At 72.9% G+C, this 57671-nt stretch carries 43 protein-coding genes and 1 pseudogene (1 of these 44 running past the window's edge); 8 read left to right on the top strand and 36 right to left on the bottom strand.

Annotated features, from left to right (window positions below):
* Positions 1 to 300, bottom strand: the 5' end (the start) of a protein-coding gene (locus POF43_RS26475; protein WP_271323468.1) for an N-acetylmuramoyl-L-alanine amidase. 1653 nt of this gene lie to the left of the window's left edge; the window shows 300 of its 1953 coding nt (coding positions 1-300); it begins with the start codon at positions 298 to 300; its stop codon lies beyond the left edge, outside the window.
* A 697-nt stretch (positions 301 to 997) separates the two neighbouring features.
* On the opposite strand from POF43_RS26475, the gene POF43_RS26470 reads away from it, so the two are divergent.
* A complete protein-coding gene (locus tag POF43_RS26470) occupies positions 998 to 2254 on the top strand; it encodes a chloride channel protein (protein ID WP_271325785.1) in 1257 nt (418 codons plus the stop codon).
* Between the two features lie 157 nt (positions 2255 to 2411).
* Complete coding sequence (locus POF43_RS26465) at positions 2412 to 2987, top strand: hypothetical protein (protein ID WP_282698547.1); 576 nt, start codon at positions 2412 to 2414, stop codon at positions 2985 to 2987.
* 280 nt (positions 2988 to 3267) lie between these two features.
* Here the strand turns inward: POF43_RS26465 and POF43_RS26460 are convergent, their stop codons facing one another.
* From POF43_RS26460 to POF43_RS26425, 8 genes are all read right to left on the bottom strand, one after another.
* The gene (locus tag POF43_RS26460; RefSeq protein ID WP_271323894.1) at positions 3268 to 6129 is read right to left on the bottom strand and encodes an NHLP bacteriocin export ABC transporter permease/ATPase subunit; all 2862 of its coding nucleotides are present in this window, start codon (positions 6127 to 6129) and stop codon (positions 3268 to 3270) included.
* 1 nt (position 6130) lies between these two features.
* A complete protein-coding gene (locus tag POF43_RS26455) occupies positions 6131 to 8368 on the bottom strand; it encodes an NHLP family bacteriocin export ABC transporter peptidase/permease/ATPase subunit (protein WP_372516129.1) in 2238 nt (745 codons plus the stop codon).
* On the bottom strand, positions 8365 to 9171 hold the full coding sequence (locus POF43_RS26450) for an HlyD family efflux transporter periplasmic adaptor subunit (RefSeq protein ID WP_271315352.1): 807 nt from the start codon (positions 9169 to 9171) through the stop codon (positions 8365 to 8367). The genes POF43_RS26455 and POF43_RS26450 overlap by 4 nt, the downstream gene beginning before the upstream one ends.
* A 186-nt stretch (positions 9172 to 9357) precedes the next feature.
* Positions 9358 to 9564, bottom strand: coding sequence for a type A2 lantipeptide (locus POF43_RS26445; protein ID WP_271315351.1), 207 nt, complete (start codon positions 9562 to 9564; stop codon positions 9358 to 9360).
* A 582-nt stretch (positions 9565 to 10146) separates the two neighbouring features.
* Positions 10147 to 10623: a (2Fe-2S)-binding protein gene (locus tag POF43_RS26440; protein ID WP_271315350.1), complete on the bottom strand. Its 477-nt coding sequence runs from the start codon at positions 10621 to 10623 to the stop codon at positions 10147 to 10149.
* A gap of 8 nt (positions 10624 to 10631) precedes the next feature.
* On the bottom strand, positions 10632 to 12971 hold the full coding sequence (locus POF43_RS26435) for a molybdopterin cofactor-binding domain-containing protein (RefSeq protein WP_271323892.1): 2340 nt from the start codon (positions 12969 to 12971) through the stop codon (positions 10632 to 10634).
* Positions 12972 to 13413: 442 nt separating this feature from the next.
* Positions 13414 to 15087, bottom strand: a complete 1674-nt coding sequence (locus POF43_RS26430) for a hypothetical protein (protein WP_282704787.1) — start codon at positions 15085 to 15087, stop codon at positions 13414 to 13416.
* Positions 15084 to 15806 (bottom strand): ABC transporter ATP-binding protein, encoded by a 723-nt coding sequence (locus POF43_RS26425; RefSeq protein WP_271318658.1) that lies wholly within the window; start codon positions 15804 to 15806, stop codon positions 15084 to 15086. The genes POF43_RS26430 and POF43_RS26425 overlap by 4 nt, the downstream gene beginning before the upstream one ends.
* A 491-nt stretch (positions 15807 to 16297) precedes the next feature.
* On the opposite strand from POF43_RS26425, the gene POF43_RS26420 reads away from it, so the two are divergent.
* Positions 16298 to 17077: a GNAT family N-acetyltransferase gene (locus tag POF43_RS26420; RefSeq protein ID WP_271323593.1), complete on the top strand. Its 780-nt coding sequence runs from the start codon at positions 16298 to 16300 to the stop codon at positions 17075 to 17077.
* 315 nt (positions 17078 to 17392) lie between these two features.
* On the opposite strand, the gene POF43_RS26415 is transcribed toward POF43_RS26420, so the two are convergent.
* The 6 genes and pseudogenes from POF43_RS26415 to efeU all read right to left on the bottom strand — a co-directional run bounded on the left by POF43_RS26415 (position 17393) and on the right by efeU (position 24555).
* Positions 17393 to 17950 carry a sugar O-acetyltransferase gene (locus POF43_RS26415; protein ID WP_271323594.1) on the bottom strand — a complete coding sequence of 186 codons (558 nt, stop codon included), beginning with the start codon at positions 17948 to 17950 and terminating at the stop codon, positions 17393 to 17395.
* Between the two features lie 256 nt (positions 17951 to 18206).
* On the bottom strand, positions 18207 to 19106 hold the full coding sequence (locus POF43_RS26410; RefSeq protein WP_282704789.1) for a beta-propeller fold lactonase family protein: 900 nt from the start codon (positions 19104 to 19106) through the stop codon (positions 18207 to 18209).
* 189 nt (positions 19107 to 19295) lie between these two features.
* Positions 19296 to 20696 (bottom strand): annotated as a pseudogene (locus POF43_RS26405) (alkaline phosphatase family protein); the annotation flags it as partial.
* 279 nt (positions 20697 to 20975) lie between these two features.
* A complete protein-coding gene (efeB, locus tag POF43_RS26400; RefSeq protein ID WP_271316616.1) occupies positions 20976 to 22325 on the bottom strand; it encodes an iron uptake transporter deferrochelatase/peroxidase subunit in 1350 nt (449 codons plus the stop codon).
* A gap of 4 nt (positions 22326 to 22329) precedes the next feature.
* The gene (gene efeO, locus POF43_RS26395) at positions 22330 to 23514 is read right to left on the bottom strand and encodes an iron uptake system protein EfeO (protein ID WP_271316617.1); all 1185 of its coding nucleotides are present in this window, start codon (positions 23512 to 23514) and stop codon (positions 22330 to 22332) included.
* Between the two features lie 156 nt (positions 23515 to 23670).
* Positions 23671 to 24555, bottom strand: coding sequence for an iron uptake transporter permease EfeU (gene efeU / locus POF43_RS26390; RefSeq protein ID WP_271323595.1), 885 nt, complete (start codon positions 24553 to 24555; stop codon positions 23671 to 23673).
* A gap of 141 nt (positions 24556 to 24696) precedes the next feature.
* On the opposite strand from efeU, the gene lpdA reads away from it, so the two are divergent.
* The gene (lpdA, locus tag POF43_RS26385; RefSeq protein ID WP_271317496.1) at positions 24697 to 26097 is read left to right on the top strand and encodes a dihydrolipoyl dehydrogenase; all 1401 of its coding nucleotides are present in this window, start codon (positions 24697 to 24699) and stop codon (positions 26095 to 26097) included.
* 113 nt (positions 26098 to 26210) lie between these two features.
* On the opposite strand, the gene POF43_RS26380 is transcribed toward lpdA, so the two are convergent.
* The 3 genes from POF43_RS26380 to POF43_RS26370 all read right to left on the bottom strand — a co-directional run bounded on the left by POF43_RS26380 (position 26211) and on the right by POF43_RS26370 (position 29473).
* Complete coding sequence (locus POF43_RS26380; protein WP_271323596.1) at positions 26211 to 26666, bottom strand: nucleoside deaminase; 456 nt, start codon at positions 26664 to 26666, stop codon at positions 26211 to 26213.
* Positions 26667 to 26754: 88 nt separating this feature from the next.
* Entirely contained in the window at positions 26755 to 28218 is a 1464-nt protein-coding gene (locus POF43_RS26375) for a purine-cytosine permease family protein (RefSeq protein WP_282698545.1), read from the bottom strand.
* 217 nt (positions 28219 to 28435) lie between these two features.
* Positions 28436 to 29473, bottom strand: a complete 1038-nt coding sequence (locus tag POF43_RS26370; protein ID WP_271322916.1) for a glycoside hydrolase family 3 N-terminal domain-containing protein — start codon at positions 29471 to 29473, stop codon at positions 28436 to 28438.
* On the opposite strand from POF43_RS26370, the gene POF43_RS26365 reads away from it, so the two are divergent.
* Positions 29472 to 29747 carry a hypothetical protein gene (locus POF43_RS26365; RefSeq protein WP_271322917.1) on the top strand — a complete coding sequence of 92 codons (276 nt, stop codon included), beginning with the start codon at positions 29472 to 29474 and terminating at the stop codon, positions 29745 to 29747. The two genes, POF43_RS26370 and POF43_RS26365, sit on opposite strands and share 2 nt — an antisense overlap.
* Before the next feature lie 173 nt (positions 29748 to 29920).
* Here POF43_RS26365 and POF43_RS26360 read toward each other — a convergent pair whose 3' ends face one another.
* A complete protein-coding gene (locus POF43_RS26360; protein WP_271313514.1) occupies positions 29921 to 30832 on the bottom strand; it encodes a Sco1979 family transcriptional regulator in 912 nt (303 codons plus the stop codon).
* 113 nt (positions 30833 to 30945) lie between these two features.
* Complete coding sequence (locus POF43_RS26355) at positions 30946 to 31182, bottom strand: DUF397 domain-containing protein (RefSeq protein WP_271313515.1); 237 nt, start codon at positions 31180 to 31182, stop codon at positions 30946 to 30948.
* A gap of 183 nt (positions 31183 to 31365) precedes the next feature.
* Here POF43_RS26355 and POF43_RS26350 point away from each other — a divergent pair, with 183 nt between their 5' ends.
* On the top strand, positions 31366 to 31911 hold the full coding sequence (locus POF43_RS26350; protein ID WP_271313516.1) for an ATP-binding protein: 546 nt from the start codon (positions 31366 to 31368) through the stop codon (positions 31909 to 31911).
* 80 nt (positions 31912 to 31991) lie between these two features.
* Here POF43_RS26350 and POF43_RS26345 read toward each other — a convergent pair whose 3' ends face one another.
* The gene (locus tag POF43_RS26345) at positions 31992 to 33047 is read right to left on the bottom strand and encodes a LacI family DNA-binding transcriptional regulator (RefSeq protein ID WP_271313517.1); all 1056 of its coding nucleotides are present in this window, start codon (positions 33045 to 33047) and stop codon (positions 31992 to 31994) included.
* A 127-nt stretch (positions 33048 to 33174) separates the two neighbouring features.
* Positions 33175 to 35373: a discoidin domain-containing protein gene (locus POF43_RS26340; protein WP_271322918.1), complete on the bottom strand. Its 2199-nt coding sequence runs from the start codon at positions 35371 to 35373 to the stop codon at positions 33175 to 33177.
* Positions 35374 to 35734: 361 nt separating this feature from the next.
* Between POF43_RS26340 and POF43_RS26335 the strand changes: the two genes are divergently transcribed.
* Positions 35735 to 36898, top strand: coding sequence for a beta-1,3-glucanase family protein (locus POF43_RS26335; RefSeq protein ID WP_271322919.1), 1164 nt, complete (start codon positions 35735 to 35737; stop codon positions 36896 to 36898).
* Positions 36899 to 36917: 19 nt separating this feature from the next.
* Here the strand turns inward: POF43_RS26335 and POF43_RS26330 are convergent, their stop codons facing one another.
* The 7 genes from POF43_RS26330 to POF43_RS26300 all read right to left on the bottom strand — a co-directional run bounded on the left by POF43_RS26330 (position 36918) and on the right by POF43_RS26300 (position 47271).
* Positions 36918 to 38360, bottom strand: coding sequence for a ricin-type beta-trefoil lectin domain protein (locus POF43_RS26330; RefSeq protein ID WP_271322920.1), 1443 nt, complete (start codon positions 38358 to 38360; stop codon positions 36918 to 36920).
* Between the two features lie 299 nt (positions 38361 to 38659).
* Positions 38660 to 40747 carry an ABC transporter ATP-binding protein gene (locus tag POF43_RS26325; RefSeq protein WP_271322921.1) on the bottom strand — a complete coding sequence of 696 codons (2088 nt, stop codon included), beginning with the start codon at positions 40745 to 40747 and terminating at the stop codon, positions 38660 to 38662.
* A 30-nt stretch (positions 40748 to 40777) separates the two neighbouring features.
* Positions 40778 to 41707, bottom strand: a complete 930-nt coding sequence (locus tag POF43_RS26320) for an ABC transporter permease (RefSeq protein WP_372516128.1) — start codon at positions 41705 to 41707, stop codon at positions 40778 to 40780.
* A 51-nt stretch (positions 41708 to 41758) separates the two neighbouring features.
* A complete protein-coding gene (locus tag POF43_RS26315; RefSeq protein ID WP_271313522.1) occupies positions 41759 to 42706 on the bottom strand; it encodes an ABC transporter permease in 948 nt (315 codons plus the stop codon).
* Between the two features lie 169 nt (positions 42707 to 42875).
* A complete protein-coding gene (locus POF43_RS26310; protein WP_271322922.1) occupies positions 42876 to 44762 on the bottom strand; it encodes an ABC transporter substrate-binding protein in 1887 nt (628 codons plus the stop codon).
* 642 nt (positions 44763 to 45404) lie between these two features.
* The gene (locus POF43_RS26305; RefSeq protein WP_282704786.1) at positions 45405 to 46481 is read right to left on the bottom strand and encodes an NAD(P)-binding domain-containing protein; all 1077 of its coding nucleotides are present in this window, start codon (positions 46479 to 46481) and stop codon (positions 45405 to 45407) included.
* 106 nt (positions 46482 to 46587) lie between these two features.
* Positions 46588 to 47271: an HAD family hydrolase gene (locus POF43_RS26300; RefSeq protein ID WP_271325683.1), complete on the bottom strand. Its 684-nt coding sequence runs from the start codon at positions 47269 to 47271 to the stop codon at positions 46588 to 46590.
* An 86-nt stretch (positions 47272 to 47357) separates the two neighbouring features.
* Here POF43_RS26300 and POF43_RS26295 point away from each other — a divergent pair, with 86 nt between their 5' ends.
* Positions 47358 to 48782, top strand: coding sequence for a lactonase family protein (locus tag POF43_RS26295; protein ID WP_308217768.1), 1425 nt, complete (start codon positions 47358 to 47360; stop codon positions 48780 to 48782).
* A gap of 39 nt (positions 48783 to 48821) precedes the next feature.
* Here POF43_RS26295 and POF43_RS26290 read toward each other — a convergent pair whose 3' ends face one another.
* From POF43_RS26290 to POF43_RS26260, 7 genes are all read right to left on the bottom strand, one after another.
* On the bottom strand, positions 48822 to 49748 hold the full coding sequence (locus tag POF43_RS26290; RefSeq protein WP_271314479.1) for a sirohydrochlorin chelatase: 927 nt from the start codon (positions 49746 to 49748) through the stop codon (positions 48822 to 48824).
* Positions 49749 to 50024: 276 nt separating this feature from the next.
* Positions 50025 to 50978 carry an N-acetylglucosamine kinase gene (locus POF43_RS26285; protein ID WP_271324120.1) on the bottom strand — a complete coding sequence of 318 codons (954 nt, stop codon included), beginning with the start codon at positions 50976 to 50978 and terminating at the stop codon, positions 50025 to 50027.
* A gap of 74 nt (positions 50979 to 51052) precedes the next feature.
* On the bottom strand, positions 51053 to 52195 hold the full coding sequence (locus tag POF43_RS26280; RefSeq protein ID WP_271314477.1) for a phospholipid scramblase-related protein: 1143 nt from the start codon (positions 52193 to 52195) through the stop codon (positions 51053 to 51055).
* Between the two features lie 27 nt (positions 52196 to 52222).
* Positions 52223 to 52900, bottom strand: a complete 678-nt coding sequence (locus tag POF43_RS26275) for a uracil-DNA glycosylase (RefSeq protein WP_271324121.1) — start codon at positions 52898 to 52900, stop codon at positions 52223 to 52225.
* A gap of 498 nt (positions 52901 to 53398) precedes the next feature.
* Positions 53399 to 54505, bottom strand: coding sequence for an NADH:flavin oxidoreductase/NADH oxidase (locus POF43_RS26270; protein WP_271324122.1), 1107 nt, complete (start codon positions 54503 to 54505; stop codon positions 53399 to 53401).
* Positions 54506 to 54954: 449 nt separating this feature from the next.
* Positions 54955 to 55569, bottom strand: a complete 615-nt coding sequence (locus POF43_RS26265) for a TetR/AcrR family transcriptional regulator (protein ID WP_271324123.1) — start codon at positions 55567 to 55569, stop codon at positions 54955 to 54957.
* 283 nt (positions 55570 to 55852) lie between these two features.
* Entirely contained in the window at positions 55853 to 57121 is a 1269-nt protein-coding gene (locus tag POF43_RS26260) for a tyrosine-type recombinase/integrase (RefSeq protein ID WP_271324124.1), read from the bottom strand.
* Between the last annotated feature and the right edge of the window lie 550 nt (positions 57122 to 57671).

Below are 57671 nucleotides of genomic sequence, written 5' to 3'. Positions count from 1 at the left end.
CAGCATCGCCGGCGTCACCCGCGTCAGATCCATCAGCCCGTAGCCGCCGTCCGCGCTCAGCTGCCCGGCGTGCCCGTCCCACCGCGACTCGGCGTACGCCACCGCCATCAGCACCGGCACCGGCACCTGGAACTCCCGGGCGGCGCGGGCGAACCGGCCGGCCGCCACCGCGCCGGCGGCCGTCGAGCCGCCGGCCGCCGGCGGGGCGGCGTCGGTCTGCGCGGGCGCGCCGGTGCGCGGCAGGACGGCCGCCGCCACCCCGCCGGCCAGCAGCAGGCCCGCGGCCGCGGTGATCCCCATCTGACGGAATGTGGAGCGCACCACGGATCTCCCTCGTCCGGCGCCGGTGGAAGCCCGGGACCGGGGACCGGTCGGCGGGACGTCCGGAAATTACCATGATCAAATGCTTTGTCTGCTTCGGTGCCGGGCGCGCCGCCGCCCCCGGAACCGGCATGGCGCACGCCACCGTGCCGCGACGGGCCGGGCCGGCCCCGGCCGGGACGCCAGCGGGACGGCACCGGGACGGGTCCGGCCCGACGTACCGATCGCCCGCGCGGCCCCCGGGGTTCGTCCGGCTGGCCGAGTGAGCCGGGGGCGGTCCGTGACGTGGCGTCGGCCGGGCCCGGCAGCGGCGTGCCACGCTGCCCGTGCGAGCCGGCGGCGGCCGGTTCCCGGAGCCGAGGAGGCGTCGGCCGTGTCCGCTCCCCACCCCGCTCCCCGGCCCGGAGAACCCCCGCGAGCCGGCGCCTCCGGTCCACCGGGCCCGCCGACCGCGTCACCTCCGCCGACTCCGCCCACCCCGCCAGGGTCGGGGCCGCCCACTCCGCCCACTCCGCCACCTCCGCCAGGGTCAGGCCCGCCGGATCCGCCACCTCCGCCAGGGTCGGGCCCGCCGGATCCGCCGACTCCGCCAGGGGCAGCGGGGCCGCCGGCGTCGCCGGGTCCGCCCGGCCCGCCCGATCCCGCCGCGCTCGTCCGTACCCGCGGCTACCTCGTCGTGCTCGGCGTCGCCGCCCTGCTCGGCGTGCCGGTCTCGGCGGCCGCCTTCGGGTTCCTGGCGCTGGTCCACGCCCTCCAGGACCAGGTCTTCACCGGTCTGCCGCGCGCGCTCGGCCTCCACGGCACGCCCGACTGGTGGCCGGTGCCGGTCCTGGCGGTGGCCGGCCTGCTGGTCGCCCCGGTGATCCGCCACCTGCCGGGCACCGCGGGCCACGAACCGTCCGCCGGGATGTCCGCCTCCGGGTTCCCGGCCCCCGCCGAACTGCCCGGTGTCCTGCTGGCCGCCCTCGCCTCGCTGGCGCTCGGCGTGGTGCTCGGCCCGGAGGCGCCGCTGATCGCGCTCGGCGGCGGCCTCGCGCTGGCCGTGGTGCGGGCGGCCGGCCGGCACCGCGAGCTGCCGGCCCGCGCCGGTGAAGTGGTCGCCTCCGCCGGGGCGTTCGCGGCGGTCGCCACCCTGCTGGGCTCACCGCTGACCGGCGCGTTCCTGCTGATGGAGGCGTCCGGACTCGGCGGGGCGCTGCTCGGCGCGGTGCTGGTGCCGGGGCTGCTGGCGGCCGGCACCGGCGCGCTGATCTTCACCGGCCTCGGCTCCTGGACCGGCCTGGGCACCTACTCGCTGACGCTGCACCACGTGCCGGCCACCCGCGCCCCGGACGCCGCGCAGTTCGGCTGGGCGCTGGTCGTCGGGCTGGCCGCGGCGCTGGCCGGGACCGCGGTCAAACGGCTGGCGCGGTGGCTGCTGCCGCGGATCGCCGGGCGCCGCCTGCCGCTGACGGTGGCCGCCGGCCTCGTGGTGGGCGCCACCGCCGCGCTGTACGGCACGGTCACCGGCCACTCGCTGTCCGACGTGCTGTACTCCGGGCAGAACGCGCTGGACCCGCTGCTCGCCGCGCCCGGCGCGTACTCGGTGGGCGCGCTGCTGCTGCTGATGGTGTGCAAGGCGTTCGCCTACGGCGTGTCGTTGAGCGCGTTCCGCGGCGGGCCGATCTTCCCCTCGATGTTCATCGGCGCGGTCGGCGGGGTGGCCCTGTCACGGGCCGGCGGGCTGCCGCTGGCGGCCGGGTTCGCGATGGGCATCGGCGCGATGTGCGTCGCGATGCTCGACCTGCCCATGACGTCCGTGCTGCTGGCCACCCTGCTGCTGGGCCGGCCCGGACTGACCGTGCTGCCGCTGGTGATCGTCGCCGTCGTGGTGTCCTACGTTGCCTCGGCGCGGCTGGCGCCGCCGCCGCGGCGGGTGGAGCGCGGCGGCTGACGGGTCGTCGGCCGCCCGACGAGTCCGGATATCCCGGTGTTCGCGCTCGGGCGTCCTCCGGATCTGCACACAACGATCGCTCATTACCCACCGCCCCTTGGGTTTCGCCAAGCTTTACTGATCGGAAACTGAGTGATCCCCCGGGGAGAGGTACCAGATGGGCAGGCATCGGCGAGCCAAGTTGGCGCTCGGCGCGCGTTCCACGGTGGTCAAGGCCGCCGCCGCCATGGGCGTCGCGACGGCGCTCGCCGCGGGCATCAACTCGGCGGCCAACGGTCCGGTCGGCACGCAGGCGGCCGCGGACACCACCGGCGACCCGGTGAACCTCGCCGGCAACTCCAGCTCGGAGGGCGGCCACCACACCGCCACCACCAGCGGCCACGAGTCGGTCCCGACCGGGTTCGCCACCGAGTCGGCGGGCCAGCCCAAGCTGATCCAGCCGGCCTCCGACGTCCACGCCGTCAAGTCCACGGCCGCGCACACCGCGCAGACCGCGACGCAGACGGCCCCGGGCACGACCGCGACCCAGGCCCCGGCACCGGTCACCTCCACGGCGCCGACCCCGCCGCCGACCGCCCCCAGCGACCCCGGCTCCGCCCCGCCGCCCGCCTCCTCGGCGCCCGCGCCCGCGCAGGGCGGCAGCAGCGGCTCCGGCTCGACCGGCCCGGTCGGCAGCCTGCTCGGCGGTGTCGTCGGCACCGTGGGCGGCGTGGTGGACGGCCTGCTCGGCTGACGCACCGCACCTGACACCCCGAAGGACCCCCGGTGACGCACCGGGGGTCCTTCGCCGTGTCCGGCCACTCTGCCGGGCCACCCTGCCGGGGAACGCCGGTGCTCCGTGGCGCCGGCAGAACGCCGCGGCTCACCCTGCCGGGCGGAGCGCCGGGTTCGGTCGCCCCGGCGGAGCACCCGCGCCACCCCGCCGGGGAACGCTGCGGAGCCGGCGGCAGCCGGGAACTCCGTGGAGCCGGCGGCGCCGCGCCCCACCCCGCCGCCGTGCGGTGCGCCGGGCCTCAGTGGATCTGGCGGCGCACCAGTTCGTGGAACAACCCGCCCGCGTCCGCCAGCAGTTCGCGGGGCGGGCCCTGCTGGACGACGCGGCCGGCCGCCAGCACCACGACCCGGTCGGCGTCCATGACGGTGGACAGCCGGTGGGCGATGACCACGCGGGAGGCGCGCAGTTCCCGGGTGCTGCGGGTGACGATCGCCTGCGTCTCGTTGTCCAGCGCGCTGGTCGCCTCGTCGAAGAACAGCAGCCGGGGCCGCCGGATCAGCGCCTGCGCGATCATCAGGCGCTGCCGCTGACCGCCGGAGACCGTGCCCCCGCCGTCGGACAGCACCGTGTGCATGCCCATCGGCATCCGCTTGATGTCCTCCGCCAGACCCGCCATCGCCGCGGCCTGCCACGCCTCCTCCAGGGTGTACGTCTCGGCGCCGCAGATCGCCTCCAGCAGCGAACCGCTGAACGGCTGCGCGTTCTGCAGCACCACCCCGCACTGCCGCCGCACCGCCGCCTGGTCGAGCGCGGCGAGGTCCTGCCCGTCGTACAGCACGCTGCCGGCGGCCGGTTTGTCGAAGCCGATCAGCAGCCGCAGCAGCGTCGACTTGCCGCAGCCGCTCGCTCCGACCACCGCCACGAACTCGCCCGGCGCCACGGTGAACGACACGTCGTCCAGCACCAGCGGCCCGTCGTCGCCGTAACGGAACGACAGACCGCGTGCCTCGATCTCCCCGGTGAGCGCGCCGGGTTGGGCGCTGCCGCCGGCCACCTCCGGCACCTCGCGCAGCACCGGGCGCAGTTGCTCGAACATCGGCAGCACCGACACCGCAGACACCAGTGCCCCGGTCAGCTGGGTGGCCGCCGTCAGCATCATCGTCACCGAGGTGTTGAACGTCAGGAAGCCGCTGGGCGACAGCGTGCCGCGCGCCGGGCCGGCCAGCAGCATGAACATCGCCAGCGTGCACGTCGGCAGGTAGACCGCGTTGAAGACGGTCACCACGTTGCGCAACCGGCCCACCCGGCGCTGGAGTTCACGGCTGCGGGCGAACTCCCCGGCCCACGCCGCGTACGCGAAGCTCTCGGCCGCCGCCACCCGCAGCTTCGGCAGGCCGCGCAGCGTCTGGAACGCCTGGTTGTTCAGCTTGTTGTTCAGCACCGTCAACCGCCGCTGCCAGCGCACCTGCCACAGCCCCAGCACCAGGAAGACCGCCGCCCCGGCCGTCAGCATCGCCAGCGCCACCAGCGTCAGCGCCGGCGAGAAGCACAGCAGGACCACGAAGTTGACGGTGCCGACGGTCACCGCCTGCGCGGCGGTGGAACTGATCCCCGACAGCACCCGCCGGATCGCGCCGACCCCCATCGCCGCGCTCGCCAGCTCACCGGTGGACCGGCCGGCGAAGAACCGGGCCGGCAGCCTCAACAGCCGGTCCCACACGGCCGGTTGAAGGGACGCCTCGATGCGGCCCTCCATCCGCAGGATCGCCACGTTCTCCAGCAGCATGAACGCCGCCGACGCCACCGTGCACGCCACCACCGCCAGCGACACCTGGGTGATCAGCCCGCTCTCGCCGGCCGGCACGAACGACCCCAGCACCTGGCCGGTGGCCACCGGGATCAGCGCCCCCAGGGCCACCGACACCAGCGCGCCCAGCAGCATCCGGCCGCCGTCGGCCCGGGTGCCGCGCACCGCGAACCGCAGCAACCGCCAGCCGGCCAGCGGCCGTTCGGGCAGCGGCCGGTAGAACATCACCGCCAGCGGCTCGAAGTCGCCCGCGTTGTCCGGCCCGACCCGGAACCGGCGGCCCGCCGCGTCCACCGCCACGTAGCCGCCGCGCCGCCACAGCAGCGCGGCCGGCAGCCCGGAGCCGGCCCGGCGGCCCACCAGCGGGCCGCTGTCCTGCCGCCACCAGCGCCCGGTCAGCCGCACTTCGCGGATGCGGAACCGGGAGGCCAGCGCGATCCGCTCCACCGGGTCGAGCCGTTCGCCGTCCGCACCGCCCGGCGCGGGCGCCGACACCGCGACGCCGGCCGCCGAACCGACCAGCCGGCACACCGCCAGCGTCGCGTCGTCGGTGCCCGGCACCGGCCGGCCCGACCGGGTGCCGGAGCGGTCGATGGACGCCAGCAGCGTCTCGTCGGCCCGCCCGCGCGCCGCCTCACCGGCGCGCACCCCGGCCGCCGCCCGGTCCTCGTGGACCCGCTCGCGCTGCTCGATCCACCGGTCCAGGCCCAGCAGCAGCCGCGTGCCGTGGTCCACCATCCGCTGCCACACCGCCGGGTCGATCAGCAGGTCGGCGGCGGTCTCCGGGCCGTACTGGGCGCCGTAGGCCAGGCTGCCGGGGTCCACCCGCATCCACACCAGGCCCTCGTCGGAGGCGTCCTCGCTCTCCCCGCCGCCCGCCGTCGCCTCGAAGACGGTCCGCAGCCCCCGGCCCACGCCGCGCGCGAAGGCGTCCTCCAGCGCGCTCAGGCCGTACGGCTGCCCGGCGCCGTAGTCCGGCCGGTACGGCGGGACGGCACCGGTGTCCGCGTCGGCGCGGGCCAGTTCGCGCAACGGTACGCGGCGCAGCACCGCCTCGCGCGACGGGCGCCCGACCAGGGTGTGCCGCGGTCCTTCGACCGGGCCGAGCAGCAGCGAACCCGGCTCCAGCCGGCCCAGGAAGTGCCAGCGGCCCTCCTGCGCCGCGTCCACCGCGAACAGGTCCAGCGCCCCGGCCGCCACCAGCCACACCACGTGCGGCCCCTCAAGGCCCAGCGCGCCGCCGCTGGCGGTGTCCACCGGCGTGCCCAGCCCGCCGAGCGCCGCGATCACCTCGTCGACGGCCGGTGGGGCGACGGCCGGGGCGGCCGGGTCGCTCGGTGGAGTCGTCGTCACGTCAGTGCTCCTGGACCAGTCGCGCGTACGGCCCGCCGGCCGCCAGCAGTGCGTCGTGCCGGCCGCGTTCCACCACGGCACCGTGGTCCAGCACCACGATCTCGTCGCTGTCGCGGACCGTGCTGAGCCGGTGGGCGATCACCACGCAGGCGCAGCCGCGGCGGCGCAGGTTGTCGATGATGACCTGTTCGGTCTCCGCGTCCAGCGCGCTGGTCACCTCGTCCAGCACCAGCACGCTGGGCTGCCGCACCAGCGCCCGGGCGATCTCCAGCCGCTGCCGCTGGCCGCCGGAGAAGTTGCGGCCGTCCTGCTCGACCCGGGTGCGGATGCCGCCGGGCCGCCGGGAGACCGCGTCGAGCACCGCCGCGTCGCGCAGCGCCTGGGTGACCGCCTCGTCCGGGATCGAGGGGTCCCACAGCGCCACGTTGTCGCGCACCGTGCCCTCGAACAGGAAGACGTCCTGGTCGACGAAGGACACCGACGCCGACAGCGCGCCGCGCGGGATGTCCGCCAGCCGCCGGCCGTCCAGCAGGATCTCGCCCTCCCACGGCTCGTACAGCCCGGAGATCAGCCGCGACACCGTCGACTTGCCGCTGCCCGACCCGCCGACCAGCGCCACCTGCCGCCCGGGCCCCACGGTCAGCGAGAACCCGGTCAGCAACGGCTTGTCCAGCGGGCTGTAGCCGAACGTGACGTTGTCCAGCGTCACATGGCCGCGCAGCCGGCGGGTGTCGCCGTCGCCGGAGCGTTCCCGGGTCAGCGACGGGTCGGCGGGGAAACCCTCGACGTCCTTGAGCCGGCGCACGTCGGCGGCGAAGTCCTGCACCCGGCCCGCCACCCCGTTGAGCCGGGTGACCGGCGCGGTGAAGCTGGTCACCAGCGCCTGGAACGCCACCAGCAGGCCGATCGAGACGTTGCCCTCGACCGCGCGCAGCCCGCCGATCAGCAGGATCAGCGCGCTGTTGAGCGCCGCCAGCGTCGGCGCCACCACCGCCAGCGCGGCGCTGGGCACCCCCAGCCGCTGCTGCCCCTCCAGCGTGGTGGCGTGCTGCCCGGCCCAGCGCCGGAAGTAGCCGTTCTCACCGCCGGTGGCCTTCATCGTCTCGATCAGCTGGAGGCCGCTGTAGGAGGTGTTGGTCAACCGGGCGCTGTCGGCGCGCAGTTTCTGCGTACCGGTGCCACGCAGCCGCACCACGACGCGCAGCGCCAGCACGTTGAACAGCGCGATGCCGATGCCGATCAGGGTCAACTGCGGGTCGTACGCCCACAGCAGCACCGCGTACAGCACGACCACGACCAGGTCGACGCCGGCCGAGGCCAGGTCGCGGGCGAGGGTCTCGGCCACCGAGTCGTTCGACTGGAGGCGCTGGACCAGGTCGGCCGGGCTGCGCTGGGCGAAGAACGTCACCGGCAGCCGCAGCAGGTGCCGCAGGAACCGGGCGCTGCCCAGCGTGGAGGAGATGATCCGGCCGCGCAGCAGGTTGGCCTGCTGGGTCGCGGTCAGCACCACCGTCAGCGCGGTCAGCGCCGCCATGGAGGTGAACAGCACCGGCAGCAGCGAGGTCTGGCCGCCCAGCAGGAACAGGTCGATGTAGGTGCGGCTGAGCGCGGGTTGCGCGGCGCCGACCACCACCAGCAGGAAACTGGCCAGCAGCGCGGCCAGCATGGTCCCCGAGGTGCCGCGCAGCCGGCCCGGCACCGCGCGGGCCACCCCCGGGCGCCGCCCGCCGCGCCGGAACCCCTCGCCGGTGCCGAAGACCAGCGCCACCCCGGTGAAGCTGCCGTCGAAGTCCTCGGCCGTCACCGAACGCCGCCCGCGTGCCGGGTCGTTGAGCCGGTAGCTGGTGCGGCCGAAGCGCCGGGTGACGCCCTCGTAGACCACGAAGTGGTTGAACTCCCAGAACAGCACGGCCGGCGCGGTCACCTCGGCGAGCGCGGCCGGCTCCATCTGCATGCCCTTGGCTTCCAGGCCGTAACTGCGGGCGGCCTTCAGGATGTTGCTGGCCCGCGAGCCGTCGCGCGAGACGCCGCAGGCGATCCGCAGCTCCTCCAGCGGCACGTGCCGTCCGTGGTGGGCCAGCACCATGGCCAGCGCCGCCGCGCCGCACTCGACGGCCTCCATCTGGAGCACCGTCGGGGTCGTCACCGGCCGGCCGGCGGGCCTGGGCGCGGCCGGCGGGCGGTGCCGGGCGCGCCGGCCGACCGGCGGCGGGGGCGCGGGCCGGTGCCGGGCGCTCACGGCAGGATCCAGTCGGCGGGGTGCTGCGCGGCCAGGTGCACCGAACCGCTCACCGGGGTGCCGGACTGCGGGGCGCCGGACGGTCCCGGGCCGCCCGACCAGGCGTAGCCGGACCGCGTCGCGGTGGAGCGCCGCAGCCGCACCAGGACGGCGACCGGGGCGCCGCCGGGGTCCAGCACCCGCGCCAGGTCCGGGTCGCCGAGGAAGTCGCTGATGTCGGTGCGGCTCTGCGGGGTGCGGCCGACCGACACCACGGTGCCGCTCAGCGTGCCGCCGGGGTGGGCCGGGACGCCGGCCACGGTCAGGTCGACGGCGGCACCGGCCGGGATGGTCGCCGCGGTGTCCTGCGGCGCGTACAGCACCGCCAGCAGCGGGTCGGCGGGGCTGTCGACGCGCTCGACGGTGACCAGGTCGGCGCCGGTGGCCACCACCGCGCCGATCCGGGCGCCGACGGTGGTGATCCGGCCGGTCGCGGGCATCCGCACGGTGTACGTCCGGCCGGCGTCGGCCACCGCCAGGACGGCGGCGCCGCGCGGCAGGGTGGCGCCCAACTGCGCGTGGACGGCGGTGACCTGGCCGGGGTACGGGCTCTGGACGGTGAAGCCGCCCTCGCCGTGGGTGAGGGCGCCGGCGGCGGTGGTCCGGGGCGTGACGGTACCGGCGACGGCCCACCAGGCGCCGGCGGCCATCAGTACGACGGTGACCGCCAGCACCAGCCAGCCCTGCGGCCGGGCGAAGCGCACCGGTACGTCGAGTTCCTCGGGCGACTGGAGCTTCGCCAGCGCTTTGTGCCGGAACTGCACGGAAGCGTTCCTCCGACTGCGTTTCGACGGAATTACCGCTGCCGCCCGGAATGGCCGGGGACAGCACCCATGGGACCCCGGAAAGTGAATTCCGGGGCCCCATGGCCGACTCTGCGGTATTTTTATGTATCGCGTGCGCCGGTAAATGCTCCGGGCCGTGCGGCCCGGCCGTTCATGCGTTCCTGATCACAGACCCAGCGGGCCGGTGACCTGGGTCGGCAGGGCGCCGGTCACGGTGTTCAGCGTGCCGGAGACCGGGAGGACACCGTCGAGGGTGCCCACGACCGGCGCGAGGGTGGTGTTGAGGTCAATGCCCAGCACGCCACCGGAAATGTTGTCCAGGTCGCTGTCGGCAATCTCGCGGGTCTCGACCTGCGGGGTGAAGTCGCTCATGGCGCGCTTCCCTTCTTGCTGTTGGCGGTTGTCACGGGTGGCCGGTCCGGCGGCAGTCCGAATCGGCCGTGCAACGGCTGTGATCATGCGGCGCCCGTGGCCCGGGAACCGGTTTTTCATCTCCGTATGGTCCGGGATCAAAGCACGATCAACGCCGGAGATTCCAGTTGGGACGCCGCCGGCCGGGCCCGTTTCGATATTCCTTCGTGACACACCGCGCCGCTTTTCACCGGTCGGTGACCGGACCTTCACACCCCGATGGGGAACACATGGGGAGCGGTCGCCGCCGACTCGGACATAACGGGTCCAACGTCCCGCGATTCGGTGAGGATATGAGATTCCGTCAGGTTGCTGTGCGGCTTCTGCAAGCGGAATGTGCGGTACCGCCATGGCAGGCAGACCGGCGGAAGACCCGGATAGCCGGACAGATCGCCACGTATGCCGGTATGCGGAAGAGGTGATTCCGGTCAGCCCCGGAGGGCGGTTTCCGGCCCCGGCGCGCGGTCGTCGGGGCAACGGCGCGACTGCCGGGACCGAGGCGTGGCCGGCGGCCCCGGCGCGCTGCTGCCGGGGCCGGCGCGGTCACATCTTCGCGGCGCCGGCCGCGATGGCCTCGCGGATGCGGTGGTAGGTGCCGCAGCGGCAGATGTTGCGGATCTCGTCGAAGTCGGCGTCGGTCAGCGAACGCCCCTCCGCCCGTGCCTGCTCCACCTTGGCCACCGCGGTCATGATCTGGCCGGGCTGGCAGTAGCCGCACTGGGCGACGTCGGTGTCGATCCAGGCCTCCTGCATCGGGTGCAGGTCCTGGCCGGAGGTGGCGGCCAGCCCCTCGATGGTGGTGACCTCGTCGGACTCCCCGAGCGCGGAGACCGGCACCGAACAGGGGTTGAACGCCTTGCCGTTGAGGTGGCTGGTGCACGCCATGCACACCCGGAGCCCGCAGCCGTACTTCGGCCCGGTGACGCCGAGCACGTCACGCAGGACCCACAGCAGCCGCACGTCGTCTTCGATGTCGACGCTGACCCGTTCGCCGTTGAGGATGAAGGAGTGAGTGGGCACGGGGGCTCCTAGGAGACGTGGTCGAGGCCGTCGGTGGGGGACTGGGGGATCGGGGGCACGGTCGGCAGCGGCGTGAAGCCCAGCGGGCCGTCGTGGTTGACCGGGAAGGCGGTGGGCATCGAGCCGGTCGCGCGGGTGTAGGCGCAGGCGGCCGAGGCCATGGCGGCGGCCACCCCGAACTCGCCCGCGCCGCCCGGCACCCCGGTGGTCGGCGGCATCACGGTGATGTCCAGCTCCGGCGGGGTGTTCCACTGCCGGGTGTAGAAGTAGTCGTCCCAGCTGCCCTCCTGGAAGTACCCGTCCGTCAGGTGCAGGCTGGAAGTGAGCGCCATCGCGATGCCGTCCATGATGCCGCCCATCATCTGGGCCCGCAGGCCGGTGGGGTTGACGGCCAGGCCCACGTCGACCGCGCACACCACCTTGGTCACCCGCGGGCCGGTGCAGGCGTCGGTGATCTGCCGTCCGGTGGTGGCCGGACGGCAGTCGATCTCGGTGAGCACGGCGACCGCGCCGTGGTACTCGGTGTGGATCGCGATGCCCTGCGCGGTGCCCGGCTCCATGGCCCGGCCCCAGCTCCCGTCCAGCGCGACCTTCTCCAGCACCGCGCGGGTGCGGTCGTCCTTCAAGAACGCGTCCCGTACCTGGTACGGGTCCTTGCCCAGCGCCTCGCCGATCCGGTCGACGACGAGTTCCTGCGCGGTGCGCACGTTGGGCGAGTAGATGTTGCGCATGCTGCCGGTGTTGAAGCCGGTGTCGACCTCGTTGAGCAGCTGCGTGGTGACCCCGAAGTCGTACGGCGACTGCTGGGTCAGTTCGAAGACGGTCTCGGAGAACGTGAGGTCGCCGACCGGGAGTTTGGCGGCCAGGGCGGTGATGATCTCGCCGAGGCCGTGGCTGAAGTCGGTGCTGACCGAGGTGTGCCGCTGCTCGTAGGTCAGCACCTGGCCCAGCAGCACGGTGGCCCGCACCCGTGCGGTGGACATCGGGTGGGTGCGGCCCTGCCGGAACTCGTCGGTGCGGTGCCACATCAGCTTGACCGGCTTGCCCATCGCCCGGGAGACCACGGCGGCCTCCACCGCCGCGTCCGGGAACAGCTTGCGGCCGAACGACCCGCCGGACTGCGTGACATGAACGGTCACCGACGCCACCGGCAGCCCCAGCTCCGCCGCGATCGCCTCCTGCGCCACGATCGGCGACTTCAGCCCCGCCCACACCTCGGCGCTGCCCGAACGCACGTCGGCGACGGCGCAGTTGGGCTCCAGGGCGCTGTTGCTGGCGAACCAGAAGGTGAAGTCGGCGTCGATGGTCTTCGCCAGCAACGGCACCGCCGGCACCAGCAACGGGATCTCGGCCGCCCGCAGTTCCTTGAGCACGTCGGCGTCCGACCTGCCGTCCTCGGTGCCCGGCCCCCACGTCACCTCCAGCGCCCGCACCGCGTCGACGCACTGGCCGAAGGTCCGCGCGCGCACCGCGACACCGGTGGAGACCACCGCGACGTCGGTGACGCCCGGCATCGCCGCCACCGCCGCGGTGTTGGCGACCGCCTTCACGGTGCCGTTGATCGTCGGCGGCCGGCACACCATGGTCGGCAGCGCGTCCGGCACCGCCAGGTCCATGGCGAACTGCTTGCGGCCGGTGACGATGTCGCGGGCGTCGATCCGGCCCTGCGGGGTGCCGATGACGGTGAACCGCGACGCCGGCTTCAGCGTCACCGCGACCGGCTCGACGCCGGCGCCGGCCGCGCGCACCGCCAGCTCGCCGTAGCCCACCGACCGGCCGCCGCTGCCGGTGATGACGCCGGCCTCGACCGTCAGGGTGTCCACCGCGTCGCCCAGCACCTGCGACGCGGCCCTCAGCAGCCGGCCGCGGGCCACGCTGGCGGCGACCCGGATCGGGGTGTAGGTGGAGATCGTGGTGTTGGAACCGCCGGTCAGCTGGTTGAACAGCAGCTCCGGGCGGGCGTCGGCCAGCGTGACGGTGATCTTGTCCAGCGGCAGGTCCAGCTCCTCGGCGATCAGCATCGCGCTGGAGGTGGTGATGCCCTGGCCGACCTCCGCGCGCGGCAGCGCGAAGGACGCCGTGCCGTCCGCGTTGACCGTGACGGTGATCAGCCCCGACGTCGGCAGCGCGGCGTCGGTCAGCAGGTCGTTGAGGTCGTACAGCTCCGACGGCTGCGGCAGCGTCGGCAGCCCGGCGGCCCGCGCGGTCTGCGGGGCCAGCGCCGTCCCCCCGATCTGCGCCGCCGCCACCAAGGTCGGCGCCGCCAGGACGTATCCGAGGAACCGCCGCCGCCCCGGATGCTGCGGGCCGGGTTCCTCCGGCCTCGGCGGCCGGCTGTACTGGGTCATGGGCGTCCTCCCGGCGAGCTGTTGAGCGTGCGGCGCGACGGCGCCGTGCGGTCATCATCAGCGGGCCGGGCCCGGCTCCACCAGCGCCGGGGGATGGAGTTGTTGTGAACGGGGCCGGGAAAGGCGGGTGTTGGCGGGGGCGGGGAGCAGGGGACGCTGGCGAATCCGGTGCACGGGGGCGGTCCGCGGCGGCGTGCGAGGCGCTTGCCCGGCGGCGCGGACAGCGGATACCGGTTCGCGTCCGCACGGAGGCACGAAGCCGCCCACCTCACCCCGCCCGCGCCCCGCACCGGCTACGAGCTACGTCCCGCGCCCCGCACGTTCCGGCTACGCCCCACTTCCCGGACCGGCTACCGCTACGACGTCGGCGTGGCCGGCGGAGGATCGCAGCGGGACCGTCACCCGCTCCACGCCCCGCACCCGTTTCCGGCCACCGCTGCCGCTACGTCGTCAGCTTCGCCATCCGCATGACCGCCCAGCGGACCATCACCGCGGTCACCACCGCGTCGCCGATCAGTGCGGTGAGCACCGACGCGACCGTGCCGGCGTGCAGTGCCACCACCAGCGGGATCACCAGGGTGACGACGCCGACCAGCGCGCCCGCCCCGTACCAGGCCAGGAACACCAGCGGGCCCATGCTGCCGGTGGGCGACGAGGACGCCGGGCTGAACAGCAGGTTCTGCTTGGCGGCCCCCCGGCAGGCGTTGACCAGCGCGGCGCCCACCAGCGGCGGCACCACACCGGGCGCCAGCAGGGCCCGTACCCCGGCGCCCTCGGCCAGCAGCGCCCACAGCACGGGCACCGACAGCAGCAGCCCGAGCAGCACCGGTACCGCGGTGTGCCGCAGCATCAGGTCGCGGAACGGATAGGGCGCCCACGCGCCCCGCCGGGTGTCGTCGGTCTCCAGCCGCGCCGGTTCCACCAGCTGCGTCAGCGACCAGTAGGCGAACGCCAGCGCCACCGCCGACGCCAGCAACCCCGGCGCGCCGTGCGTGCCGGCCGCCAGCACACCGCCCAGCACCGCCGGCACCGCCATCACCACCGCCCGGCCCAGCCGCCCCGGCACCCGCAGCAGCGCCAGCGTGTCCCGCCACGGCACCGCCAGCCACGTCCGGCGCGGCGCCGGCAACCGCCAGCGCGCCCCCGGCGCCTCACCGGACGCCGCCGCGACCACCTGCCGCGCCGCCCGGAACTCCGTGGTGCCCAACGCGTTGATCACCCCGGTCGCCGTCCGCGACCGCTGCCGTACCACCGACAGCGCCAGCCGGCCCACCGTCCGGTCGGCCGTCACGACCAGCGCCAGCGCCAGCACCACCAGCGCCACCGCGGCCACCCCGCCGCCCGGCACCGCGGCCCGGGTCGGGGACAGCGCCGCCATCCCCGCCCAGCCCCACGGCCCCGACCACAGTTCCGCCCGCTCCAGGCCCGGCAGCCGGTGCCCGCCGACCGCCAGCACGGCCTGCGCCGCGAGGCCCACGACCAGCAGAGCGCCGTACGGGAAGAGCCGCCGTACCCACAGCGACGCGCGAACGCTGCCCTCCACCAGCACCGCGATCCCCGCCGCCAGCAGCGGCACGCCCGCGCAGCCCACCAGGCACCAGCCGAACCCGGCCGCCAGACCGACCCGGCAGGTCAGCCCGAGCACCACCATGCCCAGCGCCGCCACCAGCACGCCCAGCGCCGCCGACACGCCCGCCGACGTCCACCACCACGGGCGCAGCACCCGCGATACCCGCACCGGCTGCGCCAGCAGCCAGTCGACGCTCTCGCGGGCCGGCACCACCGGGCCGCGCCACACCGCGTCCCGGGCCATCAGCAGCATCCAGCCCAGCCCGACCGCGCACGCCCCGGACGGGATCGCCGCCAGTACCGCGGGACCGTGGCCGCTGAAGTCGGCACCCTCGGACTGCTGGAGGAAGTAGCCGGTGCTCGGCAGCGCCACCCACACCCCGATGAGCAGCAGCACGCAGTAGACGACGTAGCCGACCTGCCCGGCCCGCTTGCGCCGGTGCGGCGAGCGCACGTCGCGCAGCAGCGCCAGCGCCTCCGTCGTCCAGTCGTCCTCCTCCGCCCAGTCCGCCGCGCGCTCCTCGCCGGTCTCGGTCACCGCGCTCACCGGGCACGCTCCGCGGCAGCCGCCCAGGTGGTGCCGTCCGGGCCGGTCGACAGCACCTTCGACGGCTTGCCGTCGGCCACGACACGGCCCTCGGACAGCACGATCACCCGGCTGGCGACGGCGGCCGCCAGTTCGCCGTGGTGGGTGACCAGCAGCACCCCGACCCCGCTCTCGGTCTCCGCCGCGATCAGCTCGGCCAGCCGGCGCCGCGCGCCCGGGTCGAGCCGCTGCTCCGGTTCGTCCAGCAGCAGCAGGTCCCGTGGCCGCACCAGCGCCGCCGCCAGCAGCAGCGACTGCAACTGCCCGGACGACAGCGCCCCCGGCAGCGACCGGGCGTGCTCCGACAGCAGCCGGTCGGCCAGGATGTGGTCGATCCACTCCTCGGCGTCCTCCACCCCGTGCGCGACCGCCACCAGCTGGAGGTGCTCACGGACGGTGAGGTCGGGGTAGCACGCCGCGGTGTCGCCGACCACCGCCACCCGGGCCCGCACCCGCGGGTCGTTCTCGTTCATCGGCATGCCGTCGAACGACACCCGGCCGGTCGTCGGCCGGTCCCGGCCGGCCGCGATCCGCAGCAGCGTCGACTTGCCGGAGCCGTTGTGGCCCAGCAGCGCCACGCACTGCCCGGCCGACAGCGACAGATCGGTCTTCGCCAGCGCCTTGCGCTGTCCGAACACCCTGCTGACACCGGTAAGTTGAAGCAGTGGTGGTGCACCCATGAGGCCGGGCCCCTTCATCAACCGCGGAAGACGACCTGACACCCGCCCCGCCTCCGCGGTCCCCTGGGCCGGCCACGCCATTGTCCACTCCCCGCGGCCCCCCGATCCACCCGCCCCGGAACCGCCCGGCCCCGGCAACCGGGGAAACCGGCCCGGAGGCGTTCGCGGAACGGTCCCGCAACGGCCCGGGAGACGGTGGTGGAACGGCCCCGGAGCGGTCGCGAAGCAGCCTCGGGGCGTCCCCGGGGCAGCGCGGCGCAGCCGTGGGACGACGCTGTGCCGGTGGGAGACCGCTCCGCCCGGGGCCGGGGAGCGGGCGCCGGACCCGGCGCGACCCGGGGTGACCCGGCGGAACCACGGGGAACCACGCGGGACCACGATGGCGTCGGCGTCCCCTGCCGGGCGAGGGCCCCGGGGTGAGCACGCCCCGGGCCGGGCGCGGCGCCGGATATCGGGTGGCGGGCCCGGCGGCCCGGTGCTGCAATGCCCGGGTGGATGATCAGCGGATACTCGCCCTGTACGACCGGCAGCTGCGCCGCGCCGCGCCCCCGGACGGTCCCGGCCACCGGGTCGAGCGGGACGGGCCGGTGGTCCGGCAGACCGGCCCCACCGCCGACAGCTGGAACGCGGTGGTCTGGTCCGCCCTGGACGCCGGCACCGCGGACGCGGCGATCGCCCGCCAGGTGGCGTACTACGCGGGCCTGGGCCGTACCGTCGAGTGGAAGCTGTACTCCCACGACACGCCCGCCGACCTGGGCGAACGCCTGGTGGCCGCCGGATTCGAGCCCGGTGCCCCGGAGACGCTGATGGCCGCCGACGTCCACCGGCTGCCCGCCGGGCCCCCGGCGCCGGACGGGATCACCCTGCGCGCGGTCACCGACGAGGCCGGGCTCGACCTGGCCGTCGCGGTGCACGAGCAGGCCTTCGGCACCTCCGGCGCCCGGTGGCGGGAGGCCATGCGGGCCGGGCTGGCCGAGCGCCCCGGCGTCTACCACATCACGCTGGCGATGGACGGCGACCGGCCGGTGAGCGCCGCCCGTCTGGAGCTGTACCCGGGTACCGACTTCGCCGGGCTGTGGGGCGGCGGCACGGTCCCCGGACACCGCGGCCGTGGCATCTACCGGGCGCTGATCGCCCACCGCGCCCGGATCGCCGCCGCCCGCGGCCACCGCTACCTCCAGGTCGACGCCTCCCCGGACAGCCGCCCCATCCTGCGCCGCCTCGGCTTCACCCCGCTCGCCACGACCACGCCGTACCTGCGCCAGGCGTGAGAGGCGGGTCCGCGGGCGGTACGTCCGGCGGCGGGGGCCGACGCTCACGCGGTGCGCAACGGCCGGCGGGGGAGGACGCTCCCGCGGTGGGCAGTCGCTGACGGGGAGGACGCTCCCGCGCTGCCCCCGGCCGCCGTACGACGCCGAGGCTCACGCGGTACGCCCGGCAGCGGTGGGCGGCGCTCACGCGGTACGCCCCGCTGTCGCAGGACCCTCACGCCGTCCGCCCCGCAGCCGCCGCAGGAAGCTCACGCGGTGAGAACCGCGGACGCCGCAGGACATCACGCCGTCCGTCCCGCAGCCGCCGCAGGACCCTCACGCGGGCAGCTCCCGCACCACCCGCGCCGGACTGCCCACCGCCAGCACGCCCGGCGGCAGGTCGCGGGTGACGACCGCGCCGGCGCCGACCACGGTGTCGGCGCCGATCGTCACGCCGGGGCAGACGATGACGCCGCCGCCCAGCCAGACGTTGTCGCCGACGGTCACCGGCACCGCGCGCTCCCAGCCCTCGCGGCGCCGCCGGGCGCCGAGTTCGTGGGTGGACGTCAGCAACTGCACGTTGGGGCCGATCTGGACGTCCTCGCCGACCGTGACCGGCGCGAGGTCGAGGAAGACCGCGTTGAAATTGACGAACGTCCGGGCGCCGAGGGAGATGTGACGGCCCAGGTCGCAGTGGAACGGCGGCCGGACCCGGACGTCCTGGCCGACCGAACCGAGCAACTCGGCCAGCAGCGACCGGTGTTCGTCCGCCGTGACGCCGGCCGCGTTGTAGGCGTCGCACAGCGCGGCCCGCCGTGCGGAGGCCGCGGCGATCTCCGGGTCGTCCGGCCGGAACCACTCACCGGCCAGCATGCGCCGCTCGTTCTCGCCCATGTCATGCCTCCCGCCGTACCGTCGACCGCCGGTGCTCCCCGGCCCGGTGCCCGGACCCGCCGGTGTCGCGTCGTGCCCGGGGCGACCGGTCAGCAGCAACGGCCGCGGCCGTACCGGACGATACGCCGCGGGCCCCGGCGGGCCCGCCCGGCGACACGCGGTCGGCCGAGCCGGGGACCACCGGGTTCCGCCGGAGCCGGAGCCGGCGCGGGCGGCGGCGTGGCGCGGCCGGCCGCCGCACGCCTGGTGCCGGCCGTCAGGCGACCACCACGCCGCCGGTGGCGGTGGAGATGCCGAGCGGGGTGCTGCCGACCAGTCGCAGGGTGGCGGTGTCGACGGCGTCGACCGTGCTGGAGGCGTTGGTGCCGACCCAGACGGTGGTGCCGGTGACCGTCAGGCTGGTCGGCACGTGGTTGACGGTGACGCGGCCGGCCACCCGCAGCGAGCCGGCGTCGAGCACCGTGACGGTGTCGTCGCCGGAGCCGGTGACGTACACCCGGGAGCCGTCGGGGCTGACGGCCGCCTGCCACGGGGTGCGGCCCACCCGGACCTGGTCCAGCACGCGCAGGGTGTGCGCGTCGAGCACCGACAGGGTGTCCTGCCAGGTGTTGACGACATAGAGCCGGCTGCCGTCGGGGTGGACCGCGACGCCGCCGGCCCGGGCCTGGCCGGTGAGCAGGGCACGGGTCCGGCCGCTGCCGGCGTCGAGCACCGACAGGCCGTCGTGGCAGGTGGCGTAGACCGTCGCGCCGTCGGGGGAGACCGCCACCCACCGCGGCGACTGTCCGGTGGTCCAGGTGCCGGTGACCGTGTCGGAACCGGTGTCGATGACCGACAGCGTGCGGGAGCCGCCGTCGCCGGTGTCCGGGCCGGTGTCGGCCACGTAGACGCTGCGGCCGTCCGGGGAGGCGGCCAGGCCGTGCGGGTAGACGCCGGTGGTGACCGTCGAGGTGATGGTGCCCAGGCCGGTGTCGAAGACGGAGACGTTGTTGGCGCCGGAGTTGCTGATGTACAGCTTGCCGCCGTCCGGGGTCCTGGTGATCGCGATCGGGTTGGCGCCGCCCTTGACGCTGGCGACCAGCTGGTGGGTGGCCGGGTCGATGGCGACGACGGTGAAGCTGACGATGCCGGTGGCGTAGACGTGTTCGCCCAGCACCGGGGCGATCGGCGGTACGGCGTCCTGTATGCCGGGGAAGCTGGTGCCCGCGGTGCCGTGCGGGAAGTCGCCCTTGTGGTTGGTCTCGTCCTCCACGATGCGGCTGCGCGGCGTCGGCAGGTCCCGCACGCGGGCCCGCGGGGCCGGCGGCGCGGCCGGGGCGGGGACCGTGGCGCGGGCGGCGGGGCCCTCCTGGTGCGGCGGGGTCTGGAAGGCGCCGGGCAGCGGCGCGGGCGGCAGCGTGGCGACCTCCCCCTCGGCGGCCCAGAACGCCTGCCGGGTGGTCGGCAGGCTCGGGAAGACGCGCGCGGGGCGGAAGTTGAAGGCGGAGGTCAGGTCGCCGAAGGTGCGCCGGCGCCAGTCGCTGATGTTGGTCTCGCGCACCCCGGTCAGCCGTTCCAGGAACCGCAGCACCGAGGTGTGGTCGAACGGTTCGCTCGCCACGTAACCGCCCTGCGTCCACGGCGAGACGATGAAGCACGGCACCCGGATGCCCGCGCCGATCGGCAGGCCGCCGACGAACTCGTCCGGGGTGCCGGGCGGCGGGGTCGGCGGGACGACGTGGTCGAACAGGCCGTCGTTCTCGTCGTAGTTGAGGATGAAGACGGTCTTGCGCCACAGGTCGGGGTTGGCGGCGACCGCGTCGATCTGCCGGGCGGCGAAGTCGGCGCCGGCGGCCGGCAGGTAGGCGGGGTGCTCGCACTGGCCGGCGGTGGGGATGATCCACGAGACCGTCGGCAGCCGGTCGTTGAGCGCGTCCTGCACGAACTGGTCGGCGGGGCCGATGGTCATGCCGTGCTCGTAGAGCGCCTCGCCCGGCCGGCTGTCCTGGTAGGCCTGGAAGAACTCCAGCGGGTTGCACCCGTAGTCGTCCTCCTGCTGGTAGACGTGCCAGGAGACGCCGGCCCCGGTCAGCCGCTCCGGGTAGGTGGTCCACCGGTACGGCGCCGGGACCACGTTGCTGGTGATCGGCCCGCCGGCCAGCCCGCCGGGGTCGATGGTGCCCGACCAGTGGTAGAGCCGGTTGGGCCAGGTCGGGCCGAGCAGCGAGGAGTGGTAGCCGTCGCACAGCGTGAAGGACTCGGCCAGCGCGAAATGGAACGGGATGTCGGCCCGTTCGTAGTAGCCCATGGTGTAGGGGCCGTTGGCATCACCGTCGGCGGCGCGGTGCGCGGGCAGCCAGTTGTCCATGGCGCCGCCGTTCCACGCCTCGTGCTGCACGGTCCAGGCGTGGCTGGTGGACGGGATGGCCTGCGCGCCGGAGGTGGTGGTGTCGAGGTGGAACGGCAGCAGGTAGCCGTCGGGGTTGCCCGGGTCCGGCTGGTAGAAGACCGGGCGGCCGGTGGACAGCGTGACGGCGTCCGGGTCGTCGAAGCCGCGGACGCCGCGCAGGGTGCCGAAGTAGTGGTCGAAGGAGCGGTTCTCCTGCATGAGGATCACCACGTGCTCGATGTCGTCCAGCGAGCCGGGCCGGGCGGGCGCGTCGGCCATCGCCCTGCGCAGGTTGGGCGGCATCAGGGTCTGCGCGGCGGTGAGCGCCCCCACGCCCATGGCACCGGTGAGCAGCCGTCTGCGCGAGAAGTTCGTCATGACCACCTCTGTGTCGGGGATCGGTAACGCCCATCACCACACACCGTGTCGCGCGGCTGAACAAGAGCTCAACGTGTCGCCAACATCACGCTCCGTCAACCCGTTGGGCGTGAAGGCGCCTTGACAACGATGACATCGCGGACCGGCTCCCCCACGGCAACGACGCACCGCGATCCGCCCGTACGGGTGAGCGGCGGCCGCGTTCCCCGGGGGGATCGTGACCGCCGCTGACCCGGCCGGTGCCGGAGGCCGGCGTGGCGTCGGACGGGGTGGCCGGATTCAGACCGTCCGCGAACCGAACAGCTGGCTCGCCCAGTCCTGCCCGGCCGCCAGTCCCGGCGGGGTGGCGAACAGCCCGCCGGAGACATGCTCGATGTACTCGTTGAGCTTGTCGTGCTGCCCCAGCACCCGCTGCAACGTGACGAACTGGCCGGGGTCCTTCATGTAGGCGATGAAGAACAGCCCGCCCAGCAGGTCGCCGGTGACCGGGTCGATGCCGTCGGTGTAGGAGTAGCCGCGGCGCAGGATGCGCAGCCCCTTGTTGTTCTCGTGCGCCGCCAGCCGGATGTGCGCGTCGGCGGCGATCACGTACGTGCCGTCCGCCTTCGCGGTGAAGTCCGGCGTGTCGCGTTCGGCACGCCCGGTCAGCGGCGCCCCGGAGGACTTGTCGCGGCCGAAGACCTGCTGCTGGTCGCCCAGGCTGTCGCGGTCCCACGCCTCCAGCAGCATGCGGATCTTGCGGCTGACCAGGTAGGACCCGCCGCGGATCCAGCGCTGCGGCTCCTCGGCGCCGATCCACACGTGCTGGTCCATCAGCGCCGCGTCGGTGGTGTCGATGTTGCGGGTGCCGTCCTTGAACCCCATGAGGTTGCGCGGGGTGGCCTGGGACGGCGACGTCGAGGAGGTGCGGCCGAAGCCCAGCTCCATCCACCGCGGGTTGAGCACCCCGAACGCCAGCCGCCGCAGGTTGCGCACCGCGTGGAAGGCCACCTGCGGGTCGTCCGAGCACGCCTGCACGCACAGGTCGCCGTCGGAGGCGGTGGCGTCCAGGTCCTCCCTCGGCAGGTACGGCAGCGGCTTGAGCGCCGACGGCCGCCGGCCCTTCAGCCCGAACCGGTCGTCGAACAGCGAGGGGCCGTAGCCGACGGTGATCGTCAGCCGTCCCGGCGTCAGGCCGGCCGCCTCACCGGTGTCGTCCGGCGGCGACTGAAGGTCGCCGGGGTGGCCGGGCACCCCGGCGCCGCGGGTCATCGCCTCGGCGGCCGCGGTCCAGGTGCGCAGCAGGGCCGCCAGCGCGGCGCGGTCGGTGGTGGCCGCCACGTCGAACGAGGCGAAGCACAGCCGGTCCTGCGCCGGGGTGGCGATGCCGGCCTGCCGGGCGCCGTGGAACGGCACGGTGGCCGGCTCGGCGGCCTCGGCCCGGTGACCGGTCGCCAGCACCGCGCCGCCCGCGCCGAGCGCCGCGCCGGCCACCGCGGCGCTGACGCCCACGGTGCCCAGCAGCCGGCGCCGGCTCACCGACGAGGGCGCCGGTGCCGGGGGTGCCGCCGGTTCGGCGCCGGACCGCGGCGCCGGACCGGTCACCGCTGCCGGTGCGTGCCGCGCCGCCGGGTCATGGGAGTCCGTCATGGCGTCAGGCGACCTTTCCGGCGACCTGGGAGACCGACTCGGCGTAGGCGTCGACGACCTGGGAGAGCGTCCGGCGCTGCGCGCTGGTGACGGTGGCGTAGTCGACGTAGCCGCTGTCGAGGTAGCCGGGCTTCGCGGCGTACGCGGCCAGCGCGGTGGCGGTGGCGGCGTAGCGCCGGGCGATCTCGGCGGCCAGCGACGGGTCCTTGGCCTTCAGTACCGGCAGCAGCACGTTCACCGCCTCGTTGGCGCCGTCGAGGTTGCCCTTGAAGTCGAGCAGGTCGATGTGCGAGTACCGCTCCTCCTCGCCGGTGATCTTCGACGACTGGATCTCGTTGACCAGGTCGGTGGCGCCGTTGGCGATCTCGGCGGGCTGGTACTCCACCGTCTTCACCTGCGTGTACAGGCTCTTGACGTCGGTGTTGAGCCGGGTGGCCAGCGGGGTCATGCCCTTGAGGGACTTCTTCTGCCAGATGGCCTGCTCGATCCGGTGGAAGCCGGTGAACTGCGCCGGGGTGGCGGCGTCGTCGACGCGGCCGTCGATGCGCCCGTCGAGGTCGCCCCAGATCTCGGCGGTCGGCTCGACGCGCTCGTAGTGGACGCGGGCCCGGCCGTAGTCCAGCTTCGCCTTGGCCAGGTCGCCGGCCTTGACGTCGTCGGTGAACGTCTGCGTGGTGCTCACCAGCAGCTTGACCTGGCCGTCGATCCAGGAGGCGTAGCCGGTGGTGGCGGCGACCAGCTTCGGGTCGTCCTTCCAGCTGTGCGTGCTGGAGCCGCTGACGGTGAAGGTGCTGCGGGCGTGGCCGGCGCCGGGGCACCACACCTGGTAGGTGCCGGCGGTCAGGGTGAGGGAGAAGTCGCCGGACAGCCCCGGGGTCAGGTTCTCCTTCTCGCCCAGCATCTTGCCGCTGTCCTGGAGCTCGACCTCGGTGACCTTGCCGGAGTCCTTGTTGCTGACGTTGAACTTCACCGGGCCGGCCGGGACCTTCGCCGGGGTCGGCGCGCATCCGGCGTCGGTGATGGTGACGGCGACCTCGGCGGTCTTCGCCGACGCGTCCTTGCCGTCGGCCCCGGCGGCGGCCGACGACGTGCCGGAGCCGGAGCCGCCGCAGGCGGTCAGCAGCAGGCCGGCCGCGGCCACGGACGCGGCACCGGCGATCAGGCGGCGGGAGAAGGCGGGCGAGGTCACGGGATGCTCCTTGGTGGGAACCGCACACGGGCGGGACGGAACGCGCGTCGGGCGCGGCGGACGAACGGTGGCCGAACGGGGGCCGAAACGGTGGGGCGGGCGCCGGGCGCGGCGCCGGTGGGAGGGAGCCCCGCCGTACGGGCCGGGCCCGCGGGGTCAGGTGGTCTCGGCCGGGGCGGGGGACTCGGCGGCGGACCCGGCCGGTGCGGCGGCGCCCGGTGCGGCGGCCGGGGCCGGGGTGCGGCGGGCGGCCGGCCACAGCACGACCGCGGCCATCGGGACGGCGTAGACCAGCCAGCCGGCCACCATCGGCCAGGTGGGGAACGGCTGGATGCCCAGCACGCCGGTGAGGACCGAGGCGACCGGCGTGCCCTGCCGCACCAGCCACGACAGGTCGAACGCCTGGGCGCCGGAGCTGATCCAGCCGCCCTCGAACGCGGTCATGATGGCGGTGGAGACCAGCCCGGCGGCCACCAGCACCAGCACCACGCCGGTGATCCGGAAGAAGCGGGAGAGGTTGATCCGCAGGCCGCCCTTGTAGATGCCGTAGCCGATGCCGGCCGCCACCAGGATGCCCAGCGCGGCGCCGGTGCCGCTGTACAGCGCGTTGTGCGACTCGTTGAAGGTGGCCAGCAGGAAGACCGAGGTCTCGAAGCCCTCGCGAAGCACCGCCAGGAACGCCATGGTCACCAGCGCGGACGCCGAGCCCTGGCTGAGCGCGCGGCCCGCCGCGCCCTCCAGGTCCTTGCGCAGGTCGCGGGAGTGGCGGCGCATCCACAGCACCATGTAACTGACCATCACGACCGCGATCGCGCCGACCACCGTCTCCAGCTGCTCCTGCTGGGTGGTCGGCAGCTGGCTGGAGAAGATCTGGAGCCCGGCGCCGACCGCGACGCAGATCAGCACGGCCGCGGCGACGCCGATCCACACACCGCGCAGCGCGTCCCGCCGGCCCTGCTGGCCGAGGAAGGAGGCGATGATGCCGACGATGAGGGCGGCCTCCAGTCCTTCGCGGAGTCCGATGACGAACGTGGGGAGCATGACGGCCCTTCCGGTGCCGGACCGAAGCCCGAACGACTTAGGAAAACCTAACCATGGTTAGGCGACCCTTATTAGACCGGATGGACCGGGGGCCGCGTCAAGACCGCGCGCGTCACATCCCGGCGTTCTAGGGTTCTCCACATGAGTGGACATTTCGACGTCGTCGTACTCGGCGCCGGCCCCGGCGGCTACACCGCCGCCGTCCGCAGCGCCCAGCTGGGCCTGACCGTCGCCGTGGTCGAGGAGCGCTACTGGGGCGGGGTCTGCCTCAACGTGGGCTGTATCCCGTCCAAGGCGCTGCTGCGCAACGCGGAACTCGCCAGCCTCTTCCAGCACGAGGCGAAGACCTTCGGAATCCGCGCCGAGGGCCCGGTCACCTTCGACTACCGCGTCGCCCACGACCGCAGCCGCACGGTCGCCGACGGCCGGGTCAAGGGCGTGCACTACCTGATGAAGAAGAACGGCATCCAGGAGTACACCGGCCGCGGCACCTTCACCGACGACCACACCCTGTCGGTCGCCACCACCGACGGGAACACCCACACCGTCACCTTCGGCCACTGCGTCATCGCCACCGGCGCCACCACCCGCCTGCTGCCCGGCACCTCACTGGGCGAACGCGTCGTCACCTACGAGGAGCAGATCCTCGACGCCGAACTGCCCGCCAGCATCGTCATCGCCGGCGCCGGCGCCATCGGGGTGGAGTTCGCCTACGTGCTGCGCGCCTACGGCGTCGAGGTCACCCTGGTGGAGTTCCTGGACCGTCTGGTGCCGCTGGAGGACGAGGAGGTCTCCGCCGAACTCGCCAAGCGGTACCGCAGGCTCGGCGTCAACGTGCTGACCTCCACCCGGGTCGAGGCCATCGACGACTCCGGCGTCCCGGTCCGGGTCCACGTCTCCACCGGCGGCCAGCGCCAGGTCCTGGAGGCCGACAAGGTGCTCCAGGCCATCGGCTTCCAGCCGCGCGTCACCGGCTACGGCCTGGAGAACACCGGCGTCGGCCTCACCGAACGCGGCGCCATCGCCGTCGACGGCCGCTGCCGCACCAGCGTGCCGCACCTGTTCGCCATCGGCGACGTCACCGCCAAGCTCATGCTGGCGCACGCGGCGGAGTCGATGGGCGCCATCGCCGCCGAGACCATCGCCGGGGCCGAGACCATGGAACTCGACTACGTCATGATCCCGCGCGCCACCTTCTGCCAGCCGCAGATCGCCAGCTTCGGCCACACCGAGGCCCAGGCCCGCGCCCTCGGCTTCGACGTCCGCGTGCAGAAGTTCCCGTTCACCGCCAACGGCAAGGCCCAGGGCCTCGGCGACCCGGCCGGCTTCGTCAAGATCGTCTGCGACGCCACGCACGGCGAACTCCTCGGCGCCCACCTCATCGGCCCCGAGGTCACCGAACTCCTGCCCGAACTCACCCTCGCCCAGCAGTGGGACCTCACCGTCCACGAGGTCGCCCGCAACGTCCACGCCCACCCCACCCTCGGCGAGGCGGTCAAGGAGGCGGTCCACGGGCTGGCCGGGCACATGATCAACCTGTAGCGCGGCACCGAACCGCCGCGCCGTGCCCGCGGCCCACCGCCGGCCCCCGGCGCCCGCCGGCCGGTCCCGGGCTGGCGGCGCCACGGTGCCCGTCCCGCCGCCGGCGGCCGGCGTCACTCCCCGATGTCCTCGAACCACAGCTCCGGCCGCGCGGTGACGAACGCACCCATCATCGCCACGCACGCGGCGTCGTCCAGCACCGTCACCGCCACGCCCTGCTCGGCGAGCCAGTCGTGGCCGCCGTGGAAGGTGGCCGCCTCACCGATCACCAGGCTGCCGATGCCGAACTGCTTGACCAGCCCGGAGCAGTACCAGCAGGGCGACAGCGTGGTGACCATCGTGGTGCGGCCGTAGCCGCGCATCCGGCCGGCGGCGCGGAACGCGACGGTCTCCGCGTGCAGCGACGGGTCGTCGTCCTGCACGCGGCGGTTGCGGCCGCGGCCCAGCAGCTCGCCGTCCGGCCCGAACAGCGCGGCGCCGATCGGGATGCCGCCCTCCGCGAGCCCGGCCCGCGCCTCCTGGACCGCCACCGCCAGCTGGGACGCCGCGTCCTGGTACACCTCGTTCATGGGCGCCAGCCTGCCGGTTGGCCGACCCGGTCCGCAACCCGGGGCCGCCGGACGTCCCCGGCGGCCCCGGCGGGTGCCGCGGAGCGCGTCACGCCTTCGCCGTGCGGCGGGCCGGGCCCATCCCCGGCACCCGCAGCAGCGCCACGTACACGATCGCGGCGATCGCGAACCCGGCGGCGAACGCGATGTCGCCGATGCCCGGCACGTGCTTGGCCACCAGGCCCTGGAAGTCGGTCTGGTTGGAGAACAGCACGATGCCCAGCGCCGTGCCGACCGCCATCGCCACCGGCCCGGCCCACACCCGGTGCGAGGTGTCCTCCAGTATCCGCGCGGTCACCTCGTCGGGCCGCGAACGGTTCAGCCACCGGTCCAGGAAGGTCACCGCCAGCCACGGACCGATCCAGTAGGTGATGACCAGCAGGAAGTTCTCGTACCGCTCACCGGAGTCGGTCAGGCCGGTCCAGGCCAGTACCGTGCCGACCACGCCGAACACCAGCGAGGCCGCGGCCCGCCGGAACGCGGCCGGCAGCCGCAGCCCCATCGCCACGAACGACAGCGTGCCGGAGTAGATGTTCAGCGCGTTGGCCGCGATGCCGCCGATCACGATGGCCAGCAGCGTCAGCTTGGCCAGCACGGTGGGCAGCGGGTGGATGAACGCGTCGGTGGGCGAGGCGTGCGCCGGGGCCACCAGGGTGGCGGACGCGGCGCCGACGATCTCCAGCAGCACGCAGGAGACCAGCACGCCCACCCCCGGCCACAGCGCGACCTTCCAGCGCGCGGTCGCCTTCGGCAGGTACCGCGTGTAGTCCGCGCCGTAGGGGTTCCAGCCCGCCGCGTAGCCGAACGCCGCCCCCACCGTCAGCAGGAAGGCGCCGGGCAGCGCGTGCGCGCCGTTCGCCGCCGCCGGATGCGCCTTGGTGAGGATCACCACCGAGGTGACCAGGAAGATCACCGTCAGCACCGGGAAGGTGTACTTCTCGGCCGTCTGCACGAAGTTGTGCCCGAGGTAGGCGATGGCGATCTGCACCACGACCACGATGAACAGGCACAGCAGCAACGGGATGTGCGCCAGGCTGTTGAGCGCGTAGGAGGCGCTGACGCTGTTGACCGCGAACCAGCCGATGCCGGCGGTGAGCGCGTTCAGGCCGGACGGCAGCGCGTTGCCGTAGAAGCCGAACCCGGCCCGGCCGGCCACCATCTGCGGTACGCCGAACCGCGGGCCCACCAGGCCCAAAAACCCGTGCGCGACCGAGCCGATCACGGTGCCGATGACGATGGCCAGCGTCGCCGGCCAGAAGCCCAGGCCGAAGATGCCGACCGCGAGCACGCCGATGAAGACGGTGGCGAACTCCATGTTGGGCGAGGTCCAGGTCCACAGCAGCTGCAACGGCTTGCCGTGCCGGCCTTCCGGGGGCACCGGCTCGGCGCCGGTCGGCTCCACGGCCAGGACGTGGTGGCCGTAGGCGACGATCTCGTCGGGGGCGGCCTGCGCGAAGGCCACGCCGCCGGGCGGCGGATCGCCGGGGGAGGGGACGGGAGGGGGTGTCGTCATGCGCCAACTATGTCCGGGCCCCCGGCGCTGCGGAACCCGGCGCGCTTTCGGCCGCCGACGCGGGCGAAACGGTCGGAAGGCCACGGAGCACCGCTTTTCCGCCGGTCGTTGTTTCCCCGGCGTTTCTCCGGGGTTACCGCCTGCGATACCGGCCCGTCCGCGTCATCGAATCGTTAGTTACCCGTTGGTTCCGCCCGGCGCCCGGCGCCCGCCCGGCTCAGCCCTGGCAGCCGCTCAGCCCGCCCGCGTCCAGCTTGGCGGCCAGCACCCGCTTGACGCTGGCGTCCACCCCCGCCCGGAAACCGGCGTCGCCCGACGCCTTCGACAGCACCGCCGAGGCCATCGCCGCCACGGTGGACGGCGCGTCGTTGAGCACCAGGTCGCCGCCGGACTGCAGGAAGCCCACCGCCCGGTCGCCCGGCGGCTTCGACTTCACCGAGACCGCCTTGCCGAGGTCGTCGGAGATGACGATGCCCTGGAAGCCCAGGGTGCCGCGCAGCACGGTCTTGAGCAGGGTGGGGGAGAAGACCGCCTGGTGCCCGGGGTCGATCCGGGTGTAGGTGGCCGTCGACGCCATCACGAACCGCGCCCCGGCGTCGATGCCGCTGCGGTACGGCACCAGGAAGGTGCCGTCGCGGGTGGTCACGTCGTCGGTGACGTTCGCGGAGAAGTCGGTGTTGCCGCGCACCTGGCCCAGGCTCGGGTAGTGCTTGAGGGTGGCGTAGATCCCGGCCTCGTCGAACCCCTTGACCACCGCGGTGCTCTGCCGCGCGGCGGTCGACGCGTCGTTGCCGTACTCCCGGTCCAGCCGGCCGATCGGCTGGTTGACCGAGGTCAGGTCGCGCGGCACGATGTCGGCCACCGGGGCCAGGTCCACCCCGACGCCCGCGGACTTCAGCTGCCGCCCCCACTGCGCCGCCCGCTGCTGGAGCTGGGCGGACGGCCACCGGCCCTGCGTGGTGGCGGCCGGGATGGCGGAGAAGCCGGGCCCGTTGAGCACCTGGACCTGGCCGCCCTCCTGGTCGGTGGAGACCAGCAGCCCGACCCGGGAGCCGGCCACCGTCGGGGCGAGGGACTGCACCCGGTCGGTGACCTTGCGGACCGCGTCGACGCCGATGTCGGTGTGCCCCATCAGCATGACGGAGCCCACCGCGTACCGGCGCAGGATGGTCAGCTGGGCCTTCGAGGCGCCGGAGGCGTTGACCGACGCCATGAACAGCTGGCCCACCCGCTGCCGCTCGGTCATGGCGTTCATGACCCGGTCCACGCAGGCCGCCGTGCGGGCGGTGGGCGGCGGCACCGGCGAGCTGGCGGTGGAGGTGCCCGGCGCGCCGGGGGAGGCGCTCGCGGAACCCGGCGGGCTGGACGCGGCCGGCGGCGGGCCCGAGGGGGACGGGGACGCCTGTCCGCCGCCGGAGCCACCGCAGGCGGTGACCAGGATCAGCGCTCCGGCCGGCAGTACGGCCAGCCGGAGCCTGCGGTTCGGGGTGCGACGCGTACGACGGGACCGACCCGTGCGACGCGTGTGACGGGGGACAGACATGCCTCCTCCATACCCAGGGCGGGGTGCGGCACCCAGCGAAACACGCCCCCCGCCGGCCCGCACCGCGGACGCGGCCGTCCCGGCGACCGCCGGGCCCGGGAACGGCGGCGGCCGGCCGCCCCGGCGGGGACGGCCGGCCGCGGGCCGGGGCGGACCGGGTCAGCCGGACGAGGCGATCAGGTCCTTGAGGAAGCACAGCGACTCGCGGGGCGTGTCGGCCTCCGCGGACAGCCGGTCCATGACCGACATGTAGTTGTCGATGTCGTCCTGCTTCTCCAGGTACAGCGCGCTGGTCAGCTGTTCCAGGTAGACGATGTCCGGCAGGTCCGGTTCCTGGAACCGCAGGATGGTGATCGGACCGCCCGCCGCCGCCAGACCGCCCATGTTGAACGGGGCGACCTGAAGGGTGACGTTGGGCAGCTGGGCGACCTCGACCAGGTGTTCCAGCTGCTCGCGCATGGTCTCCGGGCCGCCGAGCGGACGGCGCAGCGCCGCCTCGTCGACCACCGCCCACAGCTTCGGCGCGTCCGGGCCGGTCAGCAGCCGCTGGCGGGCCATCCGCAGCTCCACCCGGCGCTCGTTCTCCCGGTCGGGGGCGCTGGGGTAGCCGAGCTTGGTGACCGCTCGCGCGTACGCCTCGGTCTGCAACAGGCCGGGGACGAACTGCACCTCGTAGGTGCGGATCAGCGAGGCCGCCTCTTCCAGCCCGATCAGGGTCTCGAACCAGTGGGAGAGCACGTCGCCGTACTGCTGCCACCAGCCGGGCATGCCGGCCTGCCGGGCCAGCGCCAGGAAGTCGGCCCGCAACTCCTCGTCGTGGACGCCGTAGAGGGTGAGCAGGTCGGCGATGTCGCGTTCCTTGCTGCCCACCCGCCCCAGCTCCAGGCGGCTGATCTTGGCGTGCGACCCGCGGATGGAGTCGCCCGCCGCTTCGCGGGTGATGTTCGACGCGATACGCAGTCTGCGCAGGTGGGTACCCAGCACAATGCGCAGCACGGTCGGGCCGCCCCGCGGACGTTCCAGGTAGCGCTTTATCGGTGGCTCGCTACTCGGCCGCATCATGGCGGTCATCGATCCAACTCTCCAGAAGTGACGGGTGAGTACTTCAATCTTGCACCTACGAGACCGGTTAGTACAGTCACGAGCCGTCACTGTGGATCAGCGGCCGGGCCGGGCGGCCCGGTTCAGCCGACCATGCTGTCGAACTCGCCGTCCTTGGCGCCGCCGATGAAGGCCTCGATCTCCGCGCGCGTATAGACCAGGGCGGGACCCTCCGGGTGCCGCGAGTTGCGCACCGCGAAGCCGCCACCGGGGAGCGCGGCCAGCTCGACGCAGTTGCCTCCCGGGTTGCTGCGGCGGCTCTTCCGCCACTCGACCCCTTCGATGAGGGTCGAGCGCACGCCGTTGTCGATCTGCTGCATTTTTCCGTCTCCTAACCCTGGGTCACACCCGGCCGCGTCAGAACTGACGTATCGTCAACTCCTGCTGCACGTGCATCTGTACGCACGGATGTGCTTACCGATGTACTTACGCGTGACTGTAATTGCAGATGTGCTTGCAGCGCCACCGTCGGCCGGGGATAGTGGGGTCGGCAGGAAACGTTCATGACGACTGCTGAAAGGCTCGCGGAGAACGCGATGAGTACACATCCGGCCAGCTGGACGGCCGACAACGGGTCGAGCAGGCACTGGCTGGCGACCGCCGCCCACCATGCCTTCCCCGCGGACGAGGGCAACTCGGGCCCCACCGGTTTCGCCGCCTGCGCCCTCAGTGCCGAACCCGAAGTCACCCACGACGCACGCGACTTCACCCGCACCACGCTCACCGGCTGGGGGATGCAGGAGTTGCTGGACAACGCGGCCGTCGTCGTCTCGGAGCTGCTGAGCAACGCGCTGCGTTACGGGGTGACCGGCCGGCTCGGCAGAACGCCGTCACCGCACCCGGTCTGGCTCGGCCTGCTGCGCCGCGGCGACGTGGTGCTCTGCGCGGTCTCCGACCCGGGCAGCGAGATCCCGGTGGTCAAGGAGCCCGACTACTTCGCCGAGTCCGGCCGCGGGCTGCACGTCATCGACATGCTCAGCGAGTCGTGGGGCTGGACCACCCCGGACCACGCCGGCAAGGCGGTCTGGGCCGTCGTCTCCGGTCGCTGACCGCTCAACGGCCCTTCCCACGACCGCGGTTCGGCCGCCGCGCCCCGGACCTCCGGGGTGCGGCGGCGCGGCAGGGCGGGTCAGCCCGACTGACGTACCACCAGCTCCGGCGCGAAGACCACCGAACGCGCCGGTCTGCCCGGGTCGGCGATCCGCTCCAGCAGCAGCCGGGCCATCTCGCCGGCCATCTCCTCCACCGGCTGGCGCACCGTCGTCAGCCGCGGATCGCAGGCCACCGCCGCGTCGCTGTCGTCGAACCCGACGACCGCCACGTCCTCCGGCACCCGGCGGCCCTGCCGGTGCAGCACCGGCAGCGCGCCCAGCGCCATCAGGTCCGAGGCGATGAACACCCCGTCCAGGTCGGGCACCCGCTCCAGCAGCCGCTTCATCGCCGCCGCGCCGCCGGCCTGCGTGAAGCCGCCCTCCACCGCGACCACCGAGGCCGCCCCGTGGTCGGCCATGGCCTCCCGGAACCCGGTCAGCCGCTCGCTGCCGGCCGGCATGTCCAGCGGACCGCAGACCGTGGCGATCCGCCGGCAGCCCCGGCCGACCAGCCGGTCCGCCGCCAACCGGGCGCCGAGCCGCTGGTCGACCTCCACGCAGCCGATCGGTTCGCCGGAGGTGGCCGGCCGCGAGGCGAGCACCGCGGGCAGCCCGCAGCGGGCCAGCATGCCGGGCAGCGGATCGTCGGAGTGCTGGGAGATGAGCACCACGCCGTCCACGTGGCCCTGGTGCAGGTAGCCGACCAACTGGTCGCGGGTGTCGGCGTCGTCGGCCAGCATCAGCGCCATCTGCACACCGGCCGGGCGCAGTTCGCCGAGCAGGCCGTCGACCACCCGGCCGAAGTGCGGGTCGGTGAAGATCCGGCCCGCGAACGGCCCGGCGCTGGAACGCTGCTGGCGTTCGGAGACCACCAGGGCGATGGAGTCGGTGCGCCGGGTCACCAGGGACCGCGCGGCGCGGTTGGGCACGTAGGAGGCGGCGGCGACCGCGCGCTCCACCTTCAGCCGCCGGGCGGGGTCGACGGTGTGTGAACCGTTGATCACGCGCGAGACGGTGGCCCGCGAAACGCCGGCCAGCCGGGCGACATCCTCCAGGGTGGCGGGCCGGGCGGGCGGTGACGGATCCGTGCTCATCAGGCAGTTATACCCAAGTTCTGCTGGTCGGAGGGGCACCGGATGACAGTTGGCACCGACCGGTCGCCCGGTCGGTGCCAACCGCAGTGCTGTCAGGCCGTTTCGGCCCCGCGCAGTGAGACGGGGATCACGGACCGGAGGTGAGGTAGATGTTCTCGGTGGTGGCGTTGGCCGCCGCTCCGGTGGAGTTGATGACGTGGCTGATCGTGCCGACCCCGCCGAGCGAGACGGTCAGCAGGTCGTGGAACTGCACGCCGGAGACGACCGGGGCCTGGAAGGCGTGGTCGTTGACGATCGAGGTGTTGACGTTGAAGTAGCAGTAGCTGCCGACGCCGTACGCCTGGTGGCTGGTGACGCCGGGCGCCACCTCGTAGGCCGGGTAGCCGTCGGTCGAACCGTTCATCCAGGACGCCTGGTTGGGCGGGTCGTAGGGGTTCTCGTTCTGGAAGAAGTAGGTCCTGCCGCCGTTGCCGTTCCAGAGCACCTCGGTCTTCTGGTAGTGCTCGACGGCCAGGCCGTACATGGTGACGTTGGCGCCGTTGACGATCAGGCCGGTGTCGGCGGTGTTGCTGGTCCAGCCGACGCCGTTGCCGTGGTCGGCACGCCACAGCCACAGGTTGTCGCCGATGGTGTTGTTGGCGTTGACCACCAGGGAGTCGGTGGCCTTGCCGACCTGGTCACCGCCGATGCGGACGTAGACGTCCTCGATGGCCTGCGGGTCCGAGGCGTGGCTGGTGGTGTTGCCGGCCGAGCCCATGGTGATCAGGGACGCGGAGTTGGTGGCACCGCCGTCGACGAGCAGGTCGTCGATCTGCGCGCCGTCGACGTCACCGGTGTTGATCACCGTGACGCCGTTGTCCGGGATCAGCGTGGCCAGGCCCATGCCCATGACGATCTGGTCGGGGTGGGTGACCTGGAGCGTCTGGTTGATGTGGTAGACGCCCGGGGTGATCAGCAGGTCGTCGCCGGCCGCGAGCGCGGCGTTCATCGTCGCCGCGGTGTCGCCGGGCTGGGTGACGTAGAAGTCGTGCATCGGCAGCGAGGTGCCCGCGGTGTTGCCGTTCACCCAGGTGGCACCGGAGGTGTTCTGCTGGAGCGACGGCACGAAGACGTGGTAGTTGCCGGAGGAGTCGATGTACAGGTACGGCTTCTCCTTCTCCACCGGGGTCTGGCCGACGGTGGTGTACGTCGGGTTGGGGAAGGACTGCGCCGGGGCGCCGTTGACGCCGACGAAGACCTGGTTCCACACCCCGTTGCTCCAGCTGCCGATGGTGTCGTTGCGCGACATCCACTGCTGCTGGGAGCCGGAGAAGACCTGGCCGCTGACCCGCGAGTCCGACAGGAAGCCGCCGGAGGACCAGCCGTCGCCGCTCGGGTCGAGCTTCAGCTCGCCGTGCACGTCGACCCGGCGCATCGAGGCGCCCTGCGAGACCGCCCACGTCTCGGTGCCGCTGGACGGCGTGATGGACAGGTTCTCCACCTCGCGCCAGAAGTTGGTGGTGCCGTTGCCGCCGTTCCACTGTGCGTCGGAGGTCACACCGCCGTTGATCTGCACCTGGTCGGGGTTCTGGCCCAGGCCCATCACCTGCGTGTTGAACCCGACGTTGGCGTTGACGTTGTAGGTGCCCGGCTTGAACAGGAACGCGTTGCGCTGGGTGCCGAACTGATTGGACTGCTGCGTGTTGAACGCGGAGTCCAGCGCCGACTGGATGCTGGAGGCGGACTGCGACGGGTCGAAGACCTGGACGTTCGGCCCGAAGTTCGGGGTGTCGGAGGTGGCCGGCGGGCTGCCGGGGTTGCCGCCGCCGCCCGCGGTGCCGTAGACCTGGAACTCGTAGAGCGAGTAGCCGTACTGGGTCGACCGCGCGGTGCCGTACATCCGCACGTAGCGGCCGGTGCCGGAGACGCTGAGCGTCTGGTCGCCGCCGGGGCCGGTGGTGGTGGAGTAGACGTTCGTCCAGTTGGTGCCGTCGGTCGACGTCTGGATCTGGAAGGAGCTGGCCGAGGCGGACTCCCAGTCGAGCACCACCTTGTCGATGGTGTCGGTGGCCCCCAGGTCCACCTCCAGCCACTGCGGGTCGCTGAACGCGCTGGACCAGCGGGTGCCGGTGTCGCCGTCCACCGCGGCACTGGCCGGGAAGGAGGCGCTCTCGGTGGAGGAGGCGGTCGCGGTTTTGCCCTGCGACAGCAGCGTGTCGGCGGCCTGGGCGGTGCCGGCCGGCAGGACCACCGCGCCCGCCATCACGGCGAGGACCGAGGCGGCGGCCAGCGGACCGCCGCGCAGCCGGAAGCCGCGCCGGGCGCGCGGTCTGGATTCGGATCTCATGACATGCATCTCCTGCGGGACGGGGAAGGTGCGGGGAACCGTTCCGTACGCCCGGGAGAGCGCTCTCACGAGGAGTGTCCTGACGGCGCTTCGGCAGTGTCAAGAGCTTGGACGCGAACCAGGGCCGTCCGCCGGGTGGCCGGAGCGCAAAACACATCATCTCACCGCAAAGACCGCCGACGGGCCGTCATTCGCCGTCAACCAATGAAGCATTGGTATGGATCAATGCTCAACTCATTGACGGAACACGGTCATCCCGTAATCATCGCGATACCGGGGAGAGCGCTCTCACGTCACAACCCGGTGCTCACCGGATCCCCCACGGGTCCCACCTCGTATGACCGCCAGGGAAGGAAAACGCATGCCCCCCACACGCCGTGCCGTCCTGGGCTGGGCGGCCGCCGCACTCGGTGCCGCACCGCTGATCAACATCGCCGCGAGCGGCTCCGCCGCGGCCGCGAGCTCGCTGCCGATCACCGTGGTCAACAACACCGGTTCCTACGGCAACAGCTCCATCTGGATGTACGTGGTCGGTACCGACCCGGCCAGCGGCAAGCAGGCCTACGTCAACGGCAGCGGCCAGTTGACCGACGTGAGCCTGTCGCTGAACGGCTCCGACGGCTACGCCGACCTGTCCATCCCGCTGGCGGGCTCGGGCAACAGCAACCTCAACCTGCCCAACATGTCGGGGCGGATCTACTTCTCCATCAACGACAAGCTGAAGTTCAAGGTCGTCACCGACGGCAACGGCAACCCCGCGTTGCAGTACCCCGCCGGCTGGGTCACCAGCGACCCGAACTACAACATCCTGCACGACTGCGTGGAGTTCACCTTCAACGGCAGCGGGATGTACTGCAACGCCACCCAGGTCGACATGTTCAGCATCCCGCTGGCGCTCAACCTGACCGGTGCCTCCAACCAGACCACCGGCACCCTGAAGGCCGGCGGCCGCAGCGCGATCTTCTCCGCCATCGCCGGCCAGTCCGACTTCGCCCCGCTCATCGTCGGCGACAACCTGCGGGTCATCGCCCCGGGCCACGGCATCGACGCCGGCATCTTCTCCTCCACGTACTTCGACAGCTACATCAACGACGCGTGGAGCACGTACACCAACACCGACCTGGTCGTCACCGCCAACAACGTGACGTACACCGGCCGGGTCAGCGGCGACACGCTGACCTTCTCCGGCGGCCCCGCGCCGTTCAGCAAGCCCAGCACGCAGGACGTCTTCTACTGCAACGGCGCGCTGGCCGCCCCCAACGACGGGGTCACCGGGCCGGTCGCCGCCGTACTGGGCGCCGGACTGAACCGCTCGGTGCTCAACTCGACGCCGAACCAGCCGGTCACCGACTCCTCGCAGTACTACCAGGGAGCGGTCACCAACCACTACTCCGCCGCCATCCACGCCAGCATGGCGGACGGCAAGGCGTACGGCTTCCCGTTCGACGACGTGTGCAGCTACGCCTCCTACGTGCAGGACACCGCGCCGACCGCGCTGAGCATCACGCTCACCTCGTTCAGCTGACGGCCGTTCGCGGGGTGCGTCAACTCGGCAGTGTCCACTGCTGGTTGGCGGCGCCGGTGCAGGTCCAGATCTGCAGCCGGGTGCCGTCGGCGCTGCTGGGTCCGGTGGCGTCCAGGCACTTGCCGGACTGCGGGTTGACCAGCTCGCCGCCGGTGCCCTTCTGCCACACCTGCGATCCGCTGCCGTTGCAGTCCCACAGCTGCACCTGGGTGCCGTTGGCGGTGCCGGCCGAGGTGACGTCCATGCACTTGCCGAGCGCCCGCAGGGTGCTGTCGGTGCCGACGGTCCACGACTGGGCGGTGGTGCCGTTGCAGGTGTAGAGCTGGACGGCGGCGCCGTCCGCGCTGCTCGCCGAGGCCACGTCCACGCACTTGCCGCCGTAGCCGCTGATCGGGCCGGTCGGCTGGGTGCCGCCACCGCCGCCGCTGGTGCCGGTGACGGCGTTGAAGGTGGAGGTGAACTGGTAGGCGCTCTGCGAGACGCCCGAGCAGTTGTCCTCGGAGTCCTGGCCGGAGCCGCAGGAGTGGTCACGGCCCAGCGACCAGTAGGACAGCTCCTGGATGCCGTTGGCCGCGGCGAAGTTCTCCAGCGTGGTGGCGTCCGCGGTGCCGAAGACCTCGTTGGAGGAGTCGTTGACGCCGATCATCGGCGTGTTGCCCTCCATCGCCCACAGCTGCGCGGAGGTCTTCGACGTCCAGATCTGGCCCAGCTGGGTGTGCAGGCCCTGCGCGGCGCTGACCGCGGCCTGGCCCATCTCCTCGTTCGGCCCGTAGTCCATCGTCATGATGTTGACGAGGTTGACGGTGAGGCTGTGGCTCTTGGCGTTGTTCAGCAGGCTCAGCGCGTCCGACTCCAGGCCGGTGGTGTCCACCGGCAGGGTGTAGTCCACCGAGAGGGTCTTGCCGGCCGCCGCGTAGCTCTGCTGGAGGGCGGCGAGCGCCTGGTTGCGGCGGTCGTTGGCCGCGGTATCGTCCAGCGTGGAGCCCTCGACGTCGAGGTCGACCCGGGTCAGGTTGAGCGTGTCGATGACGCTCTTGTACTGCGCCTCCAGCGAGGAGACCGACGTGCACGCCTCGGCCAGTTCGGTGCCGGACGCGCCGCCGAACGAGGCGATGACGTCACCGCCGGAGGCACGCAGCGTGTTGATGGCGCCGGTCCAGCCGCTGTCGCTGATCGAGGTGTCGCCGTTGAACGTCGCCTGGCAGCCGCCGGAGCTGCTGCCGATGACGAACGCCAGCGTGTAGTACTTGTCGCCGGTGGCCGCCTCTGCCTGGGCCATCGCCGACGGGGAGTTCCACAGCTCGGCGTAGGGCGCGGCGTAGTGCGCGGGGAAGCCGGGGCCGGCGTTGGCGGCCGCCGGATGGACGGCAGCCTGCGCGGCGGGTGCCGCGAAGAGCGCGGCGGCCGCCGTCACCAGGGGAACGGCGGCCGCCACGAAGGTCTTCAAGCCGGATCTGTGCATGCGGATGGCCCTCCTCGGGACATGGGAGTATCCGGGAGTCGCGGGCGGAGCAGAGGGTGGTGGGCTCCGCGTCGCCGGTCGCGTGGAGCGATACCGGAGACGCGGAGAGCCGAGGTCGCGACTTTGTTCGCGAGTTGATTTAACTCATGAATCCAAAAGCCCGTCAATAGTCTGGACCAGGTGCGCGACCGCCCCGCCGGCCCCGGTGCCGCCCGCCCGCCGCGGCACCGCGCGAGGGCGCGAAACGCCGAGGGGGCGGCGGGTGCCGAAGCACCCGCCGCCCCCTCGGCGGTGGACCGTCACACGGCGGCCGGGGCCTCGCCCGAGCCGTCGGCCGCACCGGCCGGCGCGACCGTCTCCAGCACCGGCGTCTGGAGCGGGAAGTGGCAGGCGGCGAAGTGGCCGTCGCCGAACTTGCGCATCGCCGGCTCCTCCTGGGCGCAGGTGTCCTGCGCCAACGGGCAGCGGGTGCGGAACCGGCAGCCGGACGGCGGGTCCAGCGGGCTGGGCAGCTCGCCCTTGATGCCGCCGCCGTCCTTGCGCGCCTCGACCTGCGGGTCGGGGATCGGGATGGCCTCCAGCAGACCGGCGGTGTACGGGTGCACCGGCCGCTCGTAGATGTCCTGGCCGCCGCCGGTCTCCACCATCTTGCCGAGGTACATCACGCCGATCCGGTCGGCCAGGTACTTCACCACCGCCAGGTCGTGCGAGATGACGACGTAGCTCAGGTCGTGGCTGGCCTGAAGGCGCTTCATCAGGTTCAGCACCTGCGCCCGGATGGAGACGTCCAGCGCCGAGACCGGCTCGTCCGCGACGATCACCTTCGGGTTGAGGGTGAGCGCCCGGGCCAGGCCGATGCGCTGGCGCTGGCCGCCGGAGAACTCGTGCGGGAAGCGCTCCAGCGCGTTCTTCGGCAGACCCACCTCGCCCAGCAGGTCCGAGACCCGCTCCAGCTGCTCCTTGGAGCTGCCGATGCCCTGGATCTGCAGCGGCTCGCGCAGGATCGCGCCGACCCGCATGCGCGGGTCGAGCGAGGAGTACGGGTCCTGGAACATCATCTGCAGGTCGCGCCGGTGCCGCCGCAGCTCGTTGCCGCGCAGGGCGTCGATCTGCTGGCCCTCCAGCGTCACCGTGCCGCTGTCCGGCTTGTCCAGGCCGACGATCATCCGGCCCAGCGTGGTCTTGCCGCAGCCCGACTCGCCCACCAGGCCGAAGGTCTGGCCGGGGCCGAGGCTCAGCGACACCCCGGAGACCGCCTTGACGCTGCGCTTGGAACGCTGGAGCAGCCCACCGGAGACCGGGAACTCCTTGACCAGCTCGGTGACCTCCAGCAGCGGCTTGCGCGGCGGCGCGGCCGGGTCGGCGGGCTCGCCGGGCGGGGTCTCGCGGACCTGGGTGGTGGCCAGTTGCAGCGGGCCGTTCACCGGGTGCCAGCAGGCGAACTCGTGCTCGTCGTCGGCGCCGACCAGTTCCGGCTCGTCCGTGCGGCACTTGTCGGTCGCGTAGGTGCAGCGCGCCGCGAACCGGCAGCCGGCCGGCGGGTTCGACAGGTCCGGCGGCAGGCCGGGAACGGTGAACAGCCGCTGGGTGTTGTCCTGCGCCAGCCGCGGGATGGAGGCCAGCAGCCCCTGGGTGTAGGGGTGCCGCATGCCGGCGAACAGCTTGCGCGTCTCGGTGGTCTCCGCGATCCGGCCGGCGTACATGACGTTGATCCGGTCCGCGTGGCCGGCCACCACACCCATGTCGTGGGTGATCAGGATCATCGACATCCGCAGCCGGTCCTTCAGGTCCGCCAGCAGCGTCAGGATCTGCGCCTGGATCGTCACGTCCAGCGCGGTGGTCGGCTCGTCGGCGATCAGCACCTTCGGCTCGCAGGCGAGCGCGATGGCGATCATCACGCGCTGCCGCAGACCGCCGGACAGCTGGTGGGGGTAGTCGTTCAGCCGTTCCTTCGGACGCGGCAGGCCGACCAGGGCCAGCACCTCGGCGGCGCGCTCCAGCGCCTCCGCCTTGCTCGCGCCGCGGTGCAGCCGCACCGGTTCGGCGACCTGGTAGCCGATGGTCTTGGTCGGGTCCAGCGACGACATCGGGTCCTGGAAGACCATCGCGATCTCGTTGCCGCGGATCTTGCGCAGTTCGGCGTCGGGCAGGCCGACCAGTTCGCGGCCGGCCAGCCGAACCGACGACTCGTCGACCAGGGACCCGCCGGGCGGCAGCAGGCCCATCAGCGACAGGCCGGTCATCGACTTGCCGCAGCCGGACTCACCGACCAGGCCCAGCGTCTCGCCGGCCTCCAGGTGGAAGGAGACGTTCTCGACCGGGCGGACCATCGACCGGGACAGCTGGATGTGCGTGGAGAGGTTCTCGACCTCGAGCAGGGGGGCCATCGTTTCCTCGTTTCCGTCTGTCTCGGTCGCTCAGCGCTTGCGCAGTCGTACGTCGACCGCGTCCCGCAGACCGTCGCCGATCAGGTTGAACGCCATGACCACCAGCACCAGGCAGACACCGACGGGGAAGACCTCCCACCAGTAGCCGTTCGACAGGGCGTCCTGCGCGTCGGAGATCTGCGAACCCCAGTCGGTGCTGGGGTAGTGCACGCCGAAGTTGAGGAAGCCCAGCGCGGCCAGCGCCAGGATGGCGTCGGCGATCTGGAAGGTGATGTTGACGATGACCGTGCCCATGGCGTTCGGGATCAGGTGCCGGAAGATCAGCCGGCTGCGCGAGCCGCCCATCACCCGGGCCGCCGAGACGAAGTCGCGCACCCGCAGGGTGAGCACCTCGCCGCGGATCAGCCGGGCCGGTACCAGCCAGGAGAAGATGCCGAGGATGATGCTGAGGTTCCAGGTGTTGGAGCCGTAGCGGTGCGCGACGATCAGCACCACCAGCAGGAACGGGATCGACAGCAGCACGTCGACCACGCGCATCATGACCGCGTCGATCAGACCGCCGAGCAGACCGGCGACGGCGCCCCACAGGGTGCCGATGACGGTGGCGAGGATGGCGGCGAGGAAGCCGATCTCCAGCGACGTGCGGCCGCCGAGCATCAGCCGGCCCAGCACGTCGAAGCCGTTGCTGTCACTGCCGAGCGGGCCGCCGCCGTTACCGGGCGCCGCGTCGGTGTTGAGCAGGTTCGTGGCCTCCTGGTTGGTGTGGTACACCAGCGGGCCGAGGAAGGCGAACAGGATGAAGAACACCAGGATGCCGACACCCGCGACGGCGAGCCGGTTCTTCAGGAACTCCCGTACGGTCAGCCGCCAGCCGGTCAGGTTGGCACCCTGGGCCTCACCACCGTCGGCGCCGGGCGAGCCCGGGGGCGCGGGAACGGGGGGGTCGATGGCTGTGGTCACTTCGAGGCTCCCGTCGGTCCTTCGGATGCTGTGGTCTCGGTCGTCCGCATGTCACACCAACCGGATGCGCGGGTCGGAGAGGGTGAGCGCGACGTCCGCGATGAGGTTGCCGATCACCGTCAGGACGGCGGTCAGCAACGTGTAGCCCAGCAGGACGTTGTAGTCGTCGTTCTGCAGGCTCTTGACGAACAGCAGGCCGAGGCCGTCGATGTTGAAGGCGTTCTCGATCAGCACGTTGCCGGCGATCAGGGCCGGCAGCGACAGGCCGATCAGGGTGATCATCGGCAGCGAGGCGTTGCGGATGAGGTGGCGGGTGTAGATCAGGCGGTCCGGCAGGCCCTTGGCCCGCGCCACCTTGATGTAGTCCTGCGCCAGCACGTCGAGCGAGGCCGAGCGCTGATAGCGCGAGTAGGCCGCCACGGTGGTCGTCGCCAGCGCCACGATGGGCAGGACCAGCTCCGGCCAGGACGACAGCGCGCCGCCGAGCGTCTGGTCCTGCGAGACGTTCGGGTCGACCCAGCCCAGGCTCAGCGCGAAGATCTGGATGAGGATCAGCGCGACCATGAAGACCGGCATCGAGTAGAAGATGAAGGCCACGGTGGTGGCGGTGACGTCGCCGACGCTGTTGCGCTTGACGGCCTGGTAGATGCCGAGCGGGATGGCGACCACGATGGCCACCAGGAGGGAGACACCGGACAGGAAGGCGCTCAGCGGGGCCTTCTCCTTGAACAGCGACACCACGGTCTGGTTGTCCTTGGGCGAGTCGCCCAGATTGCCGTGCAGCAAGTGGTTGAGATAAGTGATGAACTGCTCGTACCACGGACGGTCGTAGCCGTACGCGTGGTTGAAGGCGCGTATCGCGGCCGGGGTCGCCTTGGGGCCCAGGATCGTCAGCGCCGGTTCGGGCGCGACGATATGCAGCATCAGGAAGGTCACCAGGGTGATGCCGATGACCACGATGATGGCCGTGGCGAGGCGTCGAATGAGATAGCCGGCCATGTCCGGATCTCCTGCTTCTATGCGTTCGTGGGGGCTTCGGGAGCCGCTGTCTTCACTGTGCCGGTCCGTGAGCGAGCCCACCCGGCCACCGGTCGGGCGGCCGAGTGGGCTGGTGAGGGCGCTGGACCGGACCGGGGCGGCGCTCGGTGCGCCGCCCCGGCCATCCGGACTACTTGGTGAAGTACAGGTCCTCGGGGTCCAGCATCAGCTGGGTGAGGGCCGCGAAGGCGTCCGGGGAACCGGACAGCTTCGGGCTCCAGGCGTAGATGCGGTCCTCGTTCGGCTGGAAGATGCCGGGCAGGTCCGCGTCGACCAGGGAGATCTCGTTCTTCAGCGCGTTGGGGTCGGTCGACAGCATCGAGGCGTTGATCAGCTTGTCGAGCTGCGGGTCCGAGAACGAGCCCTCGTTGTACGTGCCACCCGTGTTGAACAGGGTGTTCGTCGAGGGGTAGTTGTTCTCCGTGAAGCCACCGAAGTCCGCCATGCCCCAGGCGTTCTCGTTCTTGGGGGAGGAGGGGTTGGACTCGTTGGAGATGATGTTGTTGAAGGTGTCGGTGTTCAGGTTGATCTTGACACCGATCTGCTTCAGGTTGCCGGCGAAGGAGGTGACCTCCTCACCGACGACCTTCGGGGTGCTGGTGTAGTACATCTTGAAGTTCAGGTTCTGGCCCTTGGCCACACCCGCACCGCACTGGTTGGCGCCGGTGCCCGGGTTCTGGCAGGTGGTGACGCCGTTGGGCACGACCTTCCAGCCGTGGTCGGTCAGCAGCTTCTTGGCGGCCGAGACCGAGAACGGGAACGGGTTCTTCAGGCCGTTCGCCGGGGTGTACGGCGACTTGGGCGCGACGCCCAGCGGGCCGTAGGCCGGGGCGGCCATGCCCTTGTACGCGCCCTTGATCTCGGCGTTCTCGTCCTGCAGGTGCGCGAACGCCTGGCGGACGTACAGCTGGCTGATCGCCTTGCCGAAGCCGCCGGTGGCGTCCTTGAAGTTGAAGTACATGAAGCTGAAGCCGAAGTCCGGCAGACCGTAGAGGTTGTAGTCCTCGGACTTGATCTTGTTCAGCTGCGGCCAGTTGTCGGAGCTGACGTAGCCCAGGTCCAGCTTGCCGCTCTGCAGGTCGTTGAACTCCGCGGTCGGCGAGGTGTACGACAGCAGGTCCACCTCGGAGAAATTCGGCTTGCCCTCACCGGAGTACTTGGTGTTGGGGGCGAACGTCGCGGCACCGGTGGAGGTGTTGTACGACTTGATCTTGTACGCGCCGTCCACGGTCTGCCACAGCGGGCTGCTGGCGTAGGTCGACAGGCTCTTGGACTGCTTCGCCAGGTAGTCGTAGATCTTCTTGGCGTTGGCCGGCTGGGTGTAGTCCAGGTTGGACCCGCCGGTGGCGGCCTTCGCCCACTCCTTCGACGGCAGCGGCACGATCTGGTTCAGCTGGGTGTCGAGAATCCACGCCGGGTTGTACACCTTGTTGAAGGTGAACGAGATCGTCTGGTCGTTGACGACCTTGGCGGTGGCGTTGTCGGGGAACTGGCCCGGGGTGTAGTTGGACGCGTTCGCCGGGCTCTCCTTGACGGCCGCCTTGTACAGGTCGAACCACAGGAGCACGTCCTGGGCGGAGACCTTGTTGCCGTCGCTCCAGCTGTACTTGCCGTTCAGCTTGATGCTGAAGGTCTTGCCGTCCGAGGAGACGGTCGGCGCCGCGTCGGTCATCGAGCGCGAGTAGTCCATCTCCGGCGCCGAGCCCTTGGGGGACCAGTACAGGGTCCGCCAGCTCAGGTACTGGAACTGGTTGATGGTGTACACCGACGCGTTGGCGGCCGGGGTGATGGGGAAGATCCAGTTCGGGTCCGCGCCGACGTCCTCGGCCACGTGCAGCACGCCGCCGGACTTCACGGTCGTCGAGGCAGCGGGGATCTTGCCGTACGAGTAGGCGTTGGCGGCGCTGGGCGCCCCCTTGCTGTGCGACGTGCTGCTGCCACTGCACGCGGTGAGACCGAGAGCCCCCGCGGCGAGAAGCGCGACCCCCCCAATGACCCGCTGGTTCCTGCTTCTCATCTGCTCCCCACTTCTGAAAAGTGACAGGTCGCGGTCGACCATCACTGGCGCTTCGTTCATCCGGCCCGGCGATGGATGCCATCGGGCCGCACCGGCCGCACACGCGAGGGCGCCCGACCACGCTCAGCGCAGGAATCGGCTGGATCGTGTGGCGGTCTCGCAAAAACAATTTGGTTCAGACGGCTTGGCGCATCATCCTGCTGATAAGAACGGTTCATGTCGACACGCTATTGATTAAAGGTTGATAACACCGGCGAGTAATGATCGACGGCGTCGGCTATTGCCCCGATTTGTGCCACCACGGCAAGTGGTGACACCCCCACCGGCGGCACCAAGATGCCATCCGGTGACCTGCCGTCAGCTCGCGCCGAGGGATGCCCTACGAGGTCGCCGCCAGTGCTGGCAGCACCCGGCCGACGTGTCCCCCGACTGTTCAATCCCCATCATCGCCCGGTGCCAATCCCGGCGCCGTGACCGGCGGAAATGCCGCGGTCGACTTTGCGGGTTGCGCTGGTGGACGGTAAAGGTTTCCTATTCTCGCGGTGCCGGTGCCGGGCGCTCCGGGAAACTGCGCCCGGGCACGCCGGGCACCCGGGGCACACCGGTCCGGCCGCACCGCGGGAGGCACCGCGGCCCCGCGCGTCAGGCGGCCGGTCCGGCCAGGATCTCCCGCACCGCCGCCCGCCCGGCCCGCCCGGCGCCCACCGTGCTGGCCGACGGGCCGTAACCGACCAGGTGCACCCGCGGCTCGCGCACCACCCGGGTGCCGTCCATCGTGATCCCGCCGCCCGGCTCCCGCAGCCGCAGCGGCGCCAGGTGGTCCAGCGCGGCCCGGAACCCGGTCGCCCACACGATCGCGTCCACCTCCAGCGTCCGGTCGCCGTCCGGCGTCCGCCACACCACCCCCCGCGCGGTGATCCGGTCGAACATCGGCCGCCGGTCCAGCACCCCGGAGGCCAGCGCCGCCTCGATCCGCGGCGTCAGCGGCAGCCCCGTCACGCTCACCACGCTGCTCGGCGGCAGCCCGCGCCGCACCCGGTCCGCCACCAGCGCCACCGCCGCCCGGCCCCGATCGGCGTCGAACGGGCCGGGGACGAAGACCGGTTCGGTGCGCGTCACCCACGTCGTCTCCCGGGCCACCGGCGCCAGCTCCATCACGTGCTGCGTGCCGGACGCCCCGCCGCCCACCACCACGACCCGCAGCCCGGCGAACCCGGCCGGCCCCCGGTACAGCGCGGTGTGCGTCTGGCGGCCGCGGAACGTCTCCTGGCCCGGGTAGCGCGGCCAGAACGGCCGGTCCCACGTGCCGGTGGCGTTCACCAGCGCCGCCGCCGACCACACCGCCCCGCCGGTCTCCACCAGCAGCCGCCCGTCCGGGCCCGGACGCACCGCCCGCACGTCCACCGGGCGGCGCACCCGCAGGTCGAAGCGCCGCTCGTACGCCGCGAAGTACCCCGCCACCACCTCGGCGGCCGGCCGGTCCGGGTCCGCGCCCTCCAGCGGCATCCCCGGCAGGTCGTGCACCCGGTGCGCCGCGGAGTACGTCATCGTCGGCCAGCGGAACTGCCACGCCCCGCCCGGCCCGGGGGAGTGGTCCAGCACCACGAAGTCCTCCCCCGGCCGCAGTCCCGCCCGGCGCAGGAAGTACGCCGCCGACAGCCCGGCCTGCCCCGCGCCGATCACCACGACCCGGACCTCACGCACCGCGATTGCGTTCACGTCCGCACCAACAACGGCACGGCGGCGGCACTTCCCCGGCAGCCCCGCGAGGGCCTGCCCGGCGGCGTGTCCCGGCCTGCCGGCGCGACGGGCGCGGAACCGTCCGTCACACCGGTCGCGGCCCGCCGGTGATCCAGTCGAACGCCGCCCGCGCGTCGAACGCCGCCGGGCCGCCGGCGAACAGCAGCCCCACCGACGCGAACACCTCGTCCCCCGCCCGGGCCGGCACCGAGGGCGCCGCGACGCACCGCATGCCCGCCGCAGCGGCGGCCCGCACCCCGGGCGGGGAGTCCTCCACCACCACGCAGTGCGCCGCGTCGGCACCCAGTCGCCGGGCGGCCTCCACGAAGACGTCCGGCGCCGGCTTGCCGCGGTCCACCTCCTGCGCCGAGACCACCGCCCCGAACAGCGGCGCCAGCCCGGAACCCGCCAGCGCCGCATCGATGGCCGCCCGCGACGAGCCGGACGCCACCGCCAGCGGATGCCCGGCCGCCGCCAGCCGCCGCGCCAGCGCCACCGCGCCGTCCAGCAGGGCCGCGTCCGGTGCCAGGGCCAGGTAGTGCCCGTCCATCTCCGCCAGCAGATCCGCCACCGGCGCCGCCAGCCCGTACTCCGCGCGCAGCGAGCGCAGGGTGTCCTCGGTGCCGACGCCGACGAACCGCAGGTGCCGCTCCCAGCTGAAGCCCGTCACCCCGTGCGCGGCCAGCGTCCGCCGGCCGGCCTCGTAGTACAGCGGCTCGCTGTCGACCAGCGTGCCGTCCAGATCGAAGATCACCGCGGGGATGCGCATGACCCCAGCATGCCGCCGCCGCGCCCGCCGCCGCCGGGCGCCCCGCCGTACCCCGCGGCCCCGCCGCGACGGCATGCCCTAACGTCGTGCCGGACATCGCTCGGGCGAACGGGAGGCACTCGGTGGACGGCGGCAAGGGCAGCGGCGGACGGCACGCGTACATCGGATCGTTCACCTCGGCGGGCGGCGCGGGGATCACCACCGCGGCCGTGCACCCCGGCACCGGCGCGCTCACCCCGCTCGGCAGTACCGACGCGGTCGCCGACCCGTCCTACCTGGCGCTCGGCCCGGACGGCACGGTGCTGTACGCGGTCGCCGAACTGCCGGACGACGGCCTGGCCGCCGCGTTCTCGCTGCGCGACCCGGCCGCGCCCGCCCCGCTGGGCACCCCCCGGCCGGTCGGCGGCGGCGCCCCGACCCACCTGTGCCTGGCCCACGGACAGCTGTTCACCGCCAACTACGCCTCCGGAAGTGTCAGTTCGCTGGCCCTCAACGCCCTTGACGGCACCGTGGAGGGCCTGCGGGGCGTCCTGCGTCACCGGGGGGCCGGACCCGACCCGGAGCGCCAGGAGGGCCCGCACGCGCACGCCGTGCACCCCGCCCCCGCCGGCCGCTGGCTGCTCACCGTCGACCTCGGCACCGACACGGTCCGCGTCCTGGACGCGGGGCACTCCGTGGGTGCGGGGGGCTCCGGGGGTGCGGTGGGCTCCGGGAGCGCGGGGGACTGCGTCGGCGCCGGTGAGGCCGTGGGTGCGGCGGACTCCGTGGGCGTCGGGGACACCGTGGGCCCGGGGGGCTCCGAGGGCGCCGGGGACTCCGCCTCCGGTGCTCCCCGCGTGCACCACGAGACCGTTCTGCCGCCCGGCAGCGGGCCGCGCCACCTCGCCTTCCACCCCGACGGCCGGCACGTCTACTGCGTCAACGAGTTGGCCTCCACGGTGACCCTGCTGACCTGGGACTCCGCGGCGGGCCGCCTCGCGGTGGGCCCGAGCCGGGCGACGGTGCCGGGGGCCGGGGGAGCGGGCGGCGCGTCGGCCGGCGGAACGGTCGAGGACGGCGCCGGACGGTTCGCGGGCGGCGGGGGCGGCGCGGGTGCTGAGGGAGCCGGGGGGCTCGCGGGCGGTGCGGATGCCGGTGGTGCTGAGGGCGCCGGGGTTGCCGGGGTTGCCGGGGGCGGCGGGGTGGCCAACTACCCGTCGGAGGCGGTGGTCTCGGCGGACGGCCGGTTCCTGTGGGTGGCCAACCGCGGCCACGACAGCATCGCGGTCTTCTCGCTCGGCGCGGACCGCGTGCCATCTCTCACCGGCGCGGTGTCCTGCGGCGGCCACTGGCCGCGCGACCTCGCCCTCGACCCGGTCACCGGGCGGCTGTACGCCGCCAACGAACGCTCCGGCGACGTCACGTGGTTCGACGTCGACCCGGCGGACGGCACCCCGCGCCGCGCGGGCTCGATCTCCGTACCGGCCGCGTCGTGCGTGGTGTTCGCGGACGGACACCCCGCACGACGCTGAGCGGTGCGCCGGGTCCCGGCGGGTGGCCGGAACCCGGCGTCAGCGCGCCGGCGCGTGCTGTGGCTGCTGCGGCGCGATGCCCAGCAGCGTCATGTACTTCGACAGCGCCAGCTTGCCGATCGCCGGGTAGGCGCCCAGTGGCTCGGCCGCGTCGCAGCCCGCCTCCTCGCACGCGGCTGCCAGCAGCCCTTCCGGCAGCTCCGGGCCCACGGCGTACGGCGCCAGCGCCAGCCGCCCGGAGCCCGAGGAGCGCAACTGGTCGGCCGTGGCCGCGATCGCGCCGTCGACGTCCAGTCCGGCCGCCAGCACCGGAACGGCCAGCCGCGCGGCCAGCAGCAGCCCGGTCACCCCGGCCGCCGCCACCGCCTCCGCACCGCCGACGGTGGCCAGAATGATGCCGTCGGCCGCGGTCGCCACGGTGAACAGCCGGGCGCGGTCGGCGCGGGCGAGGCCCACCTCCGACAGCCGCACGTGGACCGCCTCGGCCAGCAGCGGGTGCGGGCCCAGCACATCGGTCAGCTCGGCGTTCACCCCGCTCGCCGCGATCTCCTCGCGGATCCGCTCCAGCACCGCGGCCTGCGGCCCGGCCAGCAGCGGCACCACGACGGCGGCCGGCAGCCCGGCCTCCGGGTCGGCCCCGGCGCCGGCCGAGGCCAGCGCCGCCGCCAGCGCCGGGTACTCGAACGGGTCCTGCCGCGGGCTCTCCTCCGCTTCGGGGTCCTGCGGTTCGGCGCTGTCCAGGTAGCCGGCCGTGGCGTTCAGGCCGGGCAGCTCGGAGCGGGCGATGCTGATGACCTCGTCGACCAGGGAACGGGTCGCGGGGCAGGGGGCGCCGGGTATCGCCAGAACCAGGGCGGGCGCGCCCTCGGGGGCGGCCAGCGGCTCCGGGCGACGGTGCCGTCCGGGCTGACGGGGACGCGGCATGCGTACGGGCAGGCCAGCTGCGGGGCCATTGGCTGAGCTCATGGCGTCGCATGCTAACGGTTCCGCTTGTTCCACCGCTCGCCCGGGGTGCGCTCGTTGGCGGAAACACGCCACTCTATGCGCGTTTGCGACTCTTTGTGGCGGGATTGCTCCGCGAGGGCGATGTGATCCGGCCGAACCGCCGCCCCGGCCGGACCCGTTGAGGCCCCGGCCGGTGAACGCCGTTCACCGGCCGGTGTTCAGCGCCCCGCGTTCAGTGCGCCGCGTTCAGTGCCCGGCGTTGACCACGCAGCGTTCGGTGCCCGGCGTCGGTGATGCTCAGTGCACGGTGAGCAGGGCCGGGTCGGACGGGAGCGCTGGGCCGTCGCAGGCGAGCGAGACCGCGATCCGGACGGCGCCGTGCAGCGGGTCGCCCTCCGGGGCCACCAGCCGGGCGCCGGGCAGGAGTTCGGGCGCCTGCTCGCGCAACGGTCCCAGCAGGGGCTCGCCCAGCTTGAGCAGCCCGCCGGTGAACGCCACGTCGCCGCCCGCCGGACCGGTGCGCGCCGCGGCGGCCGCCGCCAGCAGGTGCCCGGCCGCCTCCCGCAGCACCCGGTCCGCCACCGCGTCGCCCCCGGCCGCGCACCGGGCCACCTGCGGCGCGAAGGACGCCAGTACCGCAGCGCGGTCGGTGCGCGGGTACAGCCGGCCCGGCATCCCGGCCGCCGGTCCGAAGACCGCCTCCAGCCGCTCCAGCAGCGCGCCGGAGCCGCCCGGCCGGCCGTCGTGGGCGCGCATCGCCGCCTCCAGGCCGGCCCGGCCGATCCACGCGCCGCTGCCGCAGTCGCCCAGCAGGTGTCCCCAGCCGTCGACCCGCCGCCAGCCGGTCCCGGCGTCGGTGCCCAGCGCGATCAGCCCGGTGCCGGCCGCCACCACCACGCCGGGGCGCACCCCGAGCGCGCCGGCGTACGCCGTCACCGCGTCCGCCGCCAGCGCCAGCCGCCGCACGCCGAACGCCTCCCGCAGCGCCGCCGGCAACCGCTCGCGCAGCTCACCGCCGAGCGTCGCCATGCCGGCCGCGCCCACGCAGGCGGCGCCCACCTCGTCCGCGCCGGTCTCCTTGAGCAACTCACCGACGGCGGGCAGGAGTTGACCGAGCAGGTGTTCGGCGTCGATACCGCCGGGGCCGGTGCGCACCGGCTCGCGGGACGTCCGCTCCGCGACCGCCGTGCCGCCGCCGGCCCGGGCCAGCGCGCACCGCAGCCCCGAGCCGCCGGAGTCGACCGCCAGCACCCAGCCGTGCCGCCCGCTCCCGGTGCCGCCCCCGGTGACGGTGGCGGCACCCGGGGCCGGGCGGTGCGGCCCGGTCAGCGGCTGTCCTGCTTCAGCGCGGTGTCCACGGTCAGCGCGGACGCCACCACCATGCTCAGCAGCGGGTCGGCGAGCGGCCGGTGGATCTGGAGCACGTAGTTGTCCGCGGTGGTGAACGCCGCCTTCACCAGACCCTCCCAGGTCTTGGTGATGCGGGCGATCTCCGTCTCGGTGTGGTCGACGATCGCGAAGTTCCAGGCCCGGAAGTTCTCCGCCTTGATCGCGCCGATCTGCTGACCGTCCACCATGAGGCCGAACCGGATGCGGCCGATGGCGTTCTGCTGCACGATCTCGCCCAGGTGCGTGCCGTCCGGGCGGTCGATCATCACCTTGGACTTGATGAACTTCGCCGGCCGGGTCAGCAGCAGCACCGGCTGTCCCCAGGCGTCACGCACCTCCAGCTTGTGCGTCATGAACTGGTCGGCGCTGCTGAGGAACCGCACGGCCTTCTTGACCGCGCCCTGGCCGATCTCCGCGACCGACCCGAGCTGCGTGCCGTTCCGGTCGAAGACCGCGTACTCGTTGCTGATCTCGATCAGCTTGGCCTTCTGGTTGACCACCAGGACCGGTTCGGTGAACAGCGTGCCCCCGCCGGCGGCGGACGGCCCCACGCCCGCCTGCTGCTGGACCTGCTGCCGCACCCGCCCCGGATCGGCGGGACCGTCGATGCCCAGCTCCCACGGGTTGTCCTTCTGCGGTGCGCCGGTCTGCGCCGGATACCCGTACCCGGCCTGCGGCCCGGCCGCACCGGGGGCCGCCTGCTGCGGCGCGAAGCCGGGCTGGGGCTGCGCCTGCTGGGGGAAACCGCCCTGCTGCGGGAAACCCTGCTGTCCCGGTCCGCCCGGCTGCCCGGGTCCGCCCTGCTGGGGGAAGGGCTGCTGAGCGGCGGGCGCCTGCTGCGCGAACGCCTGCTGGGGGCCGCCCTGTTGGGGCACACCGGGCTGGGCCGCGCCGGGCCGGCCGGCGGAGCCGGGGGCACCGGTGGCGCGGTCCTGCGCGCCGGAGGCGGTGTCGGCCTTCGGCTGGGTGCCCGCGTGGGTGTGGTCGGTCCAGCGTGAACCGTCCCACCATCTCAGCAGGTCGGGAGTGCCATGCGGATCGGCGTACCAGCCCGCAGGCGTATTCGATTGCGTGGTCACGCGGGGCAGACTATCGCGCACGTCCGGTCAGGGCAGCAGCCAGTTCACCGGGTCCGCGCCCTGGGACGTCAGCGCCGCGTTGGCCCGGCTGAAGGGGCGCGAACCGAAGAAGCCCCGGTCCGCCGACATCGGTGACGGGTGCGACGACTCGATCGCCGGCAGGCCGCCCAGCAGCGGCCGCAGGTTGCGCGCGTCACGTCCCCACAGGATCGACACCAGCGGCGTGCCCCGGGCGGCCAGCGCGCGGATCGCCTGCTCGGTGACCTCTTCCCAGCCCTTGCCCCGGTGCGCGGCCGGCTTGCGGGGCGCGGTGGTCAGCGCCCTGTTCAGCAGCAGGACGCCGTTGGCGGTCCACGGCGTCAGGTCGCCGTTCGCGGGCGGCGGGAAGCCGAGGTCGTTGCCGTACTCCTGGAAGATGTTGAGCAGGCTGCCGGGCAGCGGCCGGGTCTCCGGCGACACCGAGAAGCTGAGCCCCACCGCGTGTCCCGGGGTGGGGTACGGGTCCTGGCCCACGATGAGGACCCGCACCTGGTCGAACGGCTGCTGGAACGCCCGCAGTACGTTCGCCCCGGACGGCAGGTAGGTCCGCCCGGCCGCGATCTCGGCGCGGAGGAAGTCCCCCATCGCCGCGACGCGGTCCGCCACCGGGTCCAGGGCCTTCGCCCAGCCCGCTTCCACGATCTCGTTCAAAGGTCTTGCCGCCACGGGCAGTCACTCTAGTGGCTCATCCCGTCACCTCCGCACCGGCCGGCCGGTGCCGTCGCCGGGCGGGTCGGCGTCGTGAGGGCGTCCACCGCGGCCCGGACCGCCGCCCCGACTGCCGCCGCCCCGCCGGGTGTTCGCCCTGGTCGCCGCCGCGCCGACCGCCGCCGCCGGACGAACAGCCCCTTCTTCGCTCCGCCCCTGGGCTTCGTGCCCTCCGTGACCTTCGTACCTTCCGTGACCTTCGTGCTCTCTGCGAACTTCGTGCCCTCCACGAATTCGGTGCCCTCCGTGAGCAGGTTGTCGCACACGTCGTCGCCTCCCTCGGCCGTCGCGGGCGCCCGGCCACCATGCCGGATTCGTCCCGTCATCGACGAGTCTGCACCCTGCCACTGACAATCCACCGGGAGGCCGCGTCGCCGCAGGTCACCGGCGCGGACCACGGCACCCCGGGGTCAGCGGCGACTCCGGGTCGGCGGCGCGGCGTCGTGCCGGCGCCGGTCACCAGGCGCGGCCGTACTGCGGCGGAGGGGTGACGGCGGCGCCCAGTTCGCGGGCGGCGCGGGCCGGCCAGTACGGGTCGCGCAGCAGTTCGCGGCCCAGCAGCACCGCGTCCGCCTGCCCGGAGGTGAGGATCTCCTCCGCCTGGCGCGGTTCGGTGATCAGGCCGACGGCGGCCACCGGCATGCCGGTCTCCTGGCGCACCCTGGCCGCGAACGGCACCTGGTAGCCGGGGCCGGTCGGGACGCGCACGCCGGCCACGTTGCCACCGGTGGAGGTGTCGAGCAGGTCGACACCGTGCGCCAGCAGCTCCTTGGCCAGCCGGACGGTCTCGTCCGCCGTCCAGCCGACGTTCCCGGACCCGTCGGCGGCGTTCTCCTGGAGCCAGTCGGTCGCCGAGACGCGGAAGAGCAGCGGCAGTTCCTCCGGCCAGACCGCGCGCACCGCGTCGACGATCTCCAGCGCGAACCGGACGCGGTTGTCGAACGGGCCGCCGTAGGAGTCGGTGCGGTGGTTGCTGTGCGGGGACAGGAACTCGTTGATCAAGTAGCCGTGCGCGCCGTGCAGTTCGACGACCTTGAAGCCGGCCGCCAGCGCGCGCCGCGCGGTGTCGGCGAACTGCCCGACCACGGCCCGGATCTGCTCGGCGGTCATCTCGTCCGGCGCCGGGAAGTCGTCGCTGAACGGCACCGCGCTGGGGGCCAGGGCGGTCCAGCCGGCGCCCCCGCCGGCCGGCAGCGACCCGCCGCCGTCCCACGGCGCCGCCGCCGACGCCTTGCGGCCGGCGTGGGCGATCTGGAGGCCCGCAACCGCGCCCTGTTCGGTCAGCAGGCGGTTGATCCGGGCGAACGCCTCCTGCTGGCGGGCGTTCCACAGGCCGAGGTCGGCCGGGCTGATGCGGCCCTCGGGGGAGACCGCGGTGGCCTCGGTGAGGACGAGCCCGGCGCCGCCGACCGCGCGCGCGGCCAGGTGGGCCAGGTGCCAGTCGTTCGGGACGCCGGTGTCCGGTCCGTCCGCCGCGGCGCTGTACTGGCACATCGGCGCCATCCACACCCGGTTCGGTATGGTCAGCGACCGCAGGGTGAGGGGTTCGAAAAGGGCGCTCACGCCACTCTCCTCGTGTTCGGCCCGGCCCGAGGAGGCCCGGTGCCGCCCCCGTGCTCCACAGGTACGAGAGGCATCGTAGTGCGGCGACCATCGAACTACGAGGGGCTTCGTATCATGGGGCATATCGACCCGGCCGACCACCGCGCCGGCGCCGCCCGGCCGGCCCCTGAACCACCCGGACCACGCCGCCGTCCGGCTCGAACCCGTGCCGCACGCCCCGGGAGCACCGGATGGCGCGGCGCCCCAAGCTGCGAGCGCTTGAAGGCGCGAGATTCCGGCGTAGGACGTGGCCCCCGGGCGCCTGAAGACGCGGCAGCCCCCGAAGACGTGACCCCCCGAAGACGTGAGCCCCTGAAGACAGAAGCCCCGCACCCAGAAGCCCGGAAGACGCGGCGGCCCCTGAAGACGCCGCCCCCTGAAGATCTGGGCCCCCGAAGACGGAAGCCCCCTCAGCGGCGGACCGGTGGCTCCCCCTGCGGCGGCATGCCCAGTTGCCAGTCGAGTCCGTAGCGCTGGAACAGTTCCAGGCGCAGGCTGGCCAGCGGCATCGGGGCGCCGGGCAGCAGCAGGGCGACGACGGCGCCCATCAGCAGCGCCCGCAGCAGCCGGTAGTCCTCCGTGGCGTGCCCGGAACCGTAGCGGGCGACCGACTGCTCCAGCAGCGCGGCCAGTTGCTGCTGTTCGGGGCACTGGATGAAGCCCTCGGCCTGGAGGATGCCGGCCATGTGCACCCGCATGACCTTGGTGTGGGTGATGGTCAGGCTGAGGATGGCGTCGATCGCCCGGGCCAGGGCGTCGTGGCCGTCGGACAGGTCCTGCTGGGAGTCGAGCGCGGCGGACAGCGTCATGTGCATCAGGCGGTGGACCGCGGACTGGACGAGCGGCCGCTTTCCGGGGAAGTAGTACGACACCAGGCCCCGGGCGGCGCCGGCCCGATCGGCGATGTCCGCCAAGGTCGTGGCCTCGTAGCCCCGCTCGCCGATCAGCTCGACCGTCGCCTGGAGGAGGCGTTCGCGGGAACGACGCCGCAATTCTTCATTGACCGATGCGCTTCGCGGGGACATGCTGGACTCCTGCGTTGACTGGCTGCGAGCCAATATACTCAGCGCAGCACCTTCGTGGCCGCGTGCCGCCTGGGTGTCACGAGCACGACGCGGTGCCGGGCGACGCGGGGGATCGTCCGGCGCCGCGTCGGCGTGCGTTCCGTGAGTGGCGTTCGGATGGGCCGCGAACCACCGGCGGCGAGTCGCCCCACCTGCATTGATGACCTTGAAGACGTCGTCGGCCCCGACCTGGCTGAGCGCTCCCGAAGTGTGGAGTTCTCGGATCTGGGAGATTTCTGGGAGATCACTGCGATGACCGGGGGATCGACCTGGGAGACCGGGGCGGCTCGTACTCACGACGGTCCACCACAACACGCTGCGACTCCGCCCACAGACGCTCCAGGGTCTCGGCGATCTTCAGCTCCATGCCCAGCGTGACATGGGAGTAGGTGCCCTCCACGCCCGGGATCACGTGGCGCATCCTCGTCTCGACGGCCACCTTAGGGTGGCCGGCCTCGTCCAGCCAGACCTTCTGGCTATGCCTGAGCCCATGCGGGACGATGTCCTCCACGTCCGCCACGGCCCTCAGTCCCGGCAGCAGGTCCGTTCGCTTCACCGTCGTCGCCACCTTCTCCCGGCCGTCGACCATGGGCCGCCACACCCTCTTGTAGAACGCGGCCTTCGTGCTCAACTGACCGCCCTGAGTGTTGGTGAACACCCAATCCGAGGAGTGCGACTCCAGCAGTTCGCGCAGGAGGTCCACCAGGAACGGCGGAATGATCAGCGAGCCGGTGGAGCCGTACTTCGGATCTACCTGCGCCGACTTCCCGTTCACGTACTGGTGCTGCTCCTGAAGCAGGAGCCTCGCTCCTTCTCCACGGTCCTCCAAGAGGAGGTGATCGCGACGCAGGCCGACCATCTCGGAAATGCGCAGACCCATGTAGGCGATCGTCAGCGGCATGACGTAGCCGGTCAACCCCCGCAGTTGGCGCCCGTTGCGGGCGAGCAGCAGGGCCTGCCGGGGGGTGGCGAGCACGGTGGTGTCCTCCCGCGGCTTGCCCTGGTACTTGCCGCGGCGTCTCGCCTGACGGTTCGGGACGGGGTTGTCGGCGCGGAGCTTGGAGGTGACGGCATCGTCCATCATCGTGCGGAACACCGACCGCACGGACTTCACGTATTCGTGGGAGTACCTGTCCTTGAGGGACTTCTCCCAGGTGACGTAGCTGATGGTCAGGACGTCGCCGACGGGAACATCACGCCAGTAGGGGAGGATGACGCTCCGCAGCCGCTGGCGGTAGGTCTCTTCGCTGCGGTTGCCGACCTCCAGGCTCTCGATCCAGCGGGCCGACCACTCGCCGATGGCGATCTTCCCGTCGCGCGGGTTGATGAACACCTTGCGGTCGACGTCGGTCTCGCAGGCGGAACCGTACTTCTCCGCGGCTCGCTCGGATGTGAACCGGTTGCCGTAGTCGTCCTTGCTCGCTGAGCCCCACTTGCCGTTGGGCAGCTTGTACTTCACTCGCCAGTACCAGCGTTTGTCCTTCTCGGACCAGCGCTTCTCGGCATGAGCCATGACGCCTCCGCGTGATGCGGCCTGCCCGGCCCGATGCGGCGGTTGCACCGCACCAGGCCGGTTGGCAGGTCACGATCTGATCGACAGTTCTCTTTCGAGCCACTGTCTCAGGTCATCGCGGCCGAGTCCGGCTGCGGCTTCCCGGGCGACATCCCCCCAGTTGTCGCCTACTTCGCGGTCGTTGATCCAGATGACGACCGGTTCGTTCCCCAGTGGTTCGTCGATCAGTAGTTTCGCACCGTGCGGTATGGATGGGACATGAACCAGGCGCACCGGTAGAGGCATGCGTCCCCCTTCACCAGCTGAGCGGTGACCCCCCTCAGAGGTGTCCAAATCACATCACACAATTGAGTGAACCGTGAAGCAAGTGGGCGGAGTTAGTCGGTTTTGCTCTCTTGATCACCGGACACGATGCCGCGGAGAGAGCGCTGGACGCGGCTCCACTCCTGGAGGTCTCGGCGCATCTGCTCGGGGTCGGGGGTGGGTTGGGTGGGGTCGCGGGTGACGACGACGACCATGCGCATGCCGCCGGCGGACAGGTCGAGGACAT

It is taken from the genome of Streptantibioticus silvisoli (assembly GCF_027947535.2).
Classification (GTDB): domain Bacteria; phylum Actinomycetota; class Actinomycetes; order Streptomycetales; family Streptomycetaceae; genus Streptantibioticus_C; species Streptantibioticus_C silvisoli.
This window is presented reverse-complemented; position numbering and strand designations above follow the sequence as displayed.

Excerpts from the sequence above, each read along its gene's own strand:
- POF43_RS26465 (WP_282698547.1), top strand. The coding sequence starts at position 2,412 with ATGGGCAGGCATCGGCGAGCCAAGTTGGCGCTCGGCGCGCGTTCCACG.
- POF43_RS26445 (WP_271315351.1), bottom strand. The coding sequence starts at position 9,564 with ATGAGCGACTTCACCCCGCAGGTCGAGACCCGCGAGATTGCCGACAGC.
- POF43_RS26435 (WP_271323892.1), bottom strand. The coding sequence starts at position 12,971 with ATGACCCAGTACAGCCGGCCGCCGAGGCCGGAGGAACCCGGCCCGCAG.
- POF43_RS26425 (WP_271318658.1), bottom strand. The coding sequence starts at position 15,806 with ATGGGTGCACCACCACTGCTTCAACTTACCGGTGTCAGCAGGGTGTTC.
- POF43_RS26415 (WP_271323594.1), bottom strand. The coding sequence starts at position 17,950 with ATGGGCGAGAACGAGCGGCGCATGCTGGCCGGTGAGTGGTTCCGGCCG.
- efeB (WP_271316616.1), bottom strand. The coding sequence starts at position 22,325 with ATGACGGACTCCCATGACCCGGCGGCGCGGCACGCACCGGCAGCGGTG.
- efeU (WP_271323595.1), bottom strand. The coding sequence starts at position 24,555 with ATGCTCCCCACGTTCGTCATCGGACTCCGCGAAGGACTGGAGGCCGCC.
- lpdA (WP_271317496.1), top strand. The coding sequence starts at position 24,697 with ATGAGTGGACATTTCGACGTCGTCGTACTCGGCGCCGGCCCCGGCGGC.
- POF43_RS26380 (WP_271323596.1), bottom strand. The coding sequence starts at position 26,666 with ATGAACGAGGTGTACCAGGACGCGGCGTCCCAGCTGGCGGTGGCGGTC.
- POF43_RS26375 (WP_282698545.1), bottom strand. The coding sequence starts at position 28,218 with ATGACGACACCCCCTCCCGTCCCCTCCCCCGGCGATCCGCCGCCCGGC.
- POF43_RS26365 (WP_271322917.1), top strand. The coding sequence starts at position 29,472 with ATGACCCGGTCCACGCAGGCCGCCGTGCGGGCGGTGGGCGGCGGCACC.
- POF43_RS26370 (WP_271322916.1), bottom strand. The coding sequence starts at position 29,473 with ATGAACGCCATGACCGAGCGGCAGCGGGTGGGCCAGCTGTTCATGGCG.
- POF43_RS26360 (WP_271313514.1), bottom strand. The coding sequence starts at position 30,832 with ATGACCGCCATGATGCGGCCGAGTAGCGAGCCACCGATAAAGCGCTAC.
- POF43_RS26355 (WP_271313515.1), bottom strand. The coding sequence starts at position 31,182 with ATGCAGCAGATCGACAACGGCGTGCGCTCGACCCTCATCGAAGGGGTC.
- POF43_RS26350 (WP_271313516.1), top strand. The coding sequence starts at position 31,366 with ATGACGACTGCTGAAAGGCTCGCGGAGAACGCGATGAGTACACATCCG.
- POF43_RS26345 (WP_271313517.1), bottom strand. The coding sequence starts at position 33,047 with ATGAGCACGGATCCGTCACCGCCCGCCCGGCCCGCCACCCTGGAGGAT.
- POF43_RS26340 (WP_271322918.1), bottom strand. The coding sequence starts at position 35,373 with ATGAGATCCGAATCCAGACCGCGCGCCCGGCGCGGCTTCCGGCTGCGC.
- POF43_RS26335 (WP_271322919.1), top strand. The coding sequence starts at position 35,735 with ATGCCCCCCACACGCCGTGCCGTCCTGGGCTGGGCGGCCGCCGCACTC.
- POF43_RS26330 (WP_271322920.1), bottom strand. The coding sequence starts at position 38,360 with ATGCACAGATCCGGCTTGAAGACCTTCGTGGCGGCCGCCGTTCCCCTG.
- POF43_RS26325 (WP_271322921.1), bottom strand. The coding sequence starts at position 40,747 with ATGGCCCCCCTGCTCGAGGTCGAGAACCTCTCCACGCACATCCAGCTG.
- POF43_RS26315 (WP_271313522.1), bottom strand. The coding sequence starts at position 42,706 with ATGGCCGGCTATCTCATTCGACGCCTCGCCACGGCCATCATCGTGGTC.
- POF43_RS26310 (WP_271322922.1), bottom strand. The coding sequence starts at position 44,762 with ATGAGAAGCAGGAACCAGCGGGTCATTGGGGGGGTCGCGCTTCTCGCC.
- POF43_RS26300 (WP_271325683.1), bottom strand. The coding sequence starts at position 47,271 with ATGCGCATCCCCGCGGTGATCTTCGATCTGGACGGCACGCTGGTCGAC.
- POF43_RS26290 (WP_271314479.1), bottom strand. The coding sequence starts at position 49,748 with ATGAGCTCAGCCAATGGCCCCGCAGCTGGCCTGCCCGTACGCATGCCG.
- POF43_RS26265 (WP_271324123.1), bottom strand. The coding sequence starts at position 55,569 with ATGTCCCCGCGAAGCGCATCGGTCAATGAAGAATTGCGGCGTCGTTCC.
- POF43_RS26260 (WP_271324124.1), bottom strand. The coding sequence starts at position 57,121 with ATGGCTCATGCCGAGAAGCGCTGGTCCGAGAAGGACAAACGCTGGTAC.